Origin of the sequence: Pseudomonas sp., from assembly GCF_049590575.1 — a bacterium.
Classification (GTDB): domain Bacteria; phylum Pseudomonadota; class Gammaproteobacteria; order Pseudomonadales; family Pseudomonadaceae; genus Aquipseudomonas.
Genome location: NZ_JBAWDE010000444.1, coordinates 1 through 57,671, shown reverse-complemented (window position 1 = coordinate 57,671; position 57,671 = coordinate 1). Strand labels below are relative to the sequence as shown.

49 protein-coding genes and 1 tRNA gene (1 of these 50 running past the window's edge) are annotated in these 57,671 nt (G+C 61.1%); 32 read left to right on the top strand and 18 right to left on the bottom strand.

Annotation, left to right across the window (positions count from 1 at the left end; genetic code table 11):
• From WBR57_RS30645 to WBR57_RS30630, 4 genes are all read left to right on the top strand, one after another.
• A protein-coding gene (locus tag WBR57_RS30645) for a PrkA family serine protein kinase (RefSeq protein ID WP_122542333.1) crosses the window boundary here: on the top strand, window positions 1-1,109 show its 3' portion. 814 nt of this gene lie to the left of the window's left edge; 1,109 of the gene's 1,923 nt are visible here — the last part of the coding sequence; its start codon lies beyond the left edge, outside the window; its stop codon occupies window positions 1,107-1,109.
• A 113-nt stretch (window positions 1,110-1,222) separates the two neighbouring features.
• The gene (locus WBR57_RS30640; protein WP_017138057.1) at window positions 1,223-2,494 is read left to right on the top strand and encodes a YeaH/YhbH family protein; all 1,272 of its coding nucleotides are present in this window, start codon (window positions 1,223-1,225) and stop codon (window positions 2,492-2,494) included.
• Window positions 2,491-4,056, top strand: a complete 1,566-nt coding sequence (locus WBR57_RS30635; RefSeq protein ID WP_424089403.1) for a SpoVR family protein — start codon at window positions 2,491-2,493, stop codon at window positions 4,054-4,056. Before WBR57_RS30640 ends, WBR57_RS30635 begins: the two co-directional genes overlap by 4 nt.
• 63 nt (window positions 4,057-4,119) lie before the next feature.
• The gene (locus WBR57_RS30630) at window positions 4,120-5,349 is read left to right on the top strand and encodes a multifunctional CCA addition/repair protein (RefSeq protein WP_424089401.1); all 1,230 of its coding nucleotides are present in this window, start codon (window positions 4,120-4,122) and stop codon (window positions 5,347-5,349) included.
• 180 nt (window positions 5,350-5,529) lie between these two features.
• Here WBR57_RS30630 and folK read toward each other — a convergent pair whose 3' ends face one another.
• Complete coding sequence (gene folK / locus WBR57_RS30625) at window positions 5,530-6,048, bottom strand: 2-amino-4-hydroxy-6-hydroxymethyldihydropteridine diphosphokinase (protein ID WP_424089399.1); 519 nt, start codon at window positions 6,046-6,048, stop codon at window positions 5,530-5,532.
• Window positions 6,039-6,392, bottom strand: coding sequence for a dihydroneopterin aldolase (gene folB / locus WBR57_RS30620; RefSeq protein WP_424089397.1), 354 nt, complete (start codon window positions 6,390-6,392; stop codon window positions 6,039-6,041). The genes folK and folB overlap by 10 nt, the downstream gene beginning before the upstream one ends.
• A gap of 72 nt (window positions 6,393-6,464) precedes the next feature.
• On the opposite strand from folB, the gene plsY reads away from it, so the two are divergent.
• Window positions 6,465-7,034 carry a glycerol-3-phosphate 1-O-acyltransferase PlsY gene (plsY, locus tag WBR57_RS30615; protein ID WP_122542323.1) on the top strand — a complete coding sequence of 190 codons (570 nt, stop codon included), beginning with the start codon at window positions 6,465-6,467 and terminating at the stop codon, window positions 7,032-7,034.
• A 32-nt stretch (window positions 7,035-7,066) separates the two neighbouring features.
• Here the strand turns inward: plsY and tsaD are convergent, their stop codons facing one another.
• Entirely contained in the window at window positions 7,067-8,092 is a 1,026-nt protein-coding gene (gene tsaD / locus WBR57_RS30610) for a tRNA (adenosine(37)-N6)-threonylcarbamoyltransferase complex transferase subunit TsaD (RefSeq protein ID WP_424089395.1), read from the bottom strand.
• Between the two features lie 203 nt (window positions 8,093-8,295).
• Here tsaD and rpsU point away from each other — a divergent pair, with 203 nt between their 5' ends.
• The 5 genes from rpsU (at window position 8,296) to WBR57_RS30585 (ending at window position 16,802) form a co-directional block, all read left to right on the top strand.
• A complete protein-coding gene (gene rpsU / locus WBR57_RS30605; RefSeq protein ID WP_002551877.1) occupies window positions 8,296-8,511 on the top strand; it encodes a 30S ribosomal protein S21 in 216 nt (71 codons plus the stop codon).
• 445 nt (window positions 8,512-8,956) lie between these two features.
• Window positions 8,957-10,927, top strand: coding sequence for a DNA primase (gene dnaG, locus WBR57_RS30600; protein ID WP_424089393.1), 1,971 nt, complete (start codon window positions 8,957-8,959; stop codon window positions 10,925-10,927).
• 67 nt (window positions 10,928-10,994) lie between these two features.
• Window positions 10,995-12,845: an RNA polymerase sigma factor RpoD gene (gene rpoD, locus WBR57_RS30595; protein ID WP_424089391.1), complete on the top strand. Its 1,851-nt coding sequence runs from the start codon at window positions 10,995-10,997 to the stop codon at window positions 12,843-12,845.
• Window positions 12,846-12,966: 121 nt separating this feature from the next.
• Window positions 12,967-16,710, top strand: a complete 3,744-nt coding sequence (locus WBR57_RS30590) for an EAL domain-containing protein (RefSeq protein WP_424089388.1) — start codon at window positions 12,967-12,969, stop codon at window positions 16,708-16,710.
• 15 nt (window positions 16,711-16,725) lie between these two features.
• Window positions 16,726-16,802: transfer RNA gene (locus WBR57_RS30585), tRNA-Ile, on the top strand.
• Window positions 16,803-16,878: 76 nt separating this feature from the next.
• On the opposite strand, the gene WBR57_RS30580 is transcribed toward WBR57_RS30585, so the two are convergent.
• Entirely contained in the window at window positions 16,879-17,565 is a 687-nt protein-coding gene (locus tag WBR57_RS30580) for a hypothetical protein (protein ID WP_424089386.1), read from the bottom strand.
• 170 nt (window positions 17,566-17,735) lie between these two features.
• Here WBR57_RS30580 and WBR57_RS30575 point away from each other — a divergent pair, with 170 nt between their 5' ends.
• The 9 genes from WBR57_RS30575 (at window position 17,736) to pqqE (ending at window position 26,642) form a co-directional block, all read left to right on the top strand.
• Window positions 17,736-18,182, top strand: a complete 447-nt coding sequence (locus WBR57_RS30575) for an Lrp/AsnC family transcriptional regulator (RefSeq protein ID WP_032883895.1) — start codon at window positions 17,736-17,738, stop codon at window positions 18,180-18,182.
• Window positions 18,183-18,350: 168 nt separating this feature from the next.
• Window positions 18,351-20,033 carry an NAD(P)/FAD-dependent oxidoreductase gene (locus tag WBR57_RS30570; protein WP_122542405.1) on the top strand — a complete coding sequence of 561 codons (1,683 nt, stop codon included), beginning with the start codon at window positions 18,351-18,353 and terminating at the stop codon, window positions 20,031-20,033.
• A gap of 10 nt (window positions 20,034-20,043) precedes the next feature.
• A complete protein-coding gene (locus tag WBR57_RS30565; RefSeq protein ID WP_424089384.1) occupies window positions 20,044-20,838 on the top strand; it encodes a carbon-nitrogen hydrolase family protein in 795 nt (264 codons plus the stop codon).
• A gap of 49 nt (window positions 20,839-20,887) precedes the next feature.
• A complete protein-coding gene (pqqF, locus tag WBR57_RS30560; RefSeq protein WP_424089437.1) occupies window positions 20,888-23,266 on the top strand; it encodes a pyrroloquinoline quinone biosynthesis protein PqqF in 2,379 nt (792 codons plus the stop codon).
• A 159-nt stretch (window positions 23,267-23,425) separates the two neighbouring features.
• Window positions 23,426-23,500: a pyrroloquinoline quinone precursor peptide PqqA gene (gene pqqA, locus WBR57_RS30555; protein ID WP_003194766.1), complete on the top strand. Its 75-nt coding sequence runs from the start codon at window positions 23,426-23,428 to the stop codon at window positions 23,498-23,500.
• 71 nt (window positions 23,501-23,571) lie between these two features.
• Window positions 23,572-24,483, top strand: a complete 912-nt coding sequence (gene pqqB / locus WBR57_RS30550; protein ID WP_122309721.1) for a pyrroloquinoline quinone biosynthesis protein PqqB — start codon at window positions 23,572-23,574, stop codon at window positions 24,481-24,483.
• 11 nt (window positions 24,484-24,494) lie between these two features.
• A complete protein-coding gene (gene pqqC, locus WBR57_RS30545) occupies window positions 24,495-25,247 on the top strand; it encodes a pyrroloquinoline-quinone synthase PqqC (protein ID WP_424089381.1) in 753 nt (250 codons plus the stop codon).
• The gene (pqqD, locus tag WBR57_RS30540) at window positions 25,244-25,519 is read left to right on the top strand and encodes a pyrroloquinoline quinone biosynthesis peptide chaperone PqqD (RefSeq protein ID WP_025857022.1); all 276 of its coding nucleotides are present in this window, start codon (window positions 25,244-25,246) and stop codon (window positions 25,517-25,519) included. Before pqqC ends, pqqD begins: the two co-directional genes overlap by 4 nt.
• A complete protein-coding gene (pqqE, locus tag WBR57_RS30535) occupies window positions 25,461-26,642 on the top strand; it encodes a pyrroloquinoline quinone biosynthesis protein PqqE (RefSeq protein WP_424089379.1) in 1,182 nt (393 codons plus the stop codon). The genes pqqD and pqqE overlap by 59 nt, the downstream gene beginning before the upstream one ends.
• A gap of 5 nt (window positions 26,643-26,647) precedes the next feature.
• Here pqqE and WBR57_RS30530 read toward each other — a convergent pair whose 3' ends face one another.
• Both WBR57_RS30530 and WBR57_RS30525 read right to left on the bottom strand, forming a co-directional pair.
• On the bottom strand, window positions 26,648-26,806 hold the full coding sequence (locus tag WBR57_RS30530) for a YqaE/Pmp3 family membrane protein (protein ID WP_003194776.1): 159 nt from the start codon (window positions 26,804-26,806) through the stop codon (window positions 26,648-26,650).
• A 182-nt stretch (window positions 26,807-26,988) separates the two neighbouring features.
• Window positions 26,989-28,251, bottom strand: coding sequence for an aspartate aminotransferase family protein (locus tag WBR57_RS30525; protein WP_424089376.1), 1,263 nt, complete (start codon window positions 28,249-28,251; stop codon window positions 26,989-26,991).
• A 209-nt stretch (window positions 28,252-28,460) separates the two neighbouring features.
• Between WBR57_RS30525 and WBR57_RS30520 the strand changes: the two genes are divergently transcribed.
• Window positions 28,461-29,360: a LysR family transcriptional regulator gene (locus WBR57_RS30520; protein ID WP_424089374.1), complete on the top strand. Its 900-nt coding sequence runs from the start codon at window positions 28,461-28,463 to the stop codon at window positions 29,358-29,360.
• Between the two features lie 226 nt (window positions 29,361-29,586).
• On the opposite strand, the gene WBR57_RS30515 is transcribed toward WBR57_RS30520, so the two are convergent.
• The 3 genes from WBR57_RS30515 to WBR57_RS30505 form a co-directional block, all read right to left on the bottom strand.
• Window positions 29,587-31,365 carry an acyl-CoA dehydrogenase C-terminal domain-containing protein gene (locus WBR57_RS30515; protein WP_424089373.1) on the bottom strand — a complete coding sequence of 593 codons (1,779 nt, stop codon included), beginning with the start codon at window positions 31,363-31,365 and terminating at the stop codon, window positions 29,587-29,589.
• Between the two features lie 119 nt (window positions 31,366-31,484).
• Window positions 31,485-33,257, bottom strand: coding sequence for an acyl-CoA dehydrogenase C-terminal domain-containing protein (locus WBR57_RS30510; RefSeq protein WP_424089371.1), 1,773 nt, complete (start codon window positions 33,255-33,257; stop codon window positions 31,485-31,487).
• 90 nt (window positions 33,258-33,347) lie between these two features.
• Window positions 33,348-34,637, bottom strand: coding sequence for a diguanylate cyclase (locus tag WBR57_RS30505; protein ID WP_424089369.1), 1,290 nt, complete (start codon window positions 34,635-34,637; stop codon window positions 33,348-33,350).
• A gap of 311 nt (window positions 34,638-34,948) precedes the next feature.
• On the opposite strand from WBR57_RS30505, the gene WBR57_RS30500 reads away from it, so the two are divergent.
• Entirely contained in the window at window positions 34,949-36,541 is a 1,593-nt protein-coding gene (locus WBR57_RS30500) for a hypothetical protein (protein ID WP_424089367.1), read from the top strand.
• A 74-nt stretch (window positions 36,542-36,615) separates the two neighbouring features.
• On the opposite strand, the gene WBR57_RS30495 is transcribed toward WBR57_RS30500, so the two are convergent.
• Window positions 36,616-38,421, bottom strand: a complete 1,806-nt coding sequence (locus WBR57_RS30495; RefSeq protein WP_424089365.1) for a phenylacyl-CoA dehydrogenase — start codon at window positions 38,419-38,421, stop codon at window positions 36,616-36,618.
• Window positions 38,422-38,450: 29 nt separating this feature from the next.
• On the opposite strand from WBR57_RS30495, the gene WBR57_RS30490 reads away from it, so the two are divergent.
• Entirely contained in the window at window positions 38,451-38,630 is a 180-nt protein-coding gene (locus WBR57_RS30490; protein WP_424089363.1) for a hypothetical protein, read from the top strand.
• A 112-nt stretch (window positions 38,631-38,742) separates the two neighbouring features.
• Here WBR57_RS30490 and WBR57_RS30485 read toward each other — a convergent pair whose 3' ends face one another.
• From WBR57_RS30485 to bioB, 6 genes are all read right to left on the bottom strand, one after another.
• Entirely contained in the window at window positions 38,743-39,024 is a 282-nt protein-coding gene (locus WBR57_RS30485; protein ID WP_424089361.1) for a pyrroloquinoline quinone biosynthesis protein PqqE, read from the bottom strand.
• A gap of 106 nt (window positions 39,025-39,130) precedes the next feature.
• Entirely contained in the window at window positions 39,131-39,811 is a 681-nt protein-coding gene (bioD, locus tag WBR57_RS30480; protein WP_424089359.1) for a dethiobiotin synthase, read from the bottom strand.
• Window positions 39,808-40,620, bottom strand: coding sequence for a malonyl-ACP O-methyltransferase BioC (bioC, locus tag WBR57_RS30475; protein WP_424089357.1), 813 nt, complete (start codon window positions 40,618-40,620; stop codon window positions 39,808-39,810). Before bioC ends, bioD begins: the two co-directional genes overlap by 4 nt.
• A complete protein-coding gene (locus WBR57_RS30470) occupies window positions 40,613-41,344 on the bottom strand; it encodes an alpha/beta fold hydrolase (RefSeq protein ID WP_424089355.1) in 732 nt (243 codons plus the stop codon). The genes bioC and WBR57_RS30470 overlap by 8 nt, the downstream gene beginning before the upstream one ends.
• On the bottom strand, window positions 41,337-42,518 hold the full coding sequence (gene bioF, locus WBR57_RS30465) for an 8-amino-7-oxononanoate synthase (RefSeq protein ID WP_424089353.1): 1,182 nt from the start codon (window positions 42,516-42,518) through the stop codon (window positions 41,337-41,339). The genes WBR57_RS30470 and bioF overlap by 8 nt, the downstream gene beginning before the upstream one ends.
• A gap of 75 nt (window positions 42,519-42,593) precedes the next feature.
• Window positions 42,594-43,649, bottom strand: coding sequence for a biotin synthase BioB (gene bioB, locus WBR57_RS30460; protein WP_058415231.1), 1,056 nt, complete (start codon window positions 43,647-43,649; stop codon window positions 42,594-42,596).
• Window positions 43,650-43,741: 92 nt separating this feature from the next.
• Here bioB and WBR57_RS30455 point away from each other — a divergent pair, with 92 nt between their 5' ends.
• The 5 genes from WBR57_RS30455 (at window position 43,742) to rarD (ending at window position 49,372) form a co-directional block, all read left to right on the top strand.
• A complete protein-coding gene (locus WBR57_RS30455; RefSeq protein ID WP_424089350.1) occupies window positions 43,742-44,479 on the top strand; it encodes a ComF family protein in 738 nt (245 codons plus the stop codon).
• Window positions 44,480-44,536: 57 nt separating this feature from the next.
• Window positions 44,537-45,301 (top strand): TOBE domain-containing protein, encoded by a 765-nt coding sequence (locus WBR57_RS30450; protein WP_424089348.1) that lies wholly within the window; start codon window positions 44,537-44,539, stop codon window positions 45,299-45,301.
• 81 nt (window positions 45,302-45,382) lie between these two features.
• Window positions 45,383-47,281 (top strand): PhoX family protein, encoded by a 1,899-nt coding sequence (locus WBR57_RS30445; RefSeq protein ID WP_424089346.1) that lies wholly within the window; start codon window positions 45,383-45,385, stop codon window positions 47,279-47,281.
• A 168-nt stretch (window positions 47,282-47,449) separates the two neighbouring features.
• Entirely contained in the window at window positions 47,450-48,424 is a 975-nt protein-coding gene (locus WBR57_RS30440; protein ID WP_122542274.1) for a serine/threonine protein kinase, read from the top strand.
• A gap of 63 nt (window positions 48,425-48,487) precedes the next feature.
• Window positions 48,488-49,372 carry an EamA family transporter RarD gene (rarD, locus tag WBR57_RS30435; RefSeq protein ID WP_424089343.1) on the top strand — a complete coding sequence of 295 codons (885 nt, stop codon included), beginning with the start codon at window positions 48,488-48,490 and terminating at the stop codon, window positions 49,370-49,372.
• Window positions 49,373-49,595: 223 nt separating this feature from the next.
• Here the strand turns inward: rarD and WBR57_RS30430 are convergent, their stop codons facing one another.
• Window positions 49,596-50,108 (bottom strand): glycine cleavage system protein R, encoded by a 513-nt coding sequence (locus WBR57_RS30430; RefSeq protein WP_424089341.1) that lies wholly within the window; start codon window positions 50,106-50,108, stop codon window positions 49,596-49,598.
• A gap of 265 nt (window positions 50,109-50,373) precedes the next feature.
• Between WBR57_RS30430 and WBR57_RS30425 the strand changes: the two genes are divergently transcribed.
• Entirely contained in the window at window positions 50,374-52,551 is a 2,178-nt protein-coding gene (locus WBR57_RS30425; protein ID WP_424089339.1) for a malate synthase G, read from the top strand.
• A gap of 153 nt (window positions 52,552-52,704) precedes the next feature.
• Here WBR57_RS30425 and WBR57_RS30420 read toward each other — a convergent pair whose 3' ends face one another.
• A complete protein-coding gene (locus WBR57_RS30420; protein ID WP_424089337.1) occupies window positions 52,705-53,151 on the bottom strand; it encodes a response regulator in 447 nt (148 codons plus the stop codon).
• A gap of 246 nt (window positions 53,152-53,397) precedes the next feature.
• Here WBR57_RS30420 and WBR57_RS30415 point away from each other — a divergent pair, with 246 nt between their 5' ends.
• From WBR57_RS30415 to WBR57_RS30400, 4 genes are all read left to right on the top strand, one after another.
• Window positions 53,398-55,320 carry a putative nucleotidyltransferase substrate binding domain-containing protein gene (locus tag WBR57_RS30415; protein ID WP_424089335.1) on the top strand — a complete coding sequence of 641 codons (1,923 nt, stop codon included), beginning with the start codon at window positions 53,398-53,400 and terminating at the stop codon, window positions 55,318-55,320.
• Window positions 55,317-56,024, top strand: coding sequence for a 3'-5' exonuclease (locus tag WBR57_RS30410; protein WP_424089333.1), 708 nt, complete (start codon window positions 55,317-55,319; stop codon window positions 56,022-56,024). The genes WBR57_RS30415 and WBR57_RS30410 overlap by 4 nt, the downstream gene beginning before the upstream one ends.
• Window positions 56,025-56,124: 100 nt before the next feature.
• On the top strand, window positions 56,125-56,643 hold the full coding sequence (locus WBR57_RS30405) for an RNA polymerase sigma factor (protein ID WP_424089331.1): 519 nt from the start codon (window positions 56,125-56,127) through the stop codon (window positions 56,641-56,643).
• A gap of 2 nt (window positions 56,644-56,645) precedes the next feature.
• The gene (locus tag WBR57_RS30400; protein ID WP_424089435.1) at window positions 56,646-57,608 is read left to right on the top strand and encodes a FecR domain-containing protein; all 963 of its coding nucleotides are present in this window, start codon (window positions 56,646-56,648) and stop codon (window positions 57,606-57,608) included.
• The last annotated feature ends 63 nt before the right edge of the window (window positions 57,609-57,671 follow it).

Sequence of the window (57,671 nt, the reverse complement as noted above, 5' to 3'; positions counted from 1 at the left end):
TCACCGCGACCCAGGAAGGCAACTACAACAGTACCGAAGGCCTTGGGGCGATTCCGTTCACCGGGATCCTGCTGGCCCACTCCAACGAATCGGAATGGCACACCTTCCGCAACAACAAGAACAACGAAGCCTTCATCGACCGGATCTACATCGTCAAGGTGCCGTACTGCCTGCGGGTCAGCGACGAAATCAAGATCTACGACAAGCTGCTGTTCAACAGCTCGCTGGCCAAGGCTCATTGCGCGCCTGACACCCTGAAGATGCTCGCGCAGTTCACCGTGCTGTCACGCCTCAAGGAGCCGGAAAACTCGAACATCTATTCGAAGATGCGCGTGTACGACGGCGAAAACCTCAAGGACACCGATCCCAAGGCCAAGTCGATCCAGGAATACCGTGACACGGCAGGCGTGGATGAGGGCATGAACGGCCTTTCCACTCGTTTTGCGTTCAAGATCCTCTCCAAAGTCTTCAACTTCGACCCCCACGAAATCGCCGCCAACCCGGTGCATTTGCTGTATGTGCTGGAACAGCAGATCGAACAGGAGCAATTCCAGGCCGAAACCCGCGAGCGCTACCTGCGCTTCCTCAAGGAATACCTGGCGCCGCGCTACATCGAGTTTATCGGCAAGGAAATCCAGACCGCGTACCTGGAGTCCTACAGCGAGTACGGCCAGAACATCTTCGACCGCTATGTGCTGTACGCCGACTTCTGGATTCAGGACCAGGAATACCGCGACCCGGAAACCGGCGAAATCCTCAACCGCGTGGCCCTCAACGAGGAGCTGGAAAAGATCGAAAAACCCGCAGGCATCAGCAATCCGAAGGATTTCCGCAACGAAATCGTCAACTTCGTGCTGCGCGCCCGCGCCAACAACAACGGCAAGAACCCTACCTGGCTCAGCTACGAGAAGCTGCGGGTGGTCATCGAGAAGAAAATGTTCTCCAACACCGAGGACCTGCTGCCGGTCATCAGCTTCAACGCCAAGGCCAGCAAGGAGGATCAGCAAAAACACAACGACTTCGTCACACGAATGGTCGAGCGCGGCTACACCGACAAACAGGTACGGCTGCTCTCCGAGTGGTACCTGCGGGTTCGTAAATCACAGTAAGGCAGCGACGAGCTCAGGCTGCCAGGCTATTGGCCTGGCAGCTGACCGCTTGTCTCTAAGCTTCCAGCTCGCGGCTTGAAGCTTGTAACGTGAAGCTGCCCGGAGGGCTCCCCATGAGCTATGTGATCGACCGACGCCTCAATGGCAAGAACAAGAGCACGGTAAACCGCCAGCGTTTCCTGCGGCGTTACCGTGACCACATCAAAAAGGCGGTTGAAGAGGCCGTCAGCCGCCGTTCCATTACCGACATGGAACATGGCGAACAAATCAGTATTCCTGGGCGCGACATTGACGAACCGGTGCTGCACCACGGCCGCGGCGGCAAACAGACGGTCGTGCATCCGGGTAACAAAGAATTCACCACCGGCGAACATATCCAGCGCCCCCAAGGCGGTGGCGGCGGTAAAGGCCCCGGCAAGGCGGGCAATTCCGGCGAAGGCATGGATGAGTTCGTGTTCCAGATCACCCAGGAAGAATTCCTCGAATTCATGTTCGAGGACCTGGAGCTGCCCAACCTGGTCAAGCGCAACCTGACCGGCACCGACACCTTCAAAACCGTGCGCGCCGGGATCAGCAACGAGGGCAACCCGTCGCGGATCAACATCATCCGCACCCTGCGCTCGGCCCATGCCCGGCGCATCGCCCTGTCCGGCAGCAGCCGCGCCAAACTGAAGGAAGCCAAGGAAGAGTTGGCGCGCCTCAAGCGTGAAGAACCGGACAACTTCGGTGATATCCAGCAAATCGAGGCAGAAATCGAGAAGCTCAGCGCGCGCATTCACCGTGTGCCGTTCCTCGACACCTTCGACCTCAAGTACAACCTGCTGGTCAAGCAACCCAACCCCAGCTCCAAGGCTGTGATGTTCTGCCTGATGGACGTGTCCGGCTCGATGACCCAGGCCACCAAGGATATCGCCAAGCGCTTCTTCATCCTGCTGTACCTGTTCCTGAAGCGCAATTACGACAAGATCGATGTGGTGTTCATCCGCCATCACACCAGCGCGCGCGAGGTCGACGAGGAAGAGTTCTTCTATTCACGGGAAACTGGCGGCACCATCGTCTCCAGCGCGTTGAAGCTGATGCAGGAGATCATGGCCGAGCGTTACCCGGCCAATGAGTGGAATATCTACGCGGCCCAAGCGTCTGACGGCGACAACTGGAACGACGACTCGCCGATCTGCCGCGACATCCTGATCAACCAGATCATGCCGTTCGTGCAGTACTACACCTACGTCGAAATCACCCCTCGTGAGCACCAGGCCCTGTGGTTCGAATACGAGCGCATCGGCGAAGCCTTTGCCGACACGTTCGCCCAGCAGCAACTGGTCTCGGCCGGCGATATCTACCCGGTCTTCCGTGAACTCTTCCAGCGCAGGTTAGTGACATGACCGCCAAAAAAGAGCATAAGCGCCAACCCATCTCCACAGGGTCCGAGTGGACCTTTGAACTGATCCAGGCCTACGACCGGGAAATCAGCCGCATCGCGGCGGGTTATGCCCTGGATACCTACCCTAACCAGATCGAAGTGATCACCGCCGAACAGATGATGGACGCCTACGCCTCCGTCGGCATGCCCTTGGGTTATCATCATTGGTCCTACGGCAAGCACTTCCTTAGCACCGAAAAGTCCTACACCCGAGGCCAGATGGGCCTGGCCTACGAGATCGTGATCAACTCCGACCCGTGCATCGCCTACCTGATGGAAGAAAACACCATCTGCATGCAGGCGCTGGTGGTGGCCCATGCCTGCTATGGGCACAACAGCTTTTTCAAGGGCAACTACCTGTTCCGCACCTGGACGGACGCCAGTTCGATCATCGATTACCTGGTGTTCGCCAAGCAGTACATCATGCAATGCGAAGAGCGCCACGGCATCGATGCGGTCGAAGACCTGCTCGACTCCTGCCATGCGTTGATGAACTACGGAGTCGACCGCTACAAACGTCCATACCCGATTTCCGCCGAGGAAGAACGCTTGCGCCAGAAGGAGCGCGAGGAACACCTGCAGAAGCAGATCAACGACCTGTGGCGCACCATCCCTAAAAAAGCCGGGAAAAACAGCGACAAGGACAATGCGCGCTTCCCCGCCGAACCTCAGGAAAATATCCTGTATTTTCTGGAAAAGCACGCGCCTCTGCTGGAACCTTGGCAACGCGAGATCGTGCGGATCGTGCGCAAGATCGCCCAGTACTTTTACCCACAGCGCCAGACCCAGGTGATGAACGAAGGCTGGGCGACGTTCTGGCACTACACCCTGATGAACGACCTGTACGACGAAGGCCTAGTCACCGACGGTTTCATGATGGAGTTCCTCACGTCCCACACCAGTGTGGTATTCCAACCCGGCTTTGACAGCCCCTATTACAGCGGCATCAACCCCTACGCCCTGGGCTTCGCCATGTACCGCGACATTCGGCGCATGTGCGAACACCCCACCGAGGAGGATCGCCGCTGGTTCCCGGAAATCGCCGGCAGCGATTGGCTGTCGACCATCAAGTTCGCCATGAGCAGCTTCAAGGACGAGAGCTTTATCCTGCAGTACCTGTCACCCCAGGTCATCCGCGACCTCAAGCTGTTCAGCATCATGGACGATGACCTCAAGGACGACCTGCTGGTACCGGCCATCCATGACGAGCCCGGCTACCGCACCATCCGCGAAACCCTGGCGGCGCAGTACAACCTGGGCAACCGCGAACCCAACGTGCAGATCTACAGCATCGACGTGCGCGGCGACCGCTCGCTGACCCTGCGTCACCAGCAGCACGACCGCAAACCCCTGGGCGAATCCACCGAGGAAGTGCTCAAGCACCTGCATCGGCTGTGGGGGTTCGACATCCATCTGGAGACCCTGCAAGGCGATCAGGTCATGAAAACCCACCATGTTCCGCCGCGCAGCGATCACAACGACGGCGACTACGGCCGCCTGGACCTGGCCGTCGTACACCTCTGAAACAGCAAAGCCTCCATTGGTCAGGCGCAGGCGTTATCCTGTGCCGCTAATGGAGGCTTTTTCATGAAAATCTACAAAGTCGGCGGCGCTGTACGTGACCGCCTGCTGGGCATCAAGGTGACCGACATCGATCGCGTCGTCGTCGGCGCAACCACCGAAGAGATGCTCGCCAAGGGCTATAAGCCAGTGGGCGCTGACTTCCCGGTATTCCTCGATCCAAACAACGGCGATGAGTACGCGCTCGCCCGTACCGAGCGCAAAAGCGGCCGGGGTTACGGTGGCTTTGTGTTTCACGCCAGCCCCGAGGTGACCCTGGACGAGGACCTGATTCGGCGCGACCTGACGATCAACGCCATGGCCGAAGACGATGACGGCAATCTGACCGATCCCTACGATGGCCAGCGCGATCTGCAAGCGCGCATCTTGCGCCACGTTTCACCCGCCTTCGCCGAAGATCCCCTGCGAGTGCTGCGCGTTGCACGCTTCGCCGCGCGTTACGCTCACCTGGGTTTTACGGTAGCCCCCGAGACGCTGGAGCTGATGCGCCAGCTCAGCGAATCCGGCGAGTTGGAGGCCCTAACGCCTGAGCGCAGCTGGAAGGAAATTTCCCGCGCATTGATGGAAGATCAGCCTCAGGTATTTATTCAGGTTTTGCGCGATTGCGACGCCTTGAAAACCCTGATGCCGGAAGTGAACGCGCTGTTCGGCGTGCCACAGCCCGAGGCCCACCACCCGGAGATCGACACCGGGGTGCACACCCTCAGCGTGCTGGAACAGGCGGCTTTACATAAGCAGCCATTGACCGTGCGCTGGGCCTGCTTGCTGCATGACGTGGGCAAGAGCCTGACGCCTGTGGATAAGTTACCGCAGCATATTGCCCACGAGCACCGGGGCTTGACGCTGATAAAACAAGTGAACGAACGGTTCAAAGTGCCCAAGGACTGCCAGGAACTGGCGCTTCTGGTCGGCCAGTATCACACCCATGGCCATCGCGCCCTCGAGCTGAAAGCCTCGACGCTGCTGGAGTTGCTGCAGAGTTTCGACGTTTATCGACGGCCGCAGCGTTTTGAAGAGTTTGTGGTGAGTTGCGAAATGGACGCCCGGGGCCGCAAAGGGCTCGAGCAAAGAAGTTATCCACAAGCGGATTATTTACGCGGCGCAGCGACGGTTGCGCGCGAAGTGGCGGTGGCTCCCCTGCTGGAGAAAGGCTTCAAAGGCCCAGCGCTGGGCGAGGCGCTAAAACGCGAACGGCTCAATGCGCTGAAAGCTTATAAGCAACAGCACAGCCTGTAGACGCCAGCCTTTGTGGCAAGCGGGCTTGCACCATTGCCATTCAGTCAAGCGCATAACGTGTGGGAGCGGGCTTGCCCGCGAAGACGTCCGCCCAGCAAACATCTATGTTGACTGAACCACCGCTTTCGCGGGCAAGCCCGCTCCCACATTTGTAACCGGTCAAGCCAAGAGGATCGGCGGCTAGAGCAGATCCGCCGGGGTGAGTGGCTGGCCCCGCCATTCGAAGCCGACAGGCGCCAGCACCTGGTCAATCTGCGCATTGCGCCACAGCTCCGCCAGGGTCTTGCCGGCCTCAGGATGCACGCGGTCGGGCGCCATCAATGACAATGGCCACAACACAAAGGCGTTTTTCAGGATCTCCGCGCGCGGCAGGATCAAGCCGTCGAAATTGCCCACAAGGTCGCCATACAACAGCACATCGATATCCAGTGGCAGGCCTTTACGGTCCGGCGCATACCGACCGTTATCGGCCTCGATGAACTTGAGCCGACGATCCAATTCCATCAACGGCAAATCGGTATAGGCCGACACCACCAGATTGAAGAACAGCCCGCTCTTGATGCCCACCGGCTGGCTTTCGAATACCGCCGAACAGCGCATATCCGTCAAGAACCCCGCCAGCGCATCAAGGCCAGCGCACAAATGAGTCTCGCGCTCGATATTGCTGCCAAGGCCAAGGTAAACCTGAGTTAGCGACATCCGCGCTCGATCTCCACGCCCACGCCTTTGGCAGCCGGGACGGCTCCGGGCTTGGTCAACTTGAGGTGCAGCCAGGGAATCTGGAACTCACTCATCAGCACTTCGGCCAGACGCTCGGCAAAGGTCTCCACCAGTTGGTACTGGGATTGCTCGGCAAAGGCCTGGATACGCGTGGACACGCTGGCGTAATCCAGTGCCAGGGTCAGGTCATCACCGGTCGCAGCCGGTCGGTTGTCCCAGGCGAAGCTCAGGTCCAGGCGCAGGCATTGCTTGATGCCGCGCTCCCAGTCGTAGGCCCCGATCACGGTGTCGACTTCCAGGCCTTCGATAAACACTCTGTCCAAGCTCTTCTCCGCAGCACGACAAGGGCGCGATGCCCCGTTAGAATCAGGGCGTCCTCGCCCGGAATAGTTAGCATGTTTTGGTCACTGGCGATCTTCGCCTACCTGCTCGGCTCGCTGTCCTTCGCCATTTTGCTCAGCCGCCTGACGGGAAACCCCGACCCGCGAATGAGTGGCTCAGGCAATGCCGGCGCCACCAATATGTTGCGCCTGGCCGGCAAGAAGCTCGCCGTACTCACGCTGCTGGGCGACGTCTGCAAGGGCCTGTTGCCCGTGCTGATCGCCAGCCTCGCCGGCCTTTCCCTGCAACAGCAGGCCTGGGTAGGCGTGTGCGCGGTCCTGGGCCATCTGTTTCCGTTGTACTTCCGCTTTCGCGGTGGCAAAGGTGTTGCCACGGCGGCCGGCATGCTGCTGGGGATCTACCCGCCAGCGGCGCTGCTGGCCGTTCTCGCCTGGTTGCTGACGTTCTACCTGACCCGCACCAGCTCGCTGGCCGCACTGATCGCCACCCCGCTCACCCTGCCGCTGCTGGCTTGGCAGGAACCGGCGGCGCTGCTGCCGATGAGCGTGCTCACGCTGTTGATTGTCTGGCGCCACCGGGGCAATTTACGCGACCTGTTTGCCGGGCGCGAACGGCATTTTTAAATCCGTTCGATGAGCCCGGCTCACGTTGCGGCTCACAGCGGTGACAATTGCTCCATCGGCCAGCGTGCCTGCACGCTGATCGCCAGGCTTTCATGTTGCCCGGCCTGCAAACGCTGGCAACCGGCATAGGCGATCATCGCGCCATTGTCGGTGCAGAACTCCGGCCGCGCGTAGAACACGTCGCCTTGCATATCGCCGAGCATTTTCTCCAGTGAAGCACGCAAGGCCTTGTTGGCGCTGACGCCGCCTGCGATCACCAGGCGCTTCATGCCCGCCTGTTTCAGGGCGCGCTTGCACTTGATGGTCAAAGTCTCCACCACGGCCTGCTGGAACGCCAGCGCGATGTCGCAACGGGCTTGCTCACTGTCGTCCCCGGCGCTGACGCTGTGCTGCCAGGTGTTCAGCGCAGAAGTTTTCAAACCGCTGAAGCTGAACATCAGGCCCGGCCGGTCGCACATCGGGCGCGGGAAGGTGTAGCGGCCCGGCGTGCCTTTTTCGGCGAGGCGGGCGATTTCCGGGCCACCCGGATAATTGAGGCCCATCATCTTCGCAGTCTTGTCGAATGCTTCGCCCGCAGCGTCATCCAGGGACTCACCCAACAGCGTGTATTGACCGATCCCATCGACCTGAACCAGCTGCGTATGGCCGCCCGAAACCAACAAAGCGACGAACGGGAACTGCGGCGGTGTTTTTTCCAGCATCGGCGCCAGTAAATGGCCTTCCATATGGTGCACACCCAGGGCCGGAATGCCCCAGGCAAAGGCCAGCGCCTGGGCGCAAGAGGCCCCAACCAGCAGGGCTCCGACCAATCCGGGGCCGGCCGTGTAGGCAATCGCATCGATCTCGGTCGGCACGCAGCCGGCCTCGTCCAGCACCTGGCGAATCAACGGCAGCATGCGCTTGACGTGATCACGGCTGGCGAGCTCCGGCACCACCCCGCCATACGCGCGGTGCAGGTCGATCTGACTGAACAGTGCATCGGCCAAAAGCCCGCGTTCACTGTCGTAAAGTGCGACACCGGTTTCGTCGCAGGAGGTTTCAAGTCCCAGTACTAGCATGGGTTTGCGCCTTGTAGAGGCTGAATTCGAAGGCGCGCATAATAGTCGCCGCTCCCCCTCCCGACTAGCGGTTTTCGATCAGAGGCTTTGCATTCCGGGCAATGAGGGGTTAACATCCGCAACCCTTAAAAACCGACGACCTCAGCCGCGAATTTTTTGCGACGAGAACGTTGATTCCCGGTAATGAAAGAAGGTAGCTCTGGATGCCAGCCGTCAAAGTAAAAGAGAACGAACCCTTCGACGTAGCTCTGCGTCGTTTCAAGCGCTCCTGCGAAAAAGCCGGTGTTCTGGCTGAAGTTCGTAGCCGCGAATTTTATGAGAAGCCAACTTCTGAGCGTAAGCGTAAAGCAGCAGCCGCTGTTAAGCGTCACGCCAAGAAAGTTCAGCGCGAACAGCGCCGCGCCGTTCGTCTGTACTAATACACAGACGTTCGTAGCAAGCTTCTGCCAAGCCCGGCCCTCAGCCGGGCTGTTGGCATTTGCGGATATCGCTTGATGCTTCACCGTTGATGCCGCACATGCGACTGAAACGAACTGCTTCACACGTCAGGACTGGCTTTTCTGCCAGCGGTGCGCGTCTCTTCTGACGAGCCTAACAAGGCTACTGACGAGCACACTCATTTTTCAACCAGCCGATCTTCAGGTCGACTGTGCCCAACGACGAGCTTCCGAGGCCACCACTGGCCAAGACCGGACGCCTGGGGCAACATTTCCAAGCCGAAAACTGACCTTGAACTAACGTCAGTGATTATTCGGCAGATACACTTCCTGACAACCCAAGCAGACGCCAGATGCTCAAGCACTCGATACGCGCGCTTGAACATGTCACGGGCCCTCATTTACACGCAGTGATGACGAGAACGCCATGGCCGGGCTAATTCCCCAGAGCTTTATTGACGACCTTCTGAACCGCACCGACATCGTCGATGTTGTCAGCTCGCGCGTGCAATTGAAAAAAGCCGGCAAGAACTACACCGCCTGCTGCCCGTTCCACAAAGAGAAAACCCCGTCATTCAGCGTCAGCCCCGACAAGCAGTTCTATTACTGCTTCGGCTGCGGCGCGGGCGGCAATGCCCTCGGTTTTCTCATGGACCACGACAACCTGGACTTCCCCCAGGCGATCGAGGACCTGGCCAAAGCCGCCGGCATGGAAGTGCCCCGCGAAGAAAGTGGCCGCCCGCACAAACCGCGGCAACCCACCGACTCGCCGCTGTACCCGCTGCTGACGGCCGCCGCCGAATTCTATCGTCAGGCACTTAAAAGCCATCCGCAGCGCAAAGCCGCTGTCGAGTACCTCAAGGGGCGCGGCCTCACCGGTGAAATCGCTCGCGACTTCGGCCTCGGCTTCGCGCCGCCCGGCTGGGATAATCTCTACAAGCACTTGAGCAGCGACACCCTGCAGCAGAAAGCCATGATCGATGCCGGCCTGTTGGTGGAAAACGCCGAAACCGGCAAACGCTATGACCGCTTCCGCGACCGCGTGATGTTCCCGATCCGCGACAGCCGTGGCCGCATCATCGCCTTTGGTGGTCGCGTGCTGGGGGACGACAAGCCCAAGTACCTGAACTCCCCGGAAACCCCAGTGTTTCATAAGGGCCAAGAGCTGTACGGGCTGTTCGAGGCGCGCAAGAACAATCGCAACCTTGATGAAATCATCGTGGTTGAAGGCTATATGGACGTGATCGCCCTGGCTCAGCAAGGCCTGCGCAATGCCGTGGCCACCCTGGGCACCGCGACCAGCGAGGAACACCTGAAGCGCCTGTTCCGCGTGGTGCCCAGCGTACTGTTCTGTTTCGACGGCGACCAGGCCGGGCGTAACGCCGCCTGGCGCGCCCTCGAAGCGACGCTGTCGAGCCTGCAGGACGGACGCCGCGCGCGCTTCCTGTTCCTGCCCGAGGGCGAAGACCCGGACACCTTGGTGCGCTCCGAAGGCACCGACGCATTCCGTGCACGAATCAACCAACATGCGCAGCCGCTGGCGGATTATTTCTTCCAGCAACTGACCGAAGAAGCCGACCCGCGCTCGCTCGAAGGCAAGGCCCACATGGCCACCCTCGCCGCGCCGCTGATCGACAAGGTGCCTGGCGCCAACCTGCGCACCCTGATGCGCCAGCGCCTGCAGCAAATCACCGGCTTGAGTGGCGAGGCCGTCAGCCAACTGGTGCACAGCGCACCGCAGGACGCACCGCCCGCCTACGACCCGGGCATGGATTACGACGCCATGCCGGACTATGCCGATTTCCACCAATCGCAGGAGGCCTACACGCCCCAGCAGGAGTGGACGCCGAAGAAGCCCGGTGCCGGCGGCAAGAAATGGGATAAAAAACCGTGGAGCAAGAACGGCAAGCGCGCGGATCGCGATGAGGCCTATGCCCCGCGCACGCCGGTTGCCGTAGAGGCCCCGACGCTGATTGCCTTGCGCACGCTCATCCATCACCCGCAATTGGCGGGCAAGGTTGAAAGTGCCGATCACTTTGCCAACGAGAGCAACACCTACGCCCAGGTGCTGATTGCCCTGATCGAGGCCATGCAGAAAAATCCTAAGCTAAACTCTATTCAGCTGATGGCTCGCTGGCACGGCACCGAACAAGGTCGTTTATTGAAAGCGCTCGCGGAAAAGGAGTGGCTAATTGACGGCGATAACCTTGAACAACAGTTTTTAGACACCATTACTAGGTTATCCGCGGGTCAGCACACGCAGACCCTCGATGAACTCATCAAGAGAGCAAGGCAGCCAGGATTGTCGGCTGAAGAGCAAATTCAGATAGCAAAACAGATGCGCGACCTCTTAAAACAGAATGTTTCCGCATCAAACCCGACCTCAGCTGGCGTGTGAGGTCATAGCTCGGGTATAATCCTCGGCTTGTTTTTTGCCCGCCAAGACCTTCAGTGGATAGGGTGTTATGTCCGGAAAAGCGCAACAGCAGTCTCGTATCAAAGAGTTGATCACCCTTGGTCGTGAGCAGAAGTATCTGACTTACGCAGAGGTCAACGATCACCTGCCTGAGGATATTTCAGATCCTGAGCAGGTGGAAGACATCATCCGCATGATTAATGACATGGGGATCCCCGTACACGAGAGTGCTCCGGATGCGGACGCCCTTATGTTGGCCGACGCCGATACCGACGAGGCAGCCGCTGAAGAAGCCGCTGCCGCGTTGGCCGCGGTGGAGACCGACATCGGTCGCACGACTGACCCTGTGCGCATGTATATGCGTGAAATGGGTACCGTCGAGTTGCTGACACGCGAAGGCGAAATCGAAATCGCCAAGCGTATTGAAGAGGGTATCCGTGAAGTGATGGGCGCCATTGCGCACTTCCCTGGCACGGTTGACCACATTCTCTCCGAGTACACTCGCGTCACCACCGAAGGTGGTCGCCTGTCCGACGTCCTGAGCGGTTACATCGACCCGGACGACGGCATTGCGCCGCCTGCCGCCGAAGTACCGCCGCCTGTCGATCCGAAAGCGGTCAAAGCCGACGACGACACCGAAGACGACGATGCTGAAGCCAGCAGTGATGACGAAGACGAAGTCGAAAGCGGTCCAGATCCGATCATCGCTGCCCAGCGTTTCGGTGCGGTTTCCGATCAAATGGAAATCACCCGCAAGGCCCTGAAAAAGCACGGTCGCTCCAACAAGCAGGCAATTGCCGAGCTGTTGGCGCTGGCAGAGCTGTTCATGCCGATCAAGCTGGTACCGAAGCAATTCGAAGGCCTTGTTGAGCGTGTTCGCAGTGCCCTTGAGCGTCTGCGTGCACAAGAGCGTGCGATCATGCAGCTGTGTGTGCGTGATGCGCGCATGCCGCGTGCCGACTTCCTGCGCCAGTTCCCGGGCAACGAAGTCGACGAAAGCTGGACCGACGCACTGGCCAAGGGCAAGGCGAAATACGCCGAAGCCATTGGTCGCCTGCAGCCCGACATCATCCGTTGCCAGCAGAAGCTGACCGCGCTTGAGACCGAAACCGGTCTGACGATTGCCGAGATCAAGGACATCAACCGTCGCATGTCGATCGGTGAGGCCAAGGCCCGCCGCGCGAAGAAAGAGATGGTTGAAGCGAACTTGCGTCTGGTGATCTCCATCGCTAAGAAGTACACCAACCGTGGCCTGCAATTCCTCGATCTGATCCAGGAAGGCAACATCGGCTTGATGAAGGCTGTGGACAAGTTCGAATACCGTCGCGGCTACAAGTTCTCGACTTATGCCACCTGGTGGATCCGTCAGGCGATCACTCGCTCGATCGCCGACCAGGCCCGCACCATCCGTATTCCGGTGCACATGATCGAGACGATCAACAAGCTCAACCGTATTTCCCGGCAGATGTTGCAGGAAATGGGTCGCGAACCGACCCCGGAAGAGCTGGGCGAACGCATGGAAATGCCTGAGGATAAAATCCGCAAGGTATTGAAGATCGCTAAAGAGCCGATCTCCATGGAAACCCCGATCGGTGATGACGAAGACTCCCATCTGGGTGACTTCATCGAAGACTCGACCATGCAGTCGCCAATCGATGTCGCCACCGTTGAGAGCCTTAAGGAAGCGACTCGCGACGTACTGTCCGGCCTCACTGCTCGTGAAGCCAAGGTACTGCGCATGCGTTTCGGCATCGACATGAATACCGACCACACCCTTGAGGAAGTCGGTAAACAGTTTGACGTGACCCGTGAGCGGATCCGTCAAATCGAGGCCAAGGCGCTGCGCAAGTTGCGCCACCCGACGCGAAGCGAGCATCTGCGCTCCTTCCTCGACGAGTGATACCAAAACCCCCGGCTTAGGCCGGGGGTTTTGTTTTGTATCGATAAAACCCTCAGCAACACCCCTCCCCCGCAATGCCCGTCTACACTCGAAACATTCCCCGTGCCATAACGAGACCGTTATGCCCAGATTGCCGACTGTGTTGCTGCTGTCGCTGATGACCTGGACCGCAACGGCTGGCGCGTTGACTCTTACTGATGATGAGCGTGGCTGGCTGGCGGACCATCAAGAGCTGAGCTTGGGGGTGGACGCGTCATGGCCACCTTTTGAATACCGTGATGCGGATGGCCGCTACCAAGGCCTGGCAGCGGACTACGTGCGCCTGATCCAGGACCGTCTCGGCGTCAGGATCAAGCTGATCGAGCCGCCGAGCTGGGGCGCGGTGCTTGAGCTTGCGCGAAACAATCAGTTGAATCTGATCCCCAGCATCATGTCCACGCCGGAGCGTCAGGACTACCTGGCGTTCACCCGGCCTTACATTGACTTTCCGATGGTCATCCTGGCCCATGAAGGTGGGCCCCGGCCGCGTAACCTCAAGGATCTCTACGGGCTGAAAATCGCCGTGGTGGAAAACTACGCTCCCCACGAACTGTTGCGCACGCACCACCCAGACCTCAACCTGGTCGCCATGCCCAACGTCAGCTCCACGTTGCAAGCCCTGGCGACCGGTGAAGTAGACGCCGTGGTCAGCGACCTGGCGTCCAGTGTGTGGAGCTTGCGCGAACTCAAACTCGACGGCCTGTACGTCAGTGGCGAAACGCCTTACCGCTATCAATTGGCGATGGGCGTGCCGCGCGAGGACAAGATGCTGGTGGGCATACTCGACAAAGTGCTTGCCGATCTCAGCCCGGAAGAAACCAGTACGATTCAGCAACACTGGGTAGGCAAATTCACCGATAACCGGACATTCTGGACCGACCTGCTGCTATACGGCCTGCCCGCCGTGCTGTTGCTGGTCACCGTGTTGGCCATCGTGATTCGGATCAATCGCCGACTCAGCTCGGAAATTGCCCGCCGGGTGGCGCTCGAACAGGAACTGCGCAGCAGTGAATACCACTATCGCGGCCTGGTGGAGAGCCTGTCCGCCATCGCCTGGGAAGCCAGCATCACCGACTTCACCTACAGCTACGTATCACCGCATGCCGAGGACCTGCTCGGCTACCCGCGGGCGCATTGGCTGATTCCAGGTTTCTGGCGCAACATCATTCACCCGGCCGACCTGACGCGCACCGAAGCCTATTGCTACCGCGAAACCCGCGCCAACCGCGATCACAGTGTCGATTACCGGGTGATCACCGCCGACGGCCGCTGCCTGTGGGTACGCGACATTGTCAGCCTGATCGAACACGGCCATGAACCGGTGCTGCGCGGGCTGATGATCGACATCAGCGAAGCCAAACGTACCGAAGAAGCGCTGCAACTTTCCGAGCAGAAGTTTGCTTCGGTGTTCCAACAGTGCCCGGACATTCTGGTCATCGCGCGGCTGTCGGATGGTTGCCTGCTGGAGGTCAACAAGGCGTTCGAGGATCAAGTCGGCCTGAGTGCCGAAGAGGTGCTCGGCAAAACCGCCACCACCCTGAATATCTGGGGTATCCCAGGCATCGGGCCGGACCTGCTGAAACAGGTGCAGACCACCAGCATTCGCAACCTGGAGATGCCCTTCCTGCGCAGCAACGGCCAGTCATTCACCGGGCTGATTTCAGCCGAGCCTTTCCAGCTCGACACCACCGAGGCCCTGGTGGTAGTGGTGCGCGATATCACCCAGCTCAAGGAAACCCAGCAACAGCTGCAAACCTCCGAAGAGAAATTCGCCAAGGCTTTCCATGCCTCTCCCGACGGATTGCTGCTGAGCCGACAGCGGGACGGCCTGCTGATTGAAGTGAACGATGGTTTCAGCCGTATAACCGGTTTCAACAGCGCGGCATCCCTCGATCAATCAACCCTGGAACTGGGCATTTGGGTCGATCTCAACGAACGCAAGCACATGCTGGAACTGATGCAGCGCGATGGTTTCGTGCGTGACTTCATCTGCCATATACGTCGCAGCGACGGACAGATTCGGCTCTGCGAAGTCTCAAGCCGCCCGCTGCCGATTGCCGGGGAAGACTGCATGCTGACCATTGCCCGCGATATCACCGAACGCCAACTGATGCAGGAAAAACTGCAACAGGCGGCGACCGTGTTCGAGAGCACCGCCGAAGGCGTATTGATCACCGACACCCAGCAGAACATCAGTGCCGTCAACCGCGCCTTCAGCGAAATTACCGGTTACAGCGAAGCCGAAGCCCTCGGCAATACGCCGCGCCTGCTCGCCTCCGGCCTGCATGACAGCGCGTTCTACGCCGCGATGTGGCACCAGCTGACCGCCCAAGGCCACTGGCAGGGCGAGATTTCCAACCGTCGCAAGAACGGCGAGCTGTACCCCAGCTGGCTGACCATCAGCGCCGTACGCAACCGTGACCAAAAGATCACGCACTTTGTCGCCGTGTTTGCCGACATCTCCAGCCTCAAGCTGGCCCAGGCGCGCCTCGACTATCAGGCACACCACGACCCCCTGACCGGCCTGCCGAACCGCACCCTGTTTGAAAGCCGATTGCAGGCCGCCCTTAACGGCCATCAAGAGACCGGCAAGCAAGGCGCCGTGCTGTTTCTGGACCTGGACCGCTTCAAACACATCAACGACAGCCTGGGCCATCCCATCGGTGACCTGCTGCTTAAAGACATCGCCGTGCGCCTCAAGGAACAACTGCGCGATATCGACACCGTCGCCCGCCTGGGTGGCGATGAGTTCATCATCCTGCTGCCCGGCCTGCAGCAAGCCAGCGACGCCCAGTACTTGGCGAACAAGCTGCTGGCCTGCTTTACCCCGCCGTTTCAGGCTGGCGAACACGAGTTCTTTATCAGTGCGAGTATCGGCACCAGCCTCTACCCACAGGACGGCACCGACGTTGCCACGCTGGTCAAAAATGCCGACGCCGCGATGTACCGCTCCAAGGCCAAGGGGCGTAACCGCGTCGAATGCTACACCCGCGACCTCACCGCCCAGGCCAACGAGCGCGTGGCCCTGGAACACGAACTGCGCCGTGCCATCGAGCGCGACGAACTGACCCTGTATTACCAACCCAAACTGAGCCTGGAGACCCAGGAACTGATCGGCGCCGAAGCCCTGATCCGCTGGCACCACCCCACGTTTGGCGACGTGCCGCCCGAACACTTCATCGCCCTGGCCGAAGAAAACGGCATGATCCTGCAAATTGGCGACTGGGTGCTCGAACAGGCCTGCCGGCAAATGCACGCCTGGCAAACCGGCTTCGAAGATTTCGGCCCGCTCTCGGTCAACCTTGCCGGCGCACAATTGCGCCACCCTGGCTTGCTGGCGCGCGTCGAACAGCTGCTGAGCGACCACCAGCTCGACCCAGGCTGCCTGCAACTGGAGATCACCGAAAACTTCATCATGAGCCAGGCCGAGGAGGCACTGGAGGTCCTGCACCAACTCAAACGCCTGGGCGTACAACTGGCGATCGATGACTTCGGCACCGGTTATTCATCCCTCAGCTACCTCAAGCGCCTGCCGCTGGACTTCCTGAAAATCGACCAATCCTTCGTCCGCGGCCTGCCCGACGACCCCCACGACGCCGCGATCGTGCGCGCCATCATCGCCCTGGGCCACAGCATGCAATTCACCATCATCGCCGAAGGCGTGGAAAATCCGGCGCAGCAAGACTTCCTGGCCGCCGAAGGCTGTGAACAGATGCAGGGCTACATCGTCAGCCTGCCCCTACCGCCGGAGCTTTTTGCGGCCACGTTTTTACACATGAGCGTTTCAGACTTTTCGGATGGCACAGTGGAGAAACCATCGTTATAATCCGCGACCTACTGAGGGCCTATAGCTCAGTTGGTTAGAGCAGGGGACTCATAATCCCTTGGTCGCAGGTTCGAGTCCTGCTGGGCCCACCACACAAAAAAGCCGCGCATTGCGCGGCTTTTTTCGTTTGTACGGCCTGATTTCACAATCTCTTCTTCGATCGATTATTCAAAACTTGAAACGTAGCAGCGTTCTCCAACTATTTTTGAGCGCAGATAACCGGTGCCGGCGCCAGTTCCGCTGCCACCAATCGTCGTCATTCATGGCGCAGGCTTCAATATTGCTGCCCGTCAGTACCGCAGGTTGTTGGCGAAACAGCATCGGGAAAACGCAGTGCTGCTTTATTTTCCGTTTGAACATCACATCGACCGGTAAGCCGTTGTAAGGCGTTTCAGCTAACACCCTGCAACCGTCACGCGAAATGATGTATGCGTGCAGCGCCACCACCCTGCCGCGAGCGATATAGGGAAACCATGTCATCCAAATACGCCCCATGGTGTAGCCCAAGTGAAGCACTTCAAATCGGTCGCGCCGCAGAAACCTGTTAACCCAACCGATTTGCCTGGCGCTAAGTGTGTACGGCTTGGCGTCGTCCTCAAATATCAGCACCCGCTCCCAACCTTGCGCCAAGGCTTTGACCGCGATTGCTTGGTGCGACTCATAGCATCCACGGACAGGATCGGCGCAAGCTTCGACAGTGAAGAACTCAATCGAATTGGAGATGCATGGGGTTACCGTCTGGCTGAACAGTTTTCGCCTGTCGGCGCGCCCGCTCAGTGAAATGCAAAAAGCGCGGTCTATATCGAACGAAATGCCGGAGGACTGGCCGAGCGGCCTACGCCGAGAAAAAACCACAGGAATGTACCGATAGCGCCCTGCGGCACAATGCCCAGGGGGGGCGCCATGATCGGAATGACATAGTGTGTGGGTATGCCAGAAAAGTCCTAAAACTATGGAGGACGACGCTCAAGATACGCAAGGCTGTAAGATGCCAACCCATCGCATTCCGCACTGGAGCCCCACCCTTGCCCGTCCTCGATGAAATCGATCGCCAACTGATCGCCGCCTTGCAGATCAACGCCCGCGAGAGTGTGGCGATGCTCGCCCGGCAGTTGGGCATCGCGCGCACTACGGTGACCTCGCGCCTGGCGCGGCTGGAGAAAACCCAGGTGATCACCGGGTACGGCGTACGCCTCGGCCAGCGCGTGGCGGACGGGGGGTTGCAGGCCTATGTGGGCATTACCGTGCAACCGCGCTCGGGCAAAGAGGTGTTGCGCAGGCTGAGTGCCATGGCCCAGGTGCAGCAGCTATGTGCGGTGAGTGGTGAGTTCGATTATGTGGCGTGGCTGCGCACGGATTCGCCGGAGCAGTTGGACCAATTGCTCGACCAGATTGGCAGCGTCGACGGGGTAGAAAAAACCACCACTTCGATCATCCTCAGTAACAAACTGGATCGCGGACAGCCAATCTGACCACCGACTTCGTCACATTGACCAAAACCAATTCAAACCGACGACACATTGCGTCTTATTAACGAGCGCAACGCTCCCTAAACTGGCTGCCATCTTTTCCTATACTCAGCGGGTCACGCCACGCCGAGTCGTCAGCAAGGGTCAGCCATGAGCATTCCGTCCAGCACCATCAGCAAGACCAATCGCCACCCCGCAGACGGCAAGAAACCCATCACCATTTTCGGCCCGGATTTTCCGTTCGCCTTTGATGACTGGATCGAGCACCCCGCCGGGCTGGGCAGCATCCCCGCGGCCAACCATGGCGCCGAAGTGGCGATCGTGGGTGCCGGGATCGCCGGCCTGGTGGCCGCGTATGAGCTGATGAAGTTGGGTCTCAAGCCAGTGGTGTATGAAGCCTCGAAAATGGGCGGCCGCCTGCGCTCGCAGGCCTTTGAGGGTGCCGAAGGCATCATCGCCGAGCTGGGCGGCATGCGTTTCCCGGTGTCGTCCACCGCGTTCTATCACTACGTAGACAAGCTGGGCCTGGAAACCAAACCCTTCCCCAACCCGCTGACTCCGGCTTCCGGCAGCACGGTGATCGACCTGGAAGGCCAGACCCACTACGCACAGAAACTCTCGGACTTGCCGGTGCTGTTCCAGGAAGTCGCTGACGCCTGGGCCGATGCGCTGGAGGCCGGCTCGCAGTTCGGCGATATTCAGCAAGCCATCCGCGACCGCGACGTACCGCGCCTCAAAGAGCTGTGGAATAAGCTGGTGCCGCTGTGGGACGACCGCACGTTCTATGACTTTGTCGCCACCTCCAAGGCGTTCGCCAAGCTCTCGTTCCTGCACCGCGAAGTGTTTGGCCAGGTCGGTTTCGGCACCGGCGGCTGGGACTCTGACTTCCCCAACTCGATGCTGGAAATCTTCCGCGTGGTGATGACCAACTGCGACGACCACCAACACCTCGTGGTCGGCGGCGTGGCACAGGTGCCTATGGGCATCTGGCGCCACGTCCCAGAGCGTTGCGCCCACTGGCCCGCGGGCACCAGCCTCAGCTCGTTGCACCGCGGCGCACCACGCGCCGGGGTCGCGCGTATCGCCCACGCCGCCGACGGCCGTTTCGCGGTCACCGACAACTATGGCGATACCCGCGAATACGCCGCCGTGTTGACCACCTGCCAGAGCTGGCTGCTGACCACCCAAATCGAATGCGACGAGACCCTGTTCTCGCAAAAAATGTGGATGGCCCTGGACCGCACGCGTTACATGCAGTCGTCGAAAACCTTCGTGATGGTCGACCGCCCGTTCTGGAAAGACAAAGACCCGGAAACCGGCCGTGACCTGATGAGCATGACCCTCACCGATCGCCTGACCCGTGGTACCTACCTGTTCGATAACGGCGACGACAAGCCGGGCGTGATCTGCCTGTCGTACTCGTGGATGAGCGACGCCCTGAAAATGTTGCCGCAGCCCATCGACAAGCGCGTGAAGCTGGCCCTCGACGCACTGAAAAAGATCTACCCGAAAGTCGATATCAAGGCACGCATCATCGGCGACCCGATCACCGTGTCCTGGGAAGCCGATCCGCATTTCCTCGGGGCTTTCAAGGGCGCGCTGCCCGGTCACTATCGCTACAACCAGCGTATGTATGCGCACTTCATGCAGAAGGACATGCCCGCTGAACAACGTGGGATTTTTATCGCCGGCGACGACGTGTCCTGGACCCCCGCCTGGGTGGAAGGCGCAGTACAAACCTCACTGAATGCGGTGTGGGGCATCATGACCCACTTTGGCGGCAGCACTCACCCCGAAAACCCGGGGCCGGGTGACGTGTTCGATGAAATCGGGCCAATCGCCCTGGCAGATTAAGGAGCTGAACATGCGCGTCGCCCTGTACCAATGCCCGCCGCTGCCACTGGACGTGGCCGGCAACCTCAACCGCCTGCACCAACTGGCACACGAGGCGTCCGGCGCCGATCTGCTCGTACTGCCAGAGATGTTCTTGAGCGGCTACAACATCGGCGCCGAGGCGGTTGGCGCCCTGGCCGAAGCGCAGGATGGCGCGTCGGCGCAGGCGATTGCCGAGTTGGCGCAAAGCGCTGGCCTGGCGATTCTGTATGGCTACCCGGAACGCGCCGAAGACGGGCAGATTTACAACGCTGTGCAGTTGATCGACGCCCATGGCCAGCGCCTGTGCAACTACCGCAAGACCCATTTGTTCGGGGATCTGGATCATTCGATGTTCAGCGCCGGCGAGGATGATTTCCCACTGGTGGAATTGAACGGCTGGAAGCTCGGTTTGCTGATCTGCTATGACCTGGAGTTCCCGGAAAACACCCGCCGCCTGGCGCTGGCCGGTGCCGAGCTGATCCTGGTGCCCACCGCCAATATGGTGCCGTTCGACTTTGTCGCCGACGTGACCGTGCGGGCGCGGGCCTTCGAAAACCAGTGCTACGTGGCTTACGCCAATTACTGTGGCCAGGAAGGCGAGATTCAGTATTGCGGGCAAAGCAGCATTGCCGCGCCCAATGGCCAGCGCATCGCCCAGGCTGGGCTGGATGAAGCCTTGATCGTCGGTGAGCTGGATCGCCAGTCGATCATCGACGCCCGCGCCGCCAATCACTACCTGCAAGACCGTCGCCCCGAGTTGTACGGCGCGCTGCACAAGCCCTGACCCCAGCCGGTTTGTTAACATGGCCACCTCCTACGTTTCGGAAGTGCCCATGCCTGCGCCGGCTCACCCTCATCACCTTCACCTGACCCTGGCCAATGGCCTGCGAGTTTCCCTGCGCCATGCGCCGCGCTTGAAGCGTTGCGCTGCAGTTTTACGGGTAGCCGCCGGCAGTCACGATGTACCGTTGGCATGGCCGGGCTTGGCGCACTTTCTTGAGCATTTGTTGTTTCTTGGGACCGAGCGATTTCCGACGGGCGAAGGGTTGATGGCCTACGTGCAGCGTCAGGGTGGGCAAGTCAACGCCAGCACCTGCGAACGCACCACGGACTTCTTCTTTGAACTGCCGGTTTCATCCTTCGCGGGTGGCCTGGAGCGCCTGGCGGACATGCTGGCGCACCCGCGACTGGCGCTGGAGGACCAACTGCGCGAGCGCGAAGTGCTGCACGCCGAGTTTATCGCCTGGTCCCAGGACGCCAAGGCGCAACAGCAAGTGGCGTTGCTGGAAGGCCTGGCGGCTGATCACCCGCTGCGGGGTTTTCATGCGGGTAACCGCGACAGTCTGCCGGTAGAGCGTGAGACCTTTCAGCAAGCGTTGCGGGAATTTCACTCGCGCTTCTATCAGAGTGGGCAGATGACCTTGAGCCTTGTCGGCCCGCAGTCGCTGGAAGCGCTTGACACCCTGGCCCAAGCATTCAGCCAGGCATTGGCCTCGGGGCCGCTGCACCCGCAAGTCGCCGCACCCGCACTGATGCCGGGGCTAGCACGTAGCTATCAACACACGGCGAATAATCACCTGCACCAGGTCATCACCTGTGAAGCGCCCCGCGAAGCCTTGGCTTTTCTCTGTACCTGGCTCAACGCCACAGCGCCCGGTGGACTGCAGGCTGAACTGAAATCGCAGCAACTGGCCACCGCCCTGCACGCGAGTGTGCTTTACCACTTCGACGGGCAAGCCGTGCTGGACATCGACTTTACCCTCGATAGCCGAGGCGCATCGGCGGCTCAGATCGAGGCATTGCTTTACGACTGGCTGAGCTTTTTCGCACACAGCGATTGGACCTCACTGCGCGAAGAGTTCGCCCTGCTGAATGCGCGTCAGCAACACGTGCAAGGCGCCCTGGCCTGGGCTCGCCATGACAGCGAAGCCCTGCAGCCGCAGCTCTCGGAACAAGCCGTCGCAGCCCTCAAGGCCCTGCTTGATGCGCTGCACCTGTCGCCTTCCCGGCACACTTGGCAACTGCCACCGAATAACCCGTTCCTGCACCCGCCCATCAATGAAGAACGCGCAGGCCTGATTCGCGGCCAGACCAGTAAGCACCGTGGCTTGCGCACCTTTGCCCAGGACCGTTCCCGTGGGCGCCGCGAGGTTTCGGCGCTGACCTTCAGCCAGGCGTTGGCGGATGACACCGGTGAAGGCGCGCTATTCCTGCACTGGCGGTTCGATTCAGCCGCACCTGCCGGGCTGGAAAGCCTGTTGCAGCCGTTACGGGAAAATGCCCGTCAGGCGGGCGTTGAAATGTCCTTCGACGCTATCGGCGATGACTGGCAGGTGAAGCTGATCGGGCTGCAGGAGCCTATGCCCGCGGTGCTGGAAGCTTTAGTCAACAGCCTGAGTCAGTCGCCAGAGCTTCCCGACGCCCCGACGCCCGTGATCGCTATCCGCGAACTGCTCAAGGCCTTACCTGCCTGCTGCGCCGGGGCTGTTTGCGATGAAAGCAAAAAGTCGGCGTGGGCCTCTGCACACTGGCAAGGATTTGGGGTGGGCTTCCCGGTCGCGCGTGAGGCGGCGATAAGAGCTGCGGCCGCGCGGTTGCCTGGGCAGCCCGCCAGCCTCGAGCCGCGCCGGCCAAGCCTCAACGGCCAGCGCCTGTGGCACGAGGTGAATACTCACTCCAGGGAACCCGCCGTGCTGCTGTTTTGCCCGACGCCGACTCAGTCCCTGGCGGATGAAGCCGCCTGGCGCCTGCTCGGACATGTATTCCAGGGGCCTTTCTACCAGCGCCTGCGTGTCGAGTTGCAATTGGGCTACGCGGTGTTCAGCGGCGTCCGACAAATCAACGGGCAGACCGGCCTGTTGTTTGGCGTGCAATCGCCGAGCATTGCTGTTGAAGGAATCGTCGACCACCTGCTGGCCTTCCTGAAACAATTGCCGACGCTGATCGACGATTGCCAGGATCTGGGCAACCCGCTCGTTGCAGAGCAATTCTCCACTCAGACGCTACCCGTGTCCCAAGCGGCCGAATTGCTGTGGCAGGCGCAGCTGGCCGGCCACCCGTCGGATTACCTCGCGCAACTGCAGCAAGCGATCCAGGGCTGTACCCGGGCAAGCGTGCACCACGCCGCCCAACAGTTGAACGACGCTACAGGCGGCTGGCGCTGCGTCGCTAATCGCCCGCGCATCAACGATTCCTGGCAAACGGCGGGCTGATCATTGCCGCGCCTGCAAAAAGCTTTTTCCGCCAAGACAGCGCTAACTTGAAAAGAATTGCGTAACATTCCCTAGCACACCTCTGAACATCTGCGACTGGAGGTGGACTATATGTATTGCTTAGTAGTGAACGTCCCATCCCTTCGTAGGAGTATGAACATGACCTGGTCCAAACCTGCTTACACTGATCTGCGCATCGGTTTCGAAGTCACCATGTACTTCGCCAGCCGTTAATCCGCTGGGTAATACAACGCCTCGGTTCGCCCGGGGCGTTTTTGTTTTGAGCTTTGCTTGATGGAGCGGCCATGTTTGTCCAGATTCTAGGTTCCGCCGCCGGCGGGGGTTTCCCGCAGTGGAACTGCAATTGCGTGAACTGCGCGGGTTTTCGTGATGGCAGCCTGCGGGCGCAGGCGCGTACACAGTCATCCATCGCGATCTCCGACGACGGCGTGAATTGGGTGCTGTGCAATGCCTCGCCGGATATTCGCGCGCAACTCCAGGGCTTTGCGCCAATGCAGCCAGGCCGCGCACTGCGTGACACCGGCATCAGCGCGATCATCCTGATGGACAGCCAGATCGACCACACCACCGGCCTGCTGAGCCTGCGCGAAGGCTGCCCGCACCAGGTGTGGTGCACCGACATGGTCCATGAAGACCTGAGCACCGGCTTCCCGCTGTTCACCATGCTCACCCACTGGAACGGCGGCCTGGCCTGGAACCGCATCGAGCTGGACGCCAGCTTCACCATCCCGGCCTGCCCCAACTTGCGTTTCACTCCGTTGCCACTGCGCAGCGCCGCGCCCCCCTACTCGCCGCACCGCTTCGACCCGCACCCAGGCGACAACATCGGCCTGATCGTCGAAGACCTGCGCACCGGTGGCAAACTGTTCTACGCCCCGGGCCTGGGCAAGGTCGATGCGCCGTTGCTGGAGATCATGGCCGGCAGCGACTGCCTGCTGGTGGACGGCACGATGTGGGACGACGATGAAATGCAGCGCCGTGGCGTCGGCACCCGCACCGGCCGCGAGATGGGCCATCTGGCGCAGAACGGCCCCGGCGGCATGCTCGAGGTGCTTGAACAATTGCCTGAGCAGCGCAAGGTGCTTATCCACATCAACAACACCAACCCGATCCTCGATGAAGACTCCCCCGAGCGGGCCGAGTTGGTGCGGCGCAATGTCGAAGTGGCTTACGACGGCATGAGCCTTGAATTGTAGGAGCAACTGAAATGACCGACACACCGCTGACGTCCGCCGAATTTGAACATGCCTTGCGGGCCAAGGGCGCCTTCTACCATATCCATCACCCCTACCATGTGGCGATGTATGAAGGCCGCGCTACCCGCGAGCAGATCCAGGGCTGGGTCGCCAACCGGTTTTACTACCAGGTGAACATCCCGCTGAAAGACGCGGCGATCCTGGCCAACTGCCCGGACCGCGAGATCCGCCGCGAGTGGATCCAGCGCCTGCTCGATCACGATGGCGCACCCGGTGAAGACGGCGGCATTGAAGCCTGGCTGCGCCTGGGCCAGGCAGTCGGCCTCGACCCGGACCAACTGCGTTCCCAGGAACTGGTGTTGCCCGGCGTGCGTTTTGCGGTGGATGCCTACGTCAACTTTGCCCGCCGTGCCAGCTGGCAGGAAGCCGCCAGCAGCTCCCTGACTGAGCTGTTCGCGCCGCAGATCCACCAGTCGCGCCTCGACAGCTGGCCGCAGCATTACCCGTGGATCGACCCAACCGGTTATGAGTATTTCCGCACTCGCCTGGGCCAGGCTCGACGCGACGTGGAACACGGGCTGGCGATCACGCTGCAGCACTACACCACCCGCGCAGGCCAGGAGCGCATGCTGGAAATCCTGCAGTTCAAACTCGACATCCTGTGGAGCATGCTGGATGCCATGAGCATGGCCTATGAACTCAAACGCCCGCCGTATCACAGCGTGACCGAGCAGCGGGTCTGGCATAAAGGGATCACCCTATGAGCTTTGATCGCAGCAGAAAACCAACCTGGCGCCAGGGCTATCGCTACCAGTACGAGCCGGCGCAAAAAGGCCATGTGTTGCTCTACCCCGAAGGCATGATCAAGCTCAATGACAGCGCCGCGTTGATCGGTGGCTTGATCGATGGCGAGCGTGACGTCGCTGCGATCATCGCCGAGCTGGACAAGCAATTTCCCGGCGTGCCGGAGCTGGGCGATGACATCGAGCAATTTATGGAGGTCGCCCGTGCTGAGCACTGGATCACCCTTGCCTGAAAAGCCGCCCATTGGCCTGCCGTTGTGGCTATTGGCCGAGCTGACCTACCGCTGCCCGTTGCAGTGCCCGTACTGCTCCAACCCGCTGGATTTTGCCGAGCAGGGCAAGGAGCTGAGCACCGAGCAGTGGTTCAAGGTGTTTCGTGAAGCCCGCGAGATGGGCGCCGCGCAATTGGGTTTTTCCGGCGGTGAACCGCTGGTGCGCCAGGACCTCGCCGAACTGATCGCCGAGGCGCGCAAGCTGGGCTTCTACACCAACCTGATCACCTCCGGCATCGGCCTGACCGAACAGAAAATCAGCGACTTCAAGAAAGCCGGACTGGACCATATCCAGATCAGCTTCCAGGCCAGCGACGAACAGGTGAACAACCTGCTGGCTGGTTCGAAAAAAGCCTTCGCGCAAAAACTCGAAATGGCCCGCGCGGTCAAAGCGCACGGCTACCCGATGGTGCTGAACTTCGTCACCCATCGGCACAACATCGACAAGATCGACCGCATCATCGAGCTGTGCATTGCGCTGGAGGCGGACTTCGTCGAGCTCGCCACCTGCCAGTTCTACGGCTGGGCGCAACTCAATCGTGTGGGCTTGTTGCCGACCCGCGAGCAACTGGTGCGCGCCGAACGCATCACCAACGAATACCGCGCCAAACTGGAAGCCGAAGGCCACCCGTGCAAGCTGATATTCGTGACGCCGGATTACTACGAGGAACGCCCGAAAGCCTGCATGAACGGCTGGGGCAGCATCTTCCTGACCGTGACACCGGACGGCACTGCCCTGCCCTGTCACGGTGCCCGACAGATGCCGGTGCAATTTCCGAATGTGCGTGACCACAGCATGCAGCACATCTGGTACGACTCGTTCGGTTTCAACCGCTTTCGCGGCTACGACTGGATGCCCGAGCCGTGCCGCTCATGCGACGAAAAAGAGAAGGACTTCGGTGGCTGCCGCTGCCAGGCCTTCATGCTCACGGGGGATGCGAGCAACGCCGACCCGGTGTGCAGCAAGTCCGAGCAGCACGGCATCATCCTGCAAGCGCGGGAAGAAGCCGAACACGCCACTCAGACCATCGAGCAACTGGCCTTTCGCAATGAGCGCAACTCAAGGCTCATCGCAAAAGGCTGACGGCATCAGCGCTTGGCGATGATATACACCGCGTGGATGATGCCAGGGAAGTAACCGCACAGGGTCAGCAGGATATTCAGCCAGAACGCGCCGCCAAAACCTACTTGCAGGAACACACCCAGTGGCGGCAACAGGATGGCGATGATGATACGAATAATGTCCATGGGTCAGCTCCAAAAAATCGGCTCGTGTGAGCCGTGTAGCTAATCGACCTTGGGCGTTCGTGAGGGTTCAGTGAGATCTGGCACTCGGCCATCCTGACATCAACGCACAAAAAAACGCCTCCAGCCAAAAGAATCAGGCTGGAGGCGCCGCGTATGCCGCGAGACGGTTCAGGAATGTGGGGTTAAACCGCGATGCCCTTGCGGCATTGCAGTTGTGCGGTGCGTACACGGGAGAAGGCGCGGGCCAGGCGCAGAAGCATTTCGTCGATGTCGCCTTTGCTGACCGTCAGGGCCGGCGTGAAGCGCAGGCAGTTGGGCTGCGGGGCATTCAGGATAAGGCCTTCGTGCAGCGCAGCTCTTACCACCGCATCCGCAGAATCGTCCGACAAGGTTAGGCCCCACATCAGGCCGTGGCCGCGTAATTGGTCGTGATCGTAACGATAGGCCAGGCGGGCGAGGCCTTCGCCCAGGTAAAGGCCGGAATCACGCACCTGGTCCAGGAAGCCCTGCGCCAGCACCGCATCAAGCACCGCCAGCCCGGCCGACGCCATCAGCGCGTTGCCATGATGGGTGCCTTCCAGGTCGCCCACTTCAAAACAACAGGCTTTGCCACGCGCCAGCAGCGCCGCCAACGGCACGCCGCCGCCCAGGCCTTTACCAAGGGTGATGATGTCGGCGCGTACGCCGTACTGTTGTTCGGCGAGCAAGGTGCCGCTGCGGCCGAGGCCGGTGTGTACCTCGTCGAAAATCAGCAGAATCCCCAGGTCGCGGCACAGCCGCTCGACACCCTTGAGGTAGTGCTCGGTGGCAGGGATCACGCCGGCAGCGCTTTGGATCGGCTCCAGCAGGATCGCGACGGTGTGTGCATCAACGGCAGCATGCAGGGCCGGCAAGTCGTTGAAGGGCACATGACTGAAGCCCGGTAATTGCGGCTCAAAGCGGTTTGCGCGGTCACTTGCCGAGGCCGCCATCGCGGCGAAACTGCGACCATGACAGCCGCTGCTGGCACTGATGATGCGGTAGGCGCCGCCGCGATGCAGCTGGCCCCATTTGCGCGCCAGCTTGATGGCGGCTTCACAGGCTTCCGCGCCGCTGTTGAGCAGGTAGGCCTGGTCGCTGCCGGTGCGGCGGCACAGGCGTTCGACAAGGTTGAGTTGGGCGCGATTGTGCAGGCCCATGCCTGGGTTGATCAGCGTCTGGGTCTGGTCAGCAAGGGCCCGAATCAATACTTGCGGGCTGTGGCCCAGGCTATTGGCGGCGTTGCCCTGGCTGAAGTCCAGGTAGGCGCGGTCATCGCTGTCCCACAGCCAGGAACCCTGACCGCGCACAAATACCTGGGCGGGCCTGGCGATAGTGGGCATCAGGCATTCGCTGGACGGGTCGGCGTGCGGCGCGTCGAGGATCAAATCGTCGAGGCTGGGTGCGGGACGGCGGAACAGGTTCACAACTCACCCCCGTTGGCAACCGGACCTTGGTCGGTAAACCCTGCACCTACGGCCTTGGGATTTTTTGCCCCGCCTATGTAAAAGCCATCAACATAAACGCTATTCATTGCCCGATCCGGCCCTGTAAGCCCTGCGAATAGGCGCTAGACTAGGCGTCTCAGAGGCCCACGGCCATTTCGATTTTCCAGCTTTTTCGATAAGAAAGACTTATGGATTTCAAGCAACTGCGTTATTTCGTCGCGGTGTATGAAGAGGGCCACGTAGGCCGTGCCGCGGAGCGCCTATCGATCTCCCAACCGGCCTTGTCCCAACAGATCCGCCAGCTGGAGCAAAACCTCGACGTCAGCCTGTTCGAACGCAGCAGCAAACGCCTGCTGCCGACGCTCGCCGCCCATACGCTGTACAACCACGCCTTACCGCTGATTGATGGCATGCAGCAGGCCGTCGAAGCCTTGCGTAACTTCAAGGGCCAGGCCATGCGCACCTTGGCCATCGGTGTGCTGCAAACCGTGCATACCAGCCTGGTCCCGCAAATGCTCGAGCGCGTGCGCAAGGCCCAGCCGCATCTTGTTGTGCAGATCTATGAATTGACTGGGATGGAAATTGAACGCCGGCTGCTCAATGGCTCGCTGGACATAGGCATCAGTTACCTGCCGCCACGCCAACCAGGGCTGCACGGCGTGCTGCTGTATGAAGATGAATTGAAAGTGGTCATCCCCGCAGACCATCCCCTGCGCGAATTCAAGAAAGTCTCACTGAAACAGGCGGCTGAGTTGCCGATGTTACTGCTGGGGGAGGAGTTTCAGGTCCGTCAGATCTGGCAGGGCCAGCTCTCCAATCTGGGACGGCGACCCCAGGTGCAGGCTGAGCTGAACACCATGGTGGGGATTCTCGACAGCCTGCCACAGACCCGACTGGCAACTGTGCTGCCTGGGCGCTCCCAGGACGAGCACAACAGCAAAGCGCTGCTGTGGAAACCCTTGAGTGAACCGAGGGTGCCGCTGAAAGTTGGCTTGGTATGCCGCGATGTGCAGCGCCAGCAGGCGACGGTGGCGTTGCTGCGCACGTTGCTGGAAGACGTGATGAATGCCCCGCAGCTGCCCGCCTGACTTTTTCGCGGGCAAAAGAAAACCCCGCCGAAGCGGGGCTTTGCAGACTGTTTCCCTGACATCCATTTCACTCCGCCATCCTGGCAGAATCCTACGTGTCCCTGTTGTTGCTTTGCGCTTCCTGCGCGACGTCCATGTGAAGTAGATTATCCGTGGATCCAATTTGGCGATAGAGGACGAATAGCAGCACGTCATGTAAGAGAATGCTTACACGCCCTCCAAACCCTTAGAACAGTGCTTCATCCAGCAAAAACAATGATTCGCTACCGGCTTTTACCGACGCACTCAACGAATGGATACGTGGCAATAGACGCGCAAAGTAGAAGCGCGCGGTGCCCAGTTTGCTGGCGTAGAAATCCTCTTCAGCCTCCTTGCCCAACGCCGCCTTGGCCATCCGCGCCCACATATAGGCATAGGCCATGTAGCCAAAGGCGTGCAGGTACTCCACCGACGCCGCGCCGATTTCATTCGGGTTGGTCTTGGCGCGATCGAGCACCCAGGCCGTCAATTCGTCGAGGTTATCCACCGCCGCGCTGAGCGGGCGGGTGAACTCGCCCAGTTCGGCGCCCTGTGCGGCGATGAACTGGCGGATCTCGTCGGCAAACAAGGTGTAGAACGCCCCGCCGCTGCCGACAATCTTGCGACCCATCAAGTCCAGGGCCTGAATGCCGTTGGTGCCTTCGTAGATCTGGGTGATGCGCACGTCACGCACCAGTTGCTCCTGGCCCCACTCGCGAATGTAGCCATGGCCGCCAAATACCTGCTGGCCCAGCACAGTGGTTTCCAGGCCCAGGTCGCTGAGGAAGGCCTTGGCCACCGGCGTGAGCAGCGCCACTAGGTTATCGGCACGCTCGCGGGCTGCCGCGTCTTCGCTGAACTTGGCAATATCCAGTTGCGTCGCCACGTAGGTGGAGAACGCGCGGCCGCCTTCGTTCGCGGCTTTCATGGTCAACAACATGCGGCGCACGTCCGGGTGCACGATGATCGGGTCAGCCACTTTGTCCTTGGACTGGGCGCCCAATGGCGAACGGCTTTGCAGGCGATCGCGCGCATATTCAATGGCGTTCTGATAAGAGCGCTCGCCGGATGCCAGGCCCTGAATGCCCACCCCCAGACGCTCATAGTTCATCATGGTGAACATCGCCGCCAGGCCACGGTTGGGCTCGCCCACCAGGTAGCCCACGGCTGCATCGAAGTTCATCACGCACGTGGCGGACGCCTGGATGCCCATCTTGTGCTCGATCGAACCACAGCTCACCAGGTTGCGTGCGCCCAGGCTGCCGTCGGCATTGACCATGAATTTCGGCACCAGGAACAGCGAGATGCCCTTGGGACCGGCGGGCGCGTCCGGCAGCTTCGCCAGCACCAGGTGGATGATGTTTTCGGTGAGGTCGTGCTCGCCGCCGGTGATAAAGATTTTGGTCCCGCTGATTGTGTAAGAACCGTCCGCCTGAGGCTCGGCCTTGGTGCGGATAATGCCCAGGTCGGTGCCGGCGTGCGCTTCGGTCAGGCACATGGAACCGGCCCACTCGCCGGAATACATCTTCGGCAGGTAGGTCGCCTTGAGCGCTTCGCTGGCGTGGGTGTTGATCGACACACAAGCGCCGGAGGTCAGCATCGGGTACAGGCCGAATGCCAGGCTCGACGAGTTGATCATCTCTTCAACCTGGGCCGACACCGCCTTGGGCATGCCCATGCCGCCAAAGGCCGGGTCACCGCCTACACCGACCCAACCGCCCTCGGCATAGGTTTTGTAGGCCTGTGGATAACCGTCCGGCGTGGTAACCACCGTGTCCGCCCAACGGCAACCCTGCTCATCGCCACCGCGGCTGATCGGGGCAATGGATTTGGCGGTGACTTTGCCGGCTTCTTCGAGGATTGCCTCAACGGTTTCGGAGTCGACGGAGTCTGCCAATGCCGGCAATTGGGCCCAAGTGGTGGCGACCTCAAAGACTTCATTGAGGACGAAGCGCATATCACGCAGCGGCGCTTTGTAATCAGCCATGGCAAACCTCGTGAGAACGTGAAAAGTGATTCGGTAGGATCGGTTTTACAGGCTCCGAGTGTACCCGAACAACTTTTCAGACACATAGGGTCCACTTGTGACTGATTGGTATTTTTAAGTCACCCCAGCGCAAATGCCTCCGCAGGCAGACTCATCAGGCATTCGCTGCCCGCCTCCACGGCCGCGCGATGGGTGGCCGTGCGCGGCAATAGACGCTTGAAATAGAAGTCGCAGGTAGCCAGCTTGGCCCTGGCGAACTCGGCGTCGTCGTGAGCTTCAGCCGCGATGGCCATGCGCAGCCATAGGTAAGCGAGGATGACGTAACCGCTGTACATCAGGTAATCCACCGCGGCGGCGCCCACTTCGTCCGGGTTCTTCATGGCGGCCATACCGACCTTGGTGGTCAACTCGCCCCATTCCTGGTTCAGCTGATTGAGCTGCGCCACATTCGCCTTGAGCAGCGGGTGCTCGGCATTCGCGGCACAAAACTTATGCACAATTTTGGTAAACCCGCGCAGCAATTTGCCCTGGCTACCCAGCACTTTGCGCCCCAGCAGGTCGAGGGCCTGGATGCCGTTGGTGCCTTCGTAGATCGGCGCGATCCGCGCATCGCGGGCCAATTGCTCCATACCCCACTCGCGAATGTAGCCGTGCCCGCCGAAGACCTGCATGCCGTGATTGGTCACCTCAAGCCCGGTGTCGGTCATGAAGGCTTTGCAGATTGGGGTGAGGAACGCCAGCAGGTCCTCCGCCTCCTGGCGCTGGCCGGCGTCACTGCTCAGGTGCGCGGTGTCGAGCAATTGCGCGGTGAAGTAGGTCAGCGCGCGGTTGCCTTCGTTGAAGGCTTTCATGGTCAGCAGCATGCGCCGTACGTCGGCGTGCACGATGATCGGGTCGGCGGCTTTCTCCGGGGCCTTGGCGCCGGTCAACGAACGCATCTGAAGGCGGTCGTTGGCGTATTTGATCGCGCCCTGGAAACTCGCTTCGCCGTTGCACAGCCCTTGCATGCCAGTGCCCAGGCGTGCGTGGTTCATCATGGTGAACATGCAATTGAGGCCTTTGTTCGCCTCGCCAATCAAAAAGCCCTTGGCGCCGTCGAAGTTCAGCACGCAGGTGGCCGAGCCCTTGATGCCCATCTTGTGTTCGATGGAACCGCAGTGCACCGCGTTGCGTTCGCCCGAATCGGCATCGAACTTGGGCACGATAAACAACGAGATACCTTTGGTGCCCGCCGGCGCGTCCGGCAGCTTGGCCAGCACCAAGTGGATGATATTGGCGCTCATGTCGTGCTCGCCGGCCGAGATGAAGATCTTGCTGCCGGTGACTGCATAGCTGCCATCCGCCTGGGGCACGGCGCGAGTCTTGATCAGGCCCAGGTCGGTGCCGCAATGGGCTTCGGTCAGGCACATGGTGCCGGTCCATTCGCCCGCGGTGAGTTTGCTGAGGAATGTGGCTTTTTGCTCATCGGTGCCATGGGCGTGGATCGCCGACATCGCGCCGTGGGTGAGGCCCGGGTACATGCCCCAGGAGGTGTTGCTGGAGCCGATCATCTCGCTGAGTACCAGGCCCAGCGATTGCGGCAGGCCCTGGCCACCGTAGGCCGGGTCCGCCGCTACGCCGTGCCAGCCGCCTTCCACGTACTGGGCGAAGGCTTCCTTGAAGCCCTTGGGCGTGGTCACCACGCCATTGTCGAAATGGCAGCCTTCTTCATCGCCGCTGCGGTTGAGTGGCGCGAGCACGTTTTCGCAGAATTTCGCCCCCTCTTCGAGGATGGCACTGACCATATCCGGGCTGGCGTCCGTCGCGCCCAGGGCAGCGTAGTGGCCGTGGAAATCAAATACGTTGTCGATCAGAAAGCGTATGTCGCGCAAGGGGGCTTTGTATTCAGGCATGGCACTGTCTCCGGCAGCAGATAGCTCCAACCTACTGCCGGCCGACGTTGCGGACAATCACTGTAGAACCGCTGAATACACCGCCATCACTCAACCGGCAGCGGTCTGCATACGCACCGCACCACGCCGAGTTTGCCCGGCCGCGACCACGCAGTTACGCCCCGCGCCCTTGGCGGCATACAGCGCCTGGTCGGCGGTCTTGAGCACTTCTTCGGGGCTGCGGTGCTCGAGCAGGCGCTCGGCCACGCCGATGCTGATGGTCACCGACACACTCGAGGCACCGCTGCCGGCCCGGCGTTGACGGCCTTGCAGATCGTCCTGAGGGCGATCGGAGTTGCGCAGCTTGATGTCGTAGTCGGCAATGATCGCGCGAATTTCTTCCAGATACGGCATGCACTCATCCAGGGTCTTGCCGGCGAACACCACGGCGAATTCTTCACCGCCATAGCGGTAGGCACGCCCACCGCCGTTGACCTTGGACAGCTTGCTCGCCACCAGGCGCAGCACCTGGTCGCCGACATCGTGGCCGTGGGTGTCGTTGAAGCGCTTGAAGTGGTCGACGTCGCTCATGGCCAGCACATAGTTGCGGCCCAGCCGCTGCATGCGTTCATTGAGCGCACGCCGCCCGGGCAAGCCGGTCAGCTCATCGCGGAAGGCCATTTGATAGGCTTCATGGGCCACACCGGCGGCGATCATCAGCATTACCTGGCTGCACATGATGTTCAGCGTGAACGGCAGGATGAAGGTTTGCGGCAACATCCAGAACAGCCCCAACACACCGACCAACTGCGCAGCGTGCAAAGGCCGTGGCTGATACCAGTACTGTGCGGCCAGGGTCAGGAAGCCAATCAGAAACATCGGGTAGGACAGCTGGACCAGGCTCATCCAGGCGCCATGCAGCGCTGGCCAGCGAATCTCGGCCAGCCAGTTCAGCACGCCCTGGGGATAGCTTTGCTCCAGCGCCAGCGCCACGCTGCCTACCGCCAGCAATACCGCAGCGCGTGCGACGAAGTCCCGGAACAGGTGGGTCTTTTCCTGCCACAACGCATAAATGCTGAACAGCAGCGGCAGCAGCACACAGCACAGATGAAAGACCACCGCCGCGTCTTCGCGCACCCGCCCATTGTCGCGGTAGTAATCGGTCTGGGTATCGAGCAGGAAATAAGCCACATACACCGTGATCATCAGGAACAGCTCACGCTGGCGGCGATACACCGCACAGTACGAACCGCCCAGCAACAGCACCAAGGTCGGCAACACATTGAACAGTGAGGTGAAGAACACGTTGAGGTCCTTCACATACGCAGCCGAGAGCCCCGCCAGCAGGAGCAGCAACGAAGGGAGAAAATGACTGAAACGTACAGCAGACGCGCGCGACAAGGGTAAAGCTCCGACCCATTCAAAAATGATGGCATAGTGCCTTCACTGCGTACAGTTAAGCACATTCAATGTGACCTGTATCACATTGCCATCACTTTAACGGCCGGTTCGGCCAATCCCTGAGTGTCACGCTGTGGTTTTTTCCGACCTGTGGCGCAAACAACGCGCTGCGCGCTTGGCGAGGCTTAGTCAACTGTCAACGTTCACAGTTTTAATCGAACGCTCTGCGCTGTTTACTCACCATTACCACTCACCACCCAGCGGGCTTTCGGGAAAAGGAGTGTCCTTTACCCACGATGGAAGTGACCGCCATGGAAACCTCAACCAACGACCTGGTACGCACCAATTCACTGTTTTTGATTCGCAACGCAATCCCCGCGCTGAAGCCGCTGGTCGTAACAAATGCCATCGACGGCTCAGACGGCTTGATCTCGCTTTTCACGATGGATAGGGATCAGCCACTGACGATTCCGCAACTGCCCCAGCCGGTCCCTGCGGGTGCTCGCGCAACGATCAGGGTATACGTTGAATCTCCCGCACCGGGTGAGTACCAACTGGTGGCCTACAGGCAATTCACAGGTTATCCGGACGACGAGGTGGAGGTGATGGTGCCGCGCCGCATGGTGGGCGTGGAAGGAGACTATCAACTGACCTATACCCTCGAAGACGGTAACAACGTCCTGCGCGCCACCGCCAGCACGCCTTTGCGGGTGCGAAGAACGCCACCGTTCGGCTACCTCACCATCACTCCGCCGCGCCCGTTGCTGCCAGCGAACCTTGCGACCGCTCTGATTACTGAGGAATACCTGGCCAACAACGACCCGGTTCTGTTTCGGGTTCCCGCGCATCGGGAGATCAACGGCGAGAGGAGCCTGGTTTTAATTCCCTACTACGGAAACACCCCCAGCCACATGCAAGTATCCTATTCCGTACCCCCCGGCACTCTATTGCCCGACTTACCGGCCGACCGTCTCATTCCCGTGCCGGCGGCTGTTATTCGCGCCCGCGGTAACGGCCGGCAACAACTGACCTATCGCTGCCTTACCCAAGATAGTCGCCGCGCTATGGACTCGTTGATTCTCGAAGTCCTGGTGGCGGTACGCATAACACCCACGAATATCGCCGTCCCGCGGGTGACACAGGCGATTGCGCCCGACCACACCGTGACCCTGGGGGATATCAACCAGGCTGGCCAGGGCGGGATGGAGGTGTGGCTAGACAGCGTCGACGGCTTGCAAATCGGCGACTTGATAAGCGTCGTCCTGGGCGCGGGTTTCGCGGTGACCACCTTGACCTACGCGGGTCAGCCGTTACCCCTGCGGATGATTGTTCCGGCGACACAAATCCAGGCCGCGGTGACGGGGTCAACCATCAATGATATTGCTGCCCCGGTCAGGTTCAGAATCACCAGCGGCGGCGTAGTTTTCAACGGACCGGCGCGTAACCTGATCTTCAATCTTTCGACCTTGATGACGCTGGCGCCGCCGCAGGTGCAAAACTTGAACAACGGGGCCCTTAACTGCAATTCGCCGCGCCCCTTGAACACACCGTATCTCAACCGCTTCATTCAAGTTTTCATCCCACCTTCGAATACGTTGATCATCGGCACAACGTTGACGGTAAGCTGCGTATTGAGCCGGCAGGATGATGGCTCAAACCCCATGGTCCCGGCCGTCACCGTACCTGTAACACTGGCAGCGGGTGCTCCAACTCTGGGCCAGACGGTAAATGTGCCCTACGCCAGCACCATGGGAGTGATCGGCAGGGGCGTGTTGTATTTCAGCTATTCGGCGCCGAACGCCCAAGGCCAAATGCTGCGCTCTGCACCCGTGGCAACTCCAGTCAGAGGCGTTCTGCCCGGCGATACCTATTGCGACGGCTCGCCGTTCATCCCGGCACCGTAAGTACTTTGCCGGCGCCCACAAAAAAGCCGCCGCTCCCGAAAGAGCGGCGGCTTTTTTATGAACCCGACCGAGGCTTAGTAGCCCAGGGCGAAGTTCTCTTCTTTCATGTCCATCAGGTTGTTGGCGCCCGACAGCATGGTGGCTACGTGGGTGCGGGTACGCGGCAGGATGCGCTGGAAGTAGAAGCGCGCAGTTTGCAGCTTGGCGGTATAGAACGCTTCTTCGGTGGTGCCGGCAGCCAGTTTCTCGGCGGCCAAGCGTGCCATGTCGGCCCAGAAGTAAGCCAGGCAGGCGTAACCGGAGTACATCAGGTAATCCACCGAAGCGGCGCCGACTTCTTCACGGTCTTTCATCGCGGCCATGCCGACCTTCATGGTCAACTCGCCCCACTCTTTGTTCAGCGCCGCCAGCGGCGTCACGAACTCCTGCACCGCCTCAACACCTTCGTTGGCCTGGCAGAACTTGTGCACGATCTTGGTGAAGCCCTTGAGCGCTTCGCCCTGGGTCATCAGCACTTTGCGGCCAAGCAGGTCCAGCGCCTGGATACCGGTGGTGCCTTCGTACAGCATCGAAATGCGGCTGTCGCGGACGTTCTGCTCCATGCCCCACTCGGCGATAAAACCGTGACCGCCGTAGATTTGCACGCCGTGGTTGGCAGACTCAAAACCAACTTCGGTCATGAACGCCTTGGCGATCGGGGTCATGAAGGCCAGCAGGCCATCGGCCTGTTTCTTGGCTTCGTCGTCGGTGCCGTACTTGACGATGTCCACTTGCTTGGCGGTGAAGTACACCATCGCACGGTTGCCTTCGGCGAAGGCTTTCATGGTCAGCAGCATGCGGCGCACGTCAGGGTGCACGATGATCGGGTCAGCGGCTTTGTCCGGGGCTTTCGGGCCGGTCAGGGAGCGCATCTGCAGGCGGTCGCGGGCATATTTCAGGCCACCCTGGAAGCCGATTTCAGCGTGGGCCAGGCCTTGCAGCGCAGTCCCCAGGCGAGCGGTATTCATAAAGGTGAACATGCAGTTCAGGCCTTTGTTCGCCGGGCCGATCAGGAAACCGGTGGCCGCGTCGAAGTTCATCACGCAGGTGGCGTTGCCATGGATGCCCATCTTGTGTTCCAGGGAGCCGCAGGACACCGCGTTGCGCTCACCGATCGAGCCGTCTGCATTGGGCAGGAACTTGGGCACGATAAACAGCGAGATACCTTTGGTGCCGGCCGGTGCGTCCGGCAGGCGGGCCAGTACGATATGGACGATGTTGTCGGCCATGTCGTGTTCACCGGCCGAGATGAAGATCTTGGTCCCGGAAACCTTGTAGGAACCGTCGGCCTGCGGCTCGGCCTTGGTGCGCAGCATGCCCAGGTCGGTGCCACAGTGCGGCTCGGTCAGGCACATGGTGCCGGTCCATTCGCCCGACACCAGCTTGGTCAGGTAAGCCTCTTGCTGCTCAGGGGTGCCATGCTCGGAAATAGTGTTCATCGCGCCATGGGACAGGCCTGGGTACATGCCCCACGACCAGTTGGCTTCACCCACCATTTCGCTGACCGCCAGGCCCAGGGATTCCGGCAGGCCTTGGCCACCATGCTCGACGTCGTGGGCCAGGCTTGGCCAGCCGCCTTCGACGAATTGTTTATAGGCTTCTTTGAAACCCGTAGGGGTTTTAACGCCTGACTCGCTCCAGGTGCACCCTTCGAGGTCGCCCACACGGTTCAACGGTGCCAGTACCTGCTCACAGAACTTGGCGCCTTCTTCGAGAATGGCGTCAACCATGTCCGGGGTAGCGTCCTGGCAAGCCGGCAGGCTCTGATAGTGCGCTTCATAGCCGAGCAGTTCGTCACGAACGAAGCGAATATCACGCAAGGGGGCCTTGTAGTCAGGCATAGCGATAAACCTCTGCTGATGTATCTGGAATGAACAACCGCGTGGGATTTGTTGAGGCGGTCAAACAGGTGTTTGAAACATACGTTTACGACCTGGGGATGTCAAGCGTCGTCCGGGCGCCGTTTGTCATGACGTGGATCAACGGCGCGCACGGCAAGGCCTGCGGCGGGATGCCACACACCTATCAGGAGAGAACAACAACCGTGTAGGCGCTGGCTTGCCAGCGATGCAGACGCCGCGGTGTATCAGGCAAACCAAGTAGATGCCATCGCAGGCAAGCCAGCTCCCACAGAAGAGCCGGCATACCTGAGGGGAGGGAGATTAAGCGTAGGTATCGATCAACGTGCCGAGCATTTCATCCGAAGCCTTGGCGACTTTCACACCCAGCTCCACTTGAAACTTGCCTTGGGCCATCTCGACCATATTGCTCGCCGAATTCGACGGCTGGGCGCGATCATTGGCTTGCAGACGGTCGCTTTGCGCGTCCGAAGGCTGGGTCGTCGCGGCGCTGGCGATTTTGCCGGCGGCCAGGTCGACACGGTTCTGCCCGGTCTGAATACTGCTCAGGCCCGAATAAAACGCGCTGCTTCCAGAGATTTCCATGGCGTAAGCCTGCCTTTAGAGAATCATGAACGCTGATTGAAGCAGAGATACAGGCAAAACGCCCGTCAAAAACACTAATGGCATAATGCCTTAGCGATAGCCAAAATCAGTCAAGCAGGTCCAGCTCCAAGTATTCGGCCACGGCTTCGGCAGTGGCGTGCTTGAGTTTCGGCACCCGGCCCAGACACGGCGCGGGCAAGCGTTCGGCCAGCGTGGCGAGGTTTTCTTCCAGGCGCGAGGTCTTGGGGTCGATGATATTCGCCACCCAGCCCGCCAGCGGCAAACCGTCCCGCGCGATGGCTTCGGCGGTGAGCAAGGCATGGCTGATACAGCCCAGGCGCACGCCCACCACCAGGATCACCGGCAGCTTGAGCGCCATGGCCAGGTCCGACAGGTTGTCCTGGTCGGCCAACGGCACACGCCAGCCACCCGCGCCTTCGATCAAGGTGAAATCCGCCTGGCGCTCCAGGATCTGCTGCATCGGTTTCAACAGCGATTGCACCGTCAGCGCCACGCCCGCCTCCCGCGCCGCCAGGTGCGGGGCGATGGCAGGCTCGAACGCCACCGGGTTGACCTCGGCATAGGTCAGCGGCAATGAACATTCGGCCATCAGTGCCAGGGCGTCGCTGTTGCGCAAGCCCTTGGGCGTTACCTGGCAGCCGGAGGCCACCGGTTTGCCTGCGGCCGTGCTTTTGCCGGCTTGACGCGCGGCATGCAGCAGCCCGGCGGCAATGGTGGTCTTGCCCACATCGGTGTCGGTGCCGGTGATGAAGTAAGCGGCGCTCATAGAGGTTTCTCCAGTACGGCATACACCACTTGATAAGTGGCGGGCAGGCCCTGGGCCTGACGGAACTGCTCGTAAGCATCCACCAGTGCAACAATCCGCGCGCGCCCCGTCAACCCTCCCGGGCGGCCCGGGTTGAGGTTATGCGCGCCCAACGCTTTAAGTTCCTGGGTCAGGCTGCGCACATCCGGGTAATGCAACACATGCGGCTGGCGCTCCAGGTTCACCACGCGCAGGCCGCTGGCGGCGCACAGGTGTTGATACGCCTCGAACGTGCGGAAGCGGTTGACGTGTACCAGCCCGTCCGCCGCGCGCCAGCTTTCGCGCAATTCATCCAGGGTACCCACGCACAGGCTCGCAAACGCCAGCACTCCGCCGGGTTGCAGCACGCGGCGGGCCTCGCTGAGTACCGCGTCGAAATTCGCACACCACTGCACCGCCAGGCTGGAGAAGATCAGCCCGCAGCTTGCGTCCTGCAGCGGCAGGCGTTCGGCATCACCGGCAATAAAATGCTCGGCGCCGCCCAAGGGTCGCGCGTGGTTGAGCATGCCTTCGGCAATATCCAGCGCCACGCCTTGGCTGGCCGTAAGCAATTCGCCCAGCACCCGGCTGAAATAGCCGGTGCCGCAGCCCATGTCCAGCCAGCGCCGCGGGGCGATGGAAGCCGGCAGACGCGCCAGCAGTTCGCTGCCTACCGCGCGCTGCAACTCGGCAACGCTGTCATAACTGGCCGCAGCACGGGAAAACGATGCCGCTACCTGGCGCTTGTCCGGCAAGCCGACCGGCAGGCAGGGCTGGGATAAATCAGTCATCAACGCACTCATGCAAAAAAGCCTGGATAGCCCCCGCGACACCGTGCGGGTCCTCCAGAAGAAAAGCGTGACCGGCCTGTTCAATCAGGCCGATTTCTACATCGGGCAGCAGGGCCAGCAGGTCGCTGGCCGCCTCGGCGGGCACCAGCCCGTCAAGGCCGGCGAACAGATGCAACTGCGGGCCCTGAAAATCCAGCAGCGCCTGGCTGGTGTTCAGTCGACCCAACAATTCCAGGCCGCCGAGCAAAACCGGCGTTGGTGTTTCAGGCGCAGCCGCCAGCAGCAGCCTTGCAAGCGCCCGGGGGTCCGCAGAACCCTTGGCACAGAGGAGACTGAAGCGTTTCAACGTCGCTTCGGGATCAAGGCGGCAGCCGTCAAGAAATGCTGAAAAGTCTGCTTCGTGCATGCCATGGTCCCAGCGGGAAAAGGCAACAAAGCTGACGTTACTGGCAAAAGTGAGCAAGCCGCAACAATGCTCACCGCGCCGGGCTGCCAGCTCGGCAGCGAGCATGCCGCCAAGCGACCAGCCGCCGAGCCACGCATCCTGAGGCAAGGTCGAATCCAGCTCATCGAGCCACTCTTGCAGATCACCCGACTGCAGGTCCGGCAACGGTTCGATCTGCACCTGCAAGTGCTCATCCAAGCCACGTAACGCCGCCGCCAAGGGCTCTAGCGGCGAGACGCCGAGGCCCCAGCCGGGGAGCAATATCAGTCGATCACGCATGGTCTGGCTCCGTGGTGCCGAGCAAGCGGAAACATTCTTCCAACGCGTTTAACAATAGCTGCACTTGCGCGGCGCTGTGGGCCGCCGTCAACGTCACGCGTAAACGCGCGCTGCCGGCCGGCACGGTCGGCGGGCGGATTGCGGTGACCATCAACCCGCGCTCACGCAGCATCTGTGACAGGCGCACGGCCTTGGCGCTGTCGCCAATCAGGATCGGCTGGATCGGCGTGAAGCTGTCCATCAAGTCCAGGTCGAGTTGCTCGGCGCCGTGGCGGAACTGGCGGATCAGCCCGTTGAGATGCTCGCGCCGCCAATGCTCGGTGCGCAGCAGCGCCAGGCTTTTCAGCGTGGCGCAGGCCAGGGCGGGCGGCTGGCTGGTGGTGTAGATGTAGGGCCGGGCGAACTGGATCAGGCTTTCGATCAGTTCTTCACTGCCCGCCACAAATGCGCCGGCCGTGCCGAACGCTTTGCCCAGGGTGCCGACCAGCACCGGCACGTCGTCCTGGCTCAGGCCGAAATGCTCGACGATCCCGCCACCGTTCGCGCCGAGCGGGCCGAAACCGTGCGCATCGTCCACCATCAACCAGGCGCCTTTGGCCTTGGTTTCACGGGCCAGTGCGGGCAGGTCGGCAAGATCGCCGTCCATGCTGAATACGCCATCGGTGACCACCAGCGTATTGCCGGTGGCTTTCTCCAGGCGCTTGGCCAGGCTGGCGGCGTCGTTGTGCAGGTAGCGGTTGAAACGCGCACCGGACAGCAACCCGGCGTCCAGCAACGAGGCGTGGTTGAGTCGGTCTTCGAGCACCGTATCGCCCTGCCCCACCAACGCCGTGACCGCGCCCAGGTTGGCCATGTAGCCGGTGGTAAACAGCAGCGCGCGGGGTCGACCGGTCAGGTCGGCCAGGGCTTCTTCCAGTTCATGGTGTGGCGTGGCATGCCCGACCACCAGGTGCGAAGCGCCACCGCCCACCCCCCAACGGGACGCACCGGCGCGCCAGGCTTCGATCACGAGCGGGTGGTTGGCCAGGCCGAGGTAATCGTTATTGCAGAACGCCAGCAACGGCTGGCCGTCGACCACCACTTGCGGGCCTTGAGGGCTCTGCAGCAGCGGGCGTTGGCGGTAAAGGTGTTCGGCACGGCGGGCAGCGAGGCGTGCGGCGAGATCGAAAGACATGCTGGCCTCGGCAGATCAAGAAACTTGAGACTGAATGCTCCCACCTTTGGAATGCATTCCAAATAGGGGGCGGCGTCAAACCGCGGCGTTATAGAACTGCTCGCTGCTCTTCTGCTCCACCAGCGCCTGTTCGATCGCCGCCTGATGCACTTCGTCGGCGTGCTCTTCGCGGGCTTCCGGCAGGATGCCCAGCCGCGAGAACAGTTGCATGTCCTTGTCGGCCTGCGGGTTGGCAGTGGTCAGCAGTTTGTCGCCGTAGAAGATCGAGTTGGCGCCGGCGAAAAACGCCAGGGCCTGCATCTGCTCGTTCATCGCCTCACGGCCAGCCGACAGGCGCACATGGGACTGCGGCATCAGGATGCGCGCCACGGCAAGCATGCGGATAAAGTCGAACGGGTCGATGTCCTCGGCGTTTTCCAGCGGCGTGCCGGCGACTTTCACCAGCATGTTGATCGGTACCGATTCCGGATGCTCCGGCAGGTTGGCCAGCTGGATCAGCAGGTTGGCGCGGTCATCCAGCGACTCGCCCATGCCGAGGATGCCGCCGGAACAGATCTTCATCCCCGAGTCACGCACGTAGGCCAAAGTTTGCAGGCGCTCGCCGTAGGTACGGGTGGTGATGATCGAGCCGTAGAACTCAGGCGACGTGTCGAGGTTGTGGTTGTAGTAGTCAAGGCCGGCCTGGGCCAGGGCTTCGGTCTGGTCCTGGTCGAGGCGGCCGAGGGTCATGCAGGTCTCCAGGCCCATGGCCTTCACGCCTTTGACCATCTCAAGCACATACGGCATGTCTTTGGCCGACGGGTGCTTCCACGCGGCGCCCATGCAGAAACGCGTCGAGCCAATGGCTTTAGCGCGAGCGGCCTCTTCGAGGACCTTCTGCACTTCCATCAGCTTCTCTTTTTCCAGGCCAGTGTTGTAGTGGCCCGACTGCGGACAATATTTGCAATCTTCCGGGCAGGCGCCGGTCTTGATCGACAGCAAGGTCGACACTTGCACACGGTTGGCGTCGAAGTGCGCGCGGTGCACGGTCTGCGCTTGGAACAACAGGTCGTTGAACGGCTGCACGAACAACGCTTTGACTTCGGCTAGGGACCAATCGTGACGCAAAGTGGCGGTGGTGCTGGCGCTCATGGGCGTTTCCTTGATTATGCTTGGGCTAACGCTGCGGGAAGGGCAATACCCACAGATACAACACGGATGCTCGGCATATTTAAGGAAGATTCATGCACTGTCAACCCAAGCACAAACACGCGGTTTACATCTGGTTAAAAAACACACAAACCTGTTTAATCTGTGATGAGGGCACCGAGAGCCCCGATTGTGTATGCAACTGCTGCGAAACCGAGCTGCCGTGGCTGATAGAGCATTGCGAGATCTGCGCCCTGCCCTTGGCCATGCAGGGCTTGATCTGCGGCCAATGCCAGCAACAACCGCCGGCCTTTAAACAGGTGGTTGCGCCCTGGACGTTCAGCTTTCCCGTCGACACCTTGATCACCCGTTTCAAGCATCAGGCACGCTGGCCACTTGGGCATCTGCTCGGCCGGCTGTTGGGTCGTTTCCTGCGCCATCGCTTCGAGAACGCCGAACTCCACCGCCCCGACTGCCTGCTGCCGGTGCCCATGGCCGCCAAGCGCCTGCGCGAGCGTGGCTACAACCAGGCCCAGATGCTGGCACGCTGGCTAGGCCAGGACTTGGGCATTGCCTTTGATGAACACCTGTTATTGCGCCCGCATGAAACCGTCGCGCAGCAAGCGCTGGACGCCAAGACGCGCAAGCGCAATTTGCTCGGCGCCTTCGTCCTGGCACCCGATGCGCAGGTGCAGGGCCGACACTTTGCGCTGGTGGACGACGTTCTCACCACCGGCGCCACCGCCCACAGCCTTGCGCGCCTGCTGATGCAGGCCGGCGCGCGGCAGGTCGATGTGTATTGCCTGGCGCGTACGCCCAAACCGGGCAACTGACTTGACTCGCGTGCGCCAGGGCGGCAACGTCGGCGCATCTCATTGAAGCGTATCCCCATGTCTCTGCCGCCGTCCCTCAGCCAACACATCATCCGCCGCCCCCAGCGCATCGCCCTGCTGGGGCATATCGCGGAACAAGGCTCGATCACCCGCGCCGCGAAAAGCGCAGGCTTGAGTTACAAGGCCGCCTGGGACGCGATTGATGAACTGAACAATCTGGCGCAAAAACCGCTGGTGGAGCGCAGCGTCGGCGGCAAGGGCGGCGGCGGTGCCAAGCTGACCGCCGAAGGCGCGCGCGTATTGCGGCTCTATCAACGCCTGCAAATGTTGCAGGCCGAGGTGTTGGGTTCGGACGAAGCGGCGAGTGATTTCAACCTGCTGGGTCGCCTGATGCTGCGCACCAGCGCGCGTAACCAGTTGCACGGGCAGGTGATCGCCATCGAGCCCCACGGCCGCAACGATTTGATTCGCTTGCAGCTCGCCGGCGGGCTGACCCTGCAAGCGCAAATCACCCACGACAGCACGCAACGCCTGGAGCTGGAAATGGGCGTGGAAGTGGTTGCGCTGATCAAGGCCGGCTGGCTGGAATTGCTGGCGCCGCAGCAAGCTGCAACACCTGGACACAATTGCTTCGACGGCACTGTCGATGCGATTCTAGACGCCGACGACGGCCCCAGCGAGGTGCGCATCACGCTGCCCAACGGCCTGGTGTTATGCGCCCTGGCGCAGCCCGTCGTACTCAATGCCTTGGGCGCCGCCAAAGGCCAGGCGCTCCAGATGCAATTCTCGCCGAGCAATGTGCTACTCGGTACGCCGGTCTAGGCCACGCCCTTCTTCTAACTGCAACAATTTCGTCACGCCCGCTCCTTAAGGTGTTCGCAAAAAGCACGCAAGGAGCCTGATATGAACCTATTAGAAGAACACCAAGCCACCGATCTCGAACAGATGGTCGGCCTGACCCGTCGCCGTTTTATCGGCGCCGGCGCCCTGTGCGGTGCCGCGATGTTCCTGGGCGGTAACCTGTTGACCCGCAGCGCGATGGCCGTGAATGCCGTGAGCGCCAGCCCATTGCTGGGTTTCACCAGCATCGCTGCCGCCACCAGCGACGCCATCACCCTGCCGCCGGGCTACAGCGCGTCGGTGTTGATCAGTTGGGGCCAGCCGCTGCAAAAGAACGCGCCGGCCTTCGACCCGTCCGGCAACGGCACCGCCAAAGCCCAGGAGCAGCAATTCGGCGACAACAACGACGGCATGAGCCTGTTCGCCTTTCCTGGCGACGACAACCGCGCGCTGATGGCGATCAACAACGAATACACCAACTACCGCTACCTCTTCGCCCACGGCGGCGCGCCGCAATCGGCTGAAGACGTGCACAAGGCCCAGGCCAGCGAAGGCGTGTCGGTGATCGAAGTGCGGCGCAGCGGCGGCACTTGGCAATTCGTTCAGGACTCGCGCTACAACCGGCGCATCCACGGCAACTCGCCGATCCGCCTGAGCGGCCCCGCCGCCGGCCACGCCTGGCTGAAAACAGACGCCGACAAGACCGGCAAAAAAGTCCTCGGCACGTTCCAGAACTGCGCCAACGGCAAGACGCCGTGGGGCACTTATCTGACGTGCGAAGAGAACTTCACTGACTGCTTTGGCAGCAGCAACCCACAGCAAAGCTTTGACGCCGGGCAGAAACGCTACGGCGTAGTGGCGGCCAGCAAAGACATCAACTGGCACCCGCACGACCCACGCTTTGACATCGCCAAGAACCCCAACGAACTCAATCGTCACGGCTGGGTGGTGGAAATCGACCCGTTCGACCCGCAGTCCACCCCTGTCAAACGCACCGCCCTCGGCCGCTTCAAGCACGAAAACGCCGCCCTCGCCGAAACCCGTGACGGCCGCGCCGTGGTGTACATGGGCGACGACGAGCGCGGGGAGTTCATCTACAAATTCGTCAGCCGCGACAAGATCAACCACAAGAACCCCAAGGCCAACAAAGACCTGCTCGACCACGGCACCTTGTACGTGGCGATCTTCGATGCCGGCGACGGCAACGCCGACCACCCCAAGGGCAAGGGCCAGTGGGTCGAGCTGACCCATGGCAAAAACGGCATCGACGCCAGCACAGGTTTTGCCAGCCAGGCCGAAGTGCTGATCCACGCACGCCTGGCCGCCAGTGTGGTGAAAGCCACGCGCATGGACCGCCCGGAATGGATCGTGGTCAGCCCCACCGACGGCCAGGTTTATTGCACCCTGACCAACAACGCCAAACGCGGCGAAGACGGCCAACCGGTGGGCGGCCCCAACCCGCGTGAGAAAAACGTCTACGGCCAGATCCTGCGCTGGAAGGCCGACGCCGATAACCACGGGGCCATGACGTTCAGCTGGGATTTGTTTGTGGTGGCCGGCAACCCGGGCGTGCACGCCGGTACGCCCAAGGGTGGCTCGTCGAACATCAACCCGCAAAACATGTTCAACAGCCCCGATGGCCTGGGTTTCGACAAGGCCGGGCGCCTGTGGATCCTCACCGATGGCGACTACAGCAACGCCGGCGATTTTGCGGGGATGGGCAATAACCAGATGCTCTGCGCCGACCCTTCGACCGGGGAAATTCGCCGATTCATGGTGGGGCCGGTGGCGTGTGAGGTGACGGGGATCAGCTTCTCGCCGGATCAGAAGACGCTGTTTGTGGGGATTCAGCATCCGGGCGAGACCGGGGGGTCGACTTGGCCGGAGCACCTGCCGAATGGCAAGCCGCGTTCGTCGGTGATGGCGATTCGGCGCGATGACGGCGGGATCGTCGGCGCCTGACAGGGCCCCATCGGGGGCAAGCCCCCTCCCACACTTGGCCGAGTTCCAGCATAAGAATGCGGTCGAATGTGGGAGCGCGCTTGCTCGCGAAGGCGTCCGCACAGTCACCACCTATCACTGTTACCATACCCGGCCGGACGCGGCGCCCTGCTGCGCGCAGGAGTTCGCATGGCCCATCCGTTTGAAACACTCACCCCCGACCTGGTACTCGACGCCGTCGAAAGCATCGGTTTTCTCAGCGATGCTCGCGTCCTGGCGCTCAACAGCTACGAAAACCGCGTTTATCAGGTGGGCATCGAAGACGCCGAACCACTGATCGCCAAGTTCTACCGCCCGCAGCGCTGGACCAACGAGGCGATCCTCGAAGAACACCGTTTCACCTTCGAACTCGCCGAATGCGAAGTGCCGGTGGTCGCGCCGATGATCCATAACGGCGAAAGCCTGTTCGAACACGCTGGTTTCCGTTTCACCTTGTTCCCCCGCCGTGGTGGGCGTGCGCCGGAACCGGGCAATCTCGACCAGCTCTATCGCCTCGGGCAGCTGCTTGGCCGTTTGCACGCCGTGGGCTCCACCCGCCCGTTCGAGCACCGCGAAGCCTTGGGGGTGAAGAACTTCGGTCACGACTCCCTCAACACCTTGCTCGAAGGCAACTTCATTCCCAAAAGCCTGTTGCCGGCCTATGAGTCGGTGGCGCGCGACCTGCTCAAGCGTGTCGAAGAGGTGTACAAGGCCACGCCGCACAAGAACATCCGCATGCACGGCGATTGCCACCCCGGCAACATGATGTGCCGTGACGAGATGTTCCACATCGTCGACCTGGACGACTGCCGCATGGGCCCGGCCGTACAGGACCTGTGGATGATGCTCGCCGGTGACCGCCAGGAATGCCTGGGCCAGCTTTCAGAATTGATGGATGGCTACCAGGAATTCCACGACTTCGACCCGCGCGAACTGGCGCTGATCGAACCGCTGCGCGCCTTGCGCCTGATGCACTACAGCGCATGGCTGGCGCGGCGCTGGGATGACCCGGCGTTCCCCCACAGCTTCCCGTGGTTCGGCAGCGAGCGGTATTGGGGCGATCAGGTGCTGGCTTTGCGCGAGCAGTTGTCGGCGCTGAATGAAGAGCCTTTGAAGCTGTTCTGACCACTGCCTGACAAATTTCCTTACAATCGCGGCTTTGTCAGCTGCCGAAGCAAGGATTCTGCAATGCACGCCGCCAACCCCCGCAAGGGGTACATCCTGGGCCTGAGCGCCTATGTCATCTGGGGCCTGTTCCCCATTTATTTCAAAGCCATCGCCAGCGTTCCCGCCGCCGAAATCATCGTACATCGCGTGCTGTGGTCGGCGCTGTTTGGCGGTTTGTTGTTGATGGTGTGGAAACACCCCGGCTGGTTCCGCGAACTGCGTGACAACCCCAAGCGCCTGGCAATCCTGGCGCTCAGCGGCTCGTTGATTGCGGGTAACTGGCTGACCTACGTGTGGTCGGTAAACAGCGGGCGCATGCTCGAAGCGAGCCTGGGTTACTACATCAACCCGCTGGTGAATGTGCTGCTGGGGATGCTGATCCTTGGCGAACGTCTGCGCCGCTTGCAGTGGGCAGCCGTGGGGCTGGCGGCGGTGGGTGTGGCGCAACAGGTGTGGCAGGTCGGCAGCCTGCCGTGGGTGTCGCTGGTGTTGGCGCTGACCTTCGGTTTCTATGGACTGATCCGCAAGCAGGCGCCGGTCAAGGCGCTGCCGGGGCTGGTGGTGGAAACCTGGATGCTGGTGCCGATTGCCGTGGCGTGGTTGCTGTTCAACCCGACTGCACACAGCGCACAGCTGGCGTTCTGGAGCACGTCCGAAGCCTGGTGGCTGGTTGCGGCGGGCCCGGTCACGCTGATCCCGCTGGTGTGCTTCAACGCCGCCGCGCGGCACTTGCCCTACACCGCGCTAGGCTTTTTGCAGTACGTGGCGCCGACCCTGGTGCTGCTTGAAGCCGTGCTGCTGTTCGGTGAACACCTGGCGCAAAGCACGTTGATTGCCTTCGCGTTCATCTGGGCGGGCCTGGTGGTCTACAGCCTGGATGCCTGGCTGACCGTCCGCAAACGCTGATCAAATAACGTACAAAGCTCTGCAAGCCACGTCCGGCGTGGCTTGCAGGCATCCACCCCAAGGTTATCCACAGCCTCATCCCCGCCGTTTGTGCACAAGCCGTTGAAACTGCTCGTTTTTTGCTCAGCCGGCGAAGAAGCCCGGGCGGCGTGGCCTGGCGCCGGGTCTCTACAGGTTATCCACAGGCCCATGCAAGATTTCCATGCATAACCTTGTGGGCCGATTATTCCTCGTGGTGCAGTTCCACCATCAAATCATCGGCCAGGGTTTCGAGGGACAGCTGCAAGGTATCCAGGGATAACGCCGCCGGCACCTGCAACAGCGCCTCGGCAGTAAACAATGGATCACCGCTCATGGGCGCCGGGCGCACATCCGTGCTCAGGCTTTGCAGGTTCACGCCTTGCTGGCTCAGCAGCGCCGTGATTTCGCGCACGATGCCCCCACGGTCATTGCCCACCAGCGTCATCAGGATCGATTTGGAGGCCGAGGCCTGCCCGGTACTGCCCTCACCCACCAGCACGCGAATACCCTGTGTGGACAAATCCTCGAGGGCGGCCACCAATGCCTGGCGGCTTTCCGCTGGCACGCTGACCCGCAGGATCCCGGCAAACTGCCCAGCCATATGGGCCATGCGGCTTTCCAGCCAGTTGCCGCCATGTGAGGCAATGTTCTGCGCGATGCGTTCAACCAGGCCGGGTTTGTCGGCGGCGATAATTGTGAGTACAAGATGGTCCATGGCGAAGCCCTCTGAATTCAATCTACAAGGTGGACTCGGAAGCCCGCGAAAACAAATCGTGTACCATTTTTATATTTATCTGGAACAATCCAATAGTTTTTTGAGAACATCCGGTTCTCCGCTGTGACCGTACGACCAAAGTGGGTCGCTAAACGACGTATTTAGTCTAATTTTCACAACCGCAAGTCATCATGTAGTATGCCCAACCGTGCACTACATAATGAAAATCTGAAAAAGCGCATAGCTCCGCAGAGTGAGGCAAGCAATGACTGAACACGTTCAAGTCGGTGGCCTGCAGGTCGCCAAAGTCCTGTTCGACTTCGTGAACAACGAAGCCATTCCCGGTACCGGCATCACTGCCGACCAGTTCTGGGCCGGCGCCGACAAGGTCATCCATGACCTGGCGCCGAAGAACAAAGCCCTACTCGCCAAACGCGACGATTTCCAGGCGCGGATCGACACCTGGCACCAGACTCACGCCGGCCAGGCCCACGACCCGGTGGCCTACAAAGCCTTCCTGCAAGACATCGGATACCTGCTGCCAGAAGCCGCAGACTTCCAGGCCTCGACCCAAAACGTCGATGATGAAATCGCCCGCATGGCCGGCCCCCAGCTGGTCGTGCCGGTGATGAACGCACGTTTCGCCCTCAACGCCTCGAATGCGCGCTGGGGCTCGCTGTATGACGCGCTGTACGGCACCGACGCCATCAGCGAAGCCGACGGCGCCGAGAAGGGCAAGGGCTACAACAAGGTGCGTGGCGACAAAGTCATCGCCTTTGCCCGTGCTTTCCTCGACGAAGCCGCGCCGCTCAGCGCCGGCAGCCACGTCGACTCCACCGGTTACAAGATTGTCGATGGCGTGCTGATCGTCAGCCTCAAGGGCGGCAGCAACAGCGGCCTGCGCGACGACGCGCAGTTGATCGGCTTCCAGGGCCCTGCGGCCCAGCCGATTGCGATCCTGCTGAAACACAACGGCCTGCACTTCGAAATCCAGATCGACGCCAGCACCCCGGTCGGCCAGACCGACGCCGCCGGCGTCAAAGACGTGCTGATGGAAGCGGCGCTGACCACCATCATGGACTGCGAAGACTCCGTCGCTGCCGTCGATGCCGATGACAAAGTGGTGATCTACCGCAACTGGCTCGGCCTGATGAAGGGCGACCTCGCCGAAGAAGTGGAAAAGGGCGGCAAAACCTTCACCCGCACCATGAACGCCGACCGCGTGTACACCGGCGTGGATGGCCAGGACGTGACCCTGCACGGGCGTTCGCTGCTGTTTGTGCGCAACGTGGGCCATTTGATGACCATCGACGCGATCCTCGACAAAGACGGCAACGAAGTCCCGGAAGGCATCCTCGACGGCCTGCTTACCAGCCTGGCGGCGATCCACAGCCTCAACGGCAACAGCACGCGCAAGAACAGCCGCACCGGTTCCGTGTACATCGTGAAACCAAAGATGCATGGCCCCGAAGAAGCCGCGTTCACCAACGAGCTGTTCGGCCGCATCGAAGAGGTGCTGAACCTGCCGCGCAACACCCTCAAAGTCGGGATCATGGACGAGGAGCGCCGCACCACGGTCAACCTCAAGGCCTGCATCAAGGCGGCCAGCGAGCGCGTGGTGTTTATCAACACCGGCTTCCTCGACCGTACCGGCGACGAAATCCACACCTCCATGGAAGCCGGCGCGATGGTACGCAAGGCCGCGATGAAGGCTGAGAAATGGATCGGCGCGTACGAGAACTGGAACGTCGACATCGGCTTGAGCACCGGCCTGCAAGGTCGTGCACAGATCGGTAAAGGCATGTGGGCGATGCCCGACCTGATGGCGGCGATGCTCGAACAGAAAATCGCCCACCCATTGGCCGGCGCCAACACCGCCTGGGTGCCTTCGCCAACCGCCGCCGCGCTGCACGCGTTGCACTACCACAAGGTTGACGTGTTCGCCCGCCAGGCCGAACTGGCCAAGCGCGAACGCGCGTCGGTGGATGACATTCTGACGATTCCGCTGGCCAGCAACACCGATTGGTCCGACGAAGAAATCCGCAACGAGCTGGACAACAACGCCCAGGGCATCCTCGGCTATGTCGTCCGCTGGATCGACCAGGGTGTCGGTTGCTCGAAAGTACCGGACATCAACGACGTCGGCCTGATGGAAGACCGCGCCACGCTGCGCATCTCCAGCCAGCACATTGCCAACTGGTTGCGCCACGGCATCGTCAACGAAGCCCAGGTGATGGAAAGCCTCAAGCGCATGGCGCCGGTGGTGGACCGTCAAAACGCCGGGGATGCGCTGTACCGCCCACTGGCACCGGATTTCGACAGCAACATCGCCTTCCAGGCGGCGGTCGAGCTGGTGATTGAAGGGACCCGGCAGCCTAACGGTTATACCGAGCCGGTGTTGCACCGTCGGCGTCGGGAGTTCAAGGCCAGGAACGGCCTGTAAATAAAAAGGCCCTGATCGTGAGATCAGGGCCTTTTTTTGAGGCTTGTGGTGACCGGGCTGGTGCTATCGGTGACAAGCCCCTGCCAGATTGGGGTGCATTCCCCCTGTGGGAGGGGGCTTGCCCCCGCTGAGGCCGGCACATTCACCACCGAATCAGGAAGCCATCCCCAATTCCCTCTTCACCATCTTCGCCAACTTCACGCTATCAATCGGCTTGAGCAGAAAATCCACCACGCTCAAATGCATCGCATCGATCACATCTGGGGCTTCGGCATCCCCCGACATGATGATGATCGGCAATGCTGCCCGATCAGATTCGCGTACTTGCTTGATCAGCTCCAGGCCGTTACTCGGTTTCATACGCAGGTCGGTAATCAGCAAACCAATGGAGCTGCTCGACTTCAACAAATCCCACGCTGTCTCACCACTGTCAGCAGTCATGCAGCGAATACCGTCCAGCCCCAGGATCTCCGCCAGCAATTCACGCGCGTCCTTGTCGTCGTCAACAATCAACACGCGTTGTGGCGGTAAATCAGGCTCCAGCATCACGGCGCTCAGCGCCTCGCGCTCGGCATCACTCAAAATATCGTGGTCGGACATACGGTTCTCAGCAGTTCTTCGTCAATCTCCCAGCACACTCGTCAGACATCTGCGGAAGGGCGAACAATGTGCACTTCGTCGGAAAGTTTGCCTAGTGGGTGTTCTACGGGGTTTGGACGATAGTCATGTAAGGTTTTTCCTTAGTTTGCGGCGTTTTCAGCGACCTAGACTTACGTCCAATGGGCACCCGCCGCGCAGGAGTCGACCATGAGGGACGATAACGACAAAAAAACTGCGGTCACTGTTATGAGTAAAGCTGATGCCTTCGCCCAGGCAGGGAAAACTGCCGTATTGCAGAACATCCACGGCACCCTGCAATTCCTGCAACGTTTCCCGCCGTTCAACCAGATGGAACACGCGCACCTGGCGTTTCTGGTCGAGCAGTGTCAATTACGCTTCTTTGGCCCCGGTGAGAGCATCCTCAAGCCGTCGGGCGGGCCGGTCGAGCACTTCTATATCGTCAAGCAGGGGCGAGTTGTGGGGGAGCGACCGGATTCAACACAAACCACCTTCGAAATCACCACCGGCGAGTGCTTCCCCCTCGCGGCGCTGCTCGGCGAGCGGGCAACCCGCACCGAGCACAAGGCCGCCGAAGATACCTTTTGCCTGCAACTGAACAAGCCGGCGTTTATCAAACTGTTTGCGCTGTCCAGCCCGTTTCGCGACTTCGCCCTGCGCGGTGTCAGCAGCCTGCTGGACCAGGTCAACCAGCAAGTCCAGCAAAAGGCCGTGGAAACCCTCGGCACCCAATACTCGTTGAACACCCGCCTGGGCGAATTGGCCATGCGCCACCCGGTCACCTGCAGCCCGGACACGCCGCTGCGCGAGGCCGTGACGCAAATGCACGAGCAGCAGGTCGGCAGCATTGTGATCGTCGACGAGCACAAGGCGCCGCTGGGGATTTTCACCCTGCGCGACCTGCGCCAGGTGGTGGCGGACGGCACCAGCGATTTCGGCCTGCGCATCGACGAGCACATGACCCAGGCGCCGTTCTTTCTGACCCCGGACCACAGCGCCTTCGACGCCGCCATCGCCATGACCGAGCGGCATATCGCCCACGTCTGCCTGGTCAAAGACCAGCGCCTGTGTGGCGTGGTGTCCGAGCGCGACCTGTTTTCCCTGCAGCGGGTCGACCTGGTGCACCTGGCCCGCACCATCCGCAACGCGCCGCGGGTGGAAAACCTGGTGGCGATTCGCGGCGAGATCGGCCAGTTGGTCGAGCGCATGCTGGCCCATGGCGCGTCGTCGACCCAGATCACCCACATCATCACGTTACTCAATGACCACACTGTGTGCCGGGTGATCGAGCTGACCCTGGCCGAGAAAGGCGACCCTGGCGTGCCCTTCAGTTGGCTGTGTTTCGGCAGCGAAGGCCGCCGTGAGCAAACGCTGTTTACCGATCAGGACAACGGCATTCTGTTCGACGCCAAGGACGCCGTGGAAGCCGCGATGATCCGTGGGCGCCTGCTGCCGCTGGCGCAGCAGATCAACCAGAGCCTGGCGTTGTGCGGGTTCAGCCTGTGCAAAGGCAATATCATGGCCGGCAACCCCGAGCTGTGCCTGTCGCGGGCCGAGTGGGCGCGGCGGTTCGGTTCGTTTATCCGCGAGGCGACGCCGGAGAACCTGCTGGGTTCGAGCATCTATTTCGATTTGCGCGTGGTGTGGGGCGACGAACAGGGTTGCGAGCAATTGCGCCAGAGCATTCTCGATCAAGTCGCGGATAACCGGCTGTTCCAGCGCATGCTGGCCGAGAATGCCTTGCGCCAACGCCCACCCGTAGGCCGTTTCCGCGAATTTGTGCTGACGCGTAAAGGCGGCGAAAAGGCCACCCTCGACCTCAAGGTGCAGGGCCTTACACCTTTTGTGGATGGCGCACGGCTGCTCGCCCTGGCCAATGGCATTCACGCCAACAACACCCTGGAGCGCCTGCGCCAGCTGGTGGTCAAGGAAGTCATCGAGCCGCTGGACGGTGCCGCCTATGAAGAGGCCTACCACTTTATCCAGCAAACCCGCATGCAGCAGCATCAGTTGCAGACCCGGGAAAACCAGCCGTACTCCAACCGCGTCGACCCCGACAGCCTCAACCACCTGGACCGACGCATCCTGCGTGAATCCCTGCGCCAGGCTCAGCGCCTGCAAAGCAGCCTGACCCTGCGGTATCAGCTATGAGCCTGTTCGGCTGGCTGCGCGCGGCCAAACCCGGGCTGAATGCAGCGCAACAACGGCGCCTGGAGCAATTGCCTACGCCCGCCGTGCTGGGCGACGGTTCGCTGCACAGCCAGCGCTGGGTGGTGGTGGACCTGGAAACCAGCGGCTTGAACCTCAACCGCGACCAGGTGTTGTCTATCGGCGCGGTGGTGATCGAAGACGGCGCGGTGGATTTCTCCCAGCTGTTCGAGCGCACCCTGCATCGCGCCGAATCCAAGCTCAGCCCCAGCGTGCTGATCCACGGCCTGGGGCCCAGCGCGATTGCTGCGGGCAGCGACCCGGTGGAAGCCTTGCTGGACTTTATGGAATTTGTCGGCGACAGCCCGCTGCTGGCCTTTCATGCGCCGTTCGATCAACACATGCTCTGCCGGGCATTGAAGGACAGCCTGGGCTACCGGTTGGCGCATTCGTTTCTCGATGTTGCCGATATCGCCCCGCTGCTGTGCCCCGAGGCGCACATTCGCGAGGCCGGGCTGGACGACTGGATCACCCACTTCAACCTGCAAGTGGGCGAACGCCATCACGCCAGCGCCGATGCCCTGGCCACGGCGGAGCTGATGCTGATCCTGTTCAGCCGCGCACGTTTGCAACAAATCGACACGCCGCACGCGCTGCAACAGCGTTTGGGCCAATGGAAACGGCGTAAACAAGCGCCATCGTTTTAATGTCATCTCCCGACAGACGCCAATTGCGCCCACCCCACGCCTCTGACACAATCGCGAATAATTCTCGTTAGTTTAAACCTATTGTTTATTCGGTGATGCCTTGTCGTCGGTCCAGACCCCACACAGTGAGCTTGTTGGCGCGTTGTATCGCGACCATCGCGGCTGGCTGTTGGCCTGGTTGCGACGCAACGTGGCCTGCCCGAGCCGCGCCGAAGACCTGAGCCAGGACACCTTCATGCGCCTGCTCGGCCGTGATGAGCTGCGCGAACCGCGCGAGCCACGCGCGTTTCTGGTGGCGATCGCCAAAGGTTTGCTGTTCGACTACTTCCGCCGTGCGGCCCTGGAACAGGCCTACCTCACCGAACTGATGCTGATCCCGGAAAGCGAACACCCTTCGCCCGAAGAACAGCAACTGATCCTCGAAGACCTCAAGGCCATCGACCGCCTGCTCGGCAAGCTGTCGAGCAAGGCCCGCGCGGCGTTCCTGTACAACCGCCTCGACGGCCTGGGCCACGCGCAAATCGCCCAGCGCCTCGGTGTATCCGTGCCACGCGTGCGGCAGTACCTGGCCCAGGGCATTCGCCAGTGCTACATCGCGCTGTATGGCGAACCGCTGTGAACATGATCAGCGCCAAACCCGTATCGGCCCGGGTGCTGGATGCGGCGATTGCCTGGCAACTGTCCCTGGACTCGGGTGACGGCAGCCCGATTGAGCGCGAAGAATTCAGCAAGTGGCTGGCCAGCAATGAAGAACACGCCCGCGCGTGGCGCCAGCTGGGCATGCTCGACCAGCGTTTCAGCGTGGCCTCGGGCCCGGCGCGGGCGGCGTTATTGCAGTCGCGCGAGGGCATTCGCCAGCGCGTACGCAAGCTGGGCAGCGGCTTGGCGAGCATTGCACTGGTGTGCGGTCTGGCGTTGTTTGCCGGCGAGCGCTACGTGCCGATCCACTATTGGTTGGCCGACCAACGCACCGCCACCGGCGAGCAGCGCACGCTGAAACTGGCGGACGGCACGGTGATCAACCTCAATACCCACAGCGCCATCGACGTGCGTTTCGATGAAAAGCGCCGGCTGATTGTGTTGCAGGAAGGCGAAATCCTCGTCGAAACCGGCCACAACGATGCGCGACCGTTCTATGTACAAACTCGCGACGGCAGCCTGCGGGCGCTGGGTACGCGCTTTATCGTCAAGCGCGAAGACGACGCCACGCGCTTGAGCGTGCTGCAATCGGCCGTCGGCGCCCAGCCCGAGGCGCTGCAGCAGGAACAGATTTTCAAGCAAGGCCAGCAAGTGCTGATGCGCAGCGACGGCCTCGGCCCTGCGCTGGCCGTCAGCCCGGCCACCGACGCCTGGACACGCGGCATGCTGGTGGTCGACAACGCCCGTCTGGGCGATGTGGTGGACGAACTCAGCCGTTACCGCACCGGTTACCTGGGTGTGGATAAAAATATCGCCGACCTGCGCATCACCGGCAGCTTCCCATTGCATGACACCACCCTGGCGCTCAACGCCCTGCTGCCGACCCTGCCGGTGCAGATCGAGCAGCACACACCGTGGTGGGTGACCGTGAGTGCCAAGCCTTAGGTCTGCGGTGACTGGGCGATTGCTTTCGCAGGCAAGCCAGCTCCCACCTTTGAAGGTATTCAC

Coding starts and splice junctions, on each gene's coding strand:
- WBR57_RS30500 (WP_424089367.1), top strand. CDS start 34,949: ATGGAAACCTCAACCAACGACCTGGTACGCACCAATTCACTGTTTTTG.
- WBR57_RS30565 (WP_424089384.1), top strand. CDS start 20,044: ATGCGCGTCGCCCTGTACCAATGCCCGCCGCTGCCACTGGACGTGGCC.
- folK (WP_424089399.1), bottom strand. CDS start 6,048: ATGTCGCTAACTCAGGTTTACCTTGGCCTTGGCAGCAATATCGAGCGC.
- pqqF (WP_424089437.1), top strand. CDS start 20,888: ATGCCTGCGCCGGCTCACCCTCATCACCTTCACCTGACCCTGGCCAAT.
- WBR57_RS30515 (WP_424089373.1), bottom strand. CDS start 31,365: ATGGCTGATTACAAAGCGCCGCTGCGTGATATGCGCTTCGTCCTCAAT.
- WBR57_RS30455 (WP_424089350.1), top strand. CDS start 43,742: ATGCACTGTCAACCCAAGCACAAACACGCGGTTTACATCTGGTTAAAA.
- WBR57_RS30510 (WP_424089371.1), bottom strand. CDS start 33,257: ATGCCTGAATACAAAGCCCCCTTGCGCGACATACGCTTTCTGATCGAC.
- WBR57_RS30430 (WP_424089341.1), bottom strand. CDS start 50,108: ATGGACCATCTTGTACTCACAATTATCGCCGCCGACAAACCCGGCCTG.
- WBR57_RS30485 (WP_424089361.1), bottom strand. CDS start 39,024: ATGGAAATCTCTGGAAGCAGCGCGTTTTATTCGGGCCTGAGCAGTATT.
- WBR57_RS30445 (WP_424089346.1), top strand. CDS start 45,383: ATGAACCTATTAGAAGAACACCAAGCCACCGATCTCGAACAGATGGTC.
- tsaD (WP_424089395.1), bottom strand. CDS start 8,092: ATGCTAGTACTGGGACTTGAAACCTCCTGCGACGAAACCGGTGTCGCA.
- pqqE (WP_424089379.1), top strand. CDS start 25,461: ATGACATCGAGCAATTTATGGAGGTCGCCCGTGCTGAGCACTGGATCA.
- WBR57_RS30630 (WP_424089401.1), top strand. CDS start 4,120: ATGAAAATCTACAAAGTCGGCGGCGCTGTACGTGACCGCCTGCTGGGC.
- WBR57_RS30530 (WP_003194776.1), bottom strand. CDS start 26,806: ATGGACATTATTCGTATCATCATCGCCATCCTGTTGCCGCCACTGGGT.
- WBR57_RS30400 (WP_424089435.1), top strand. CDS start 56,646: ATGATCAGCGCCAAACCCGTATCGGCCCGGGTGCTGGATGCGGCGATT.
- WBR57_RS30440 (WP_122542274.1), top strand. CDS start 47,450: ATGGCCCATCCGTTTGAAACACTCACCCCCGACCTGGTACTCGACGCC.
- pqqC (WP_424089381.1), top strand. CDS start 24,495: ATGACCGACACACCGCTGACGTCCGCCGAATTTGAACATGCCTTGCGG.
- pqqD (WP_025857022.1), top strand. CDS start 25,244: ATGAGCTTTGATCGCAGCAGAAAACCAACCTGGCGCCAGGGCTATCGC.
- WBR57_RS30420 (WP_424089337.1), bottom strand. CDS start 53,151: ATGTCCGACCACGATATTTTGAGTGATGCCGAGCGCGAGGCGCTGAGC.
- WBR57_RS30635 (WP_424089403.1), top strand. CDS start 2,491: ATGACCGCCAAAAAAGAGCATAAGCGCCAACCCATCTCCACAGGGTCC.
- bioC (WP_424089357.1), bottom strand. CDS start 40,620: ATGACTGATTTATCCCAGCCCTGCCTGCCGGTCGGCTTGCCGGACAAG.
- WBR57_RS30520 (WP_424089374.1), top strand. CDS start 28,461: ATGGATTTCAAGCAACTGCGTTATTTCGTCGCGGTGTATGAAGAGGGC.
- WBR57_RS30490 (WP_424089363.1), top strand. CDS start 38,451: ATGAACAACCGCGTGGGATTTGTTGAGGCGGTCAAACAGGTGTTTGAA.
- WBR57_RS30415 (WP_424089335.1), top strand. CDS start 53,398: ATGAGTAAAGCTGATGCCTTCGCCCAGGCAGGGAAAACTGCCGTATTG.
- bioF (WP_424089353.1), bottom strand. CDS start 42,518: ATGTCTTTCGATCTCGCCGCACGCCTCGCTGCCCGCCGTGCCGAACAC.
- dnaG (WP_424089393.1), top strand. CDS start 8,957: ATGGCCGGGCTAATTCCCCAGAGCTTTATTGACGACCTTCTGAACCGC.
- WBR57_RS30495 (WP_424089365.1), bottom strand. CDS start 38,421: ATGCCTGACTACAAGGCCCCCTTGCGTGATATTCGCTTCGTTCGTGAC.
- pqqB (WP_122309721.1), top strand. CDS start 23,572: ATGTTTGTCCAGATTCTAGGTTCCGCCGCCGGCGGGGGTTTCCCGCAG.
- plsY (WP_122542323.1), top strand. CDS start 6,465: ATGTTTTGGTCACTGGCGATCTTCGCCTACCTGCTCGGCTCGCTGTCC.
- rpsU (WP_002551877.1), top strand. CDS start 8,296: ATGCCAGCCGTCAAAGTAAAAGAGAACGAACCCTTCGACGTAGCTCTG.
- rpoD (WP_424089391.1), top strand. CDS start 10,995: ATGTCCGGAAAAGCGCAACAGCAGTCTCGTATCAAAGAGTTGATCACC.
- rarD (WP_424089343.1), top strand. CDS start 48,488: ATGCACGCCGCCAACCCCCGCAAGGGGTACATCCTGGGCCTGAGCGCC.
- WBR57_RS30590 (WP_424089388.1), top strand. CDS start 12,967: ATGCCCAGATTGCCGACTGTGTTGCTGCTGTCGCTGATGACCTGGACC.
- WBR57_RS30470 (WP_424089355.1), bottom strand. CDS start 41,344: ATGCGTGATCGACTGATATTGCTCCCCGGCTGGGGCCTCGGCGTCTCG.
- WBR57_RS30640 (WP_017138057.1), top strand. CDS start 1,223: ATGAGCTATGTGATCGACCGACGCCTCAATGGCAAGAACAAGAGCACG.
- WBR57_RS30410 (WP_424089333.1), top strand. CDS start 55,317: ATGAGCCTGTTCGGCTGGCTGCGCGCGGCCAAACCCGGGCTGAATGCA.
- bioD (WP_424089359.1), bottom strand. CDS start 39,811: ATGAGCGCCGCTTACTTCATCACCGGCACCGACACCGATGTGGGCAAG.
- bioB (WP_058415231.1), bottom strand. CDS start 43,649: ATGAGCGCCAGCACCACCGCCACTTTGCGTCACGATTGGTCCCTAGCC.
- WBR57_RS30450 (WP_424089348.1), top strand. CDS start 44,537: ATGTCTCTGCCGCCGTCCCTCAGCCAACACATCATCCGCCGCCCCCAG.
- WBR57_RS30425 (WP_424089339.1), top strand. CDS start 50,374: ATGACTGAACACGTTCAAGTCGGTGGCCTGCAGGTCGCCAAAGTCCTG.